Here is a 50,523-nt window from a genome sequence, read left to right as displayed (position 1 = left end):
GGCAGCGCACGCCGTCCAGCGGCTGCCCGATCGGCACGGGGTCACCCACCTCGTCGACCCGGTGCCGGGTGGCGAAGGTCGTGGTCTCCGTGGGGCCGTACACGTGCAGCACCCGGACATCCGGGCACGCCGTGCGAACGCCGCGCATCGCCTGCACCGGCATCAGCTCACCGCCGGTCGCCACGGTGTGCATTCCGCTGAAGCACGCCGGGTCCTGCTCGGCGAACAGCGAGAACAGCGCGGTGGTCAGGAACATCGCGGTCACCGCGTGCTGCTCGACCAGCGAACGCAGCCCCGCGGTGTCCAGTTGCCCGGGTGGCGCGACCACCACCCGGCCGCCGGTCAGCAACGGCACCCACATCTCGTAGGTCGACGCGTCGAACGCGTGCGCCGAGTGCACGAGGACGCGCTCGTGGCCCGTCCGCCACGCGCTGTCGGCCACCAGGTCCAGGATGTCCCGGTGGGTCACCGCGACACCCTTGGGTGCTCCCGTCGAACCCGACGTGTACATCACGTACGCCAGTTCGCCCGGCAAACCGTACGGACTCGGATTCGGGACTTCCGGTGTCCCCGCCGGCAGCCCGTCTGCCACGAATACCCGGACACCCGAGTCACGCCCGCGCGACTCGGCGGCGGAATCGGTGACGACGATATTCGCGCCGACGTCCGTGACGATCTCGCGCAGCCGGGCCGCCGGCGAACTCAGGTGCACGGGAATATAGAAACCGCCGGCTTTCATCACCGCCAAGGCAGTCACGACGACATCCGCGGACCGGCCCATGACCAGTGGCACCGGCGACTGCCGCCCGACACCCGCCTGGACAAGCTGACGGGCCCGCAGATTGGCCATGGTGTTCAGTTGCCGGTAGGTCAGCCGGCCGCTCGGATGGCTGACCGCGACCTCTTCGGGCGTCCTGCCCACCTGCTCCTCGAACACCCGCACCAGCGTATCGCGGGTGGTGCCGTCCGGGTGCGGTGGTTGGCCAGGGTCAGTCGGCATTCGTGTATCCCCCAAGTTCGTTTCCGCCGTTTGTCTGTCGTCAGGCGGCGACAGGAAAGAATCCCCCGAGAACCGTATGGGACGTCACTTGCGACCGACCTAGAGCGCACCTAGCGTGGATCCGTGCGACCTCACGCTAGCCCCGTGCAAGGCGGCGCCGACTACTGTTCGGCGATATCGGCGTCGGGGAAACGCCAATGTGCACTGGGGCGAATATGACGAATGATCGTTTTCACCTGTACGACACCACGCTGCGTGACGGCGCGCAAAAAGAAGGCGTATCTTACACGGTCGACGCCAAACTGGAGGTCGCCGCGCTGCTCGACCGGCTCGGTGTCGGGTTCATCGAGGGAGGTTGGCCGGGCGCCGTCCCCAAGGACACCGAGTTCTTCCGCCGGGCCCGGTCGGAACTGCCGTTGCGCCACGCGACCCTGGTCGCGTTCGGCGCGACCCGCCGGCCTGGCGGCACGGCAGATGGCGACCGGCAGGTGCGTGCGCTGCTGGAGTCCGAGGCGCAGGCCGTGTGCCTGGTGGCCAAGGCGGATCTCCGGCACGTCTCCGACGCACTGCGCACCACGCCCGAGGAGAACCTCGCGATGATCGAGGACACCGTGCGGCTGTTGGTCGGCGAGGGCCGCCGGGTCTTCGTCGACTGCGAGCACTTCTTCGACGGCTATCAGAACGACCCGGACTACGCCCTGCGCGTCGTCACCCGGGCCTGGGACGCCGGAGCCGAGGTCGCCGTGCTGTGCGACACCAATGGCGGGATGCTGCCGATGCGGGTACACCGCGTGGTGTCCGAACTCCGGTCCCGGACCGCCGGGCGCCTGGGCATCCATTGCCAGGACGACACCGGCTGCGCCGTGGCCAACACGCTGGCCGCCGTGGACGCTGGTGCGACGCACGCGCAATGCACCGCCAACGGGTACGGCGAACGGACCGGCAACGCCGACCTGTTCACCGTGGTCGGCAACCTGGTCACCAAGATGGGCATGGACGTCCTGCCCCAGGGGTGCCTCGCCGAGATGACACCCATCTCGCGTGCACTGGCCGAGATCGCCGGAGAGCCCACGGATTCGGCGCAACCGTACGTCGGGTCCAGCGCGTTCGCCCACAAGGCGGGCCTGCACGCGAGCGCGATCAAGGTGCGGCCGGAGTTGTACAACCACCTGGACCCGGCCGCCGTCGGCAACACCATGCGCATTCTCGTGACCGAACTGGCCGGCCGGGCGAGCATCGAGCTCAAGGGGCGCGAGCTCGGTCTCGACCTGGCCGGCCGGACCGAGACGGTCGGACGCGTGGTCGACCGGATCAAGGACATGGAATCCCGGGGCTGGTCGTTCGAGGCGGCGGACGCCTCGTTCGAATTGATGCTGCGCGACGAACTCGGGCAGGGCGTGCCACCGTTCTTCCGGCTGGAGTCTTACCGGGTGGTCGTCGAACACCGGGCCGACGGCGTGGTGACAAGCGAGGCCACGGTACGGCTGCACGCCGACGGCGAACGCATCGTGGCCACCGCGGAAGGCAGCGGGCCGGTCAACGCCCTGGACCGGGCGCTGCGGGACGCCCTGAAACACCTGCGTCCCGAACTGGCAAAGGTGGAACTCACCGACTACTCGGTCCGCATCCTCGCCACCGGGCAAGGAAGCGACGCGGTCACCAGGGTGTTGATCACGACCGGCGACGACCGCCACGAATGGACCACGGTGGGCGTGCACGACAACCTCATCGAAGCCTCATGGCTCGCCCTGGAGGACGCGAACCGCTACGGCGTGCTGTGCGGACCCCAGCCGGCCGCCTGCGCCGGCTCCTAGACCACCTGGCGTACCCCCAGGTCGGGTTCTCGCCCGTGGCCTGCCGGCTGCGGGCGAGAACCCGACGGACCTGCTAACTGCGCCGCCACGGCGAGACCGGCCTGCTCGACCACCCGAGCGTCCCGCACCGCCGGCCCACCGCCACTCCCGCCGACGTGGTGACCCGGATCGAGCAGCTGCGCCGGGGACGGAAGTACTCCGCCCGCCGGCCCGGGCACACGGTCCACCTCGGCGTGAAGAAAACCGGCCAGATCCCCGACGGTGGCGGCTGGCGCGCCCACAGCAAAGGCAGCAACCAGGACAAACGGGTCGCCCGAGGCAAAACACCTGGCCAGCGGACCCACTACACCTACCTGCACTCCGCCATCAACGGCTACTCCCGCCTGGCCTAACACCGAAGCACTGCCTGATGAGACCGCCCGGACCGCGATCGGGTTCGTCCACCGCGCTCGGGCGTTCTTCGGCCGCCACGGCATCACCCACATCCACTGCCTGGTCACCGACAACGGCTCCCGCTACCGCGCGAAAGACTTCGCCACCGTCCTACGCGGTCCCCGTCACCAGCGGATCACGCCCTACACCCCACGCCACAACCGGGAAAGTGGAGCGCCACAACCGGATCCTCGCCGAAGAGCTCCTTCATGCCCACCTCTGGACCAGCGAAGCCCACCGCCCCGCAGCCCTGGCCATCTGGAACACCCACGACAACTACCATCGACCACACACAGCCGCCGGAGACCAGCCACCAGCATCCAGGCTCCACGACGGCGTCATCAACGTCAGAACCTCATACAGCTAACCGGCCTCGCGTTCGGCCATGTCCAGCAGCACCTGGATCTCGCCGACCAGCGAGTGCTCCTCACCTTTCAGCGCTGGCAGGGCCGCCCGCAGCAGCGGCACCGCCACCTGGGGCCGGCCCTCGGCCAGGTGCGCCTCCGCGCGAATCGCGTCGACGGCGGCGATTCCGCCTTCCTCCCCCGCCGCGATGAACTGTTCGCGGGCCCGGTCGGCCAGCTCCACCGCCAGGTCGATCGCGCCCTTGGCCACGTGCACGCGGGCGAGCAGGCACATCATCCAGCCGGACGCCTGCGGCTCGGTCTCGATGGACGCCATCGCCAGACCCGTCTCCGCCGCCCACTGCGCACGGTCCAGGTCGCCGGCGCGCCGGGCCACATCGCCCAGCCGGTTCAGCACCGTCCAGAGCGACGCCGGGTCACCGATCTCCTGGGCCACCTGCCACGCCTGCTCGAACGCCTGTGCCGCCTCTGGGTATCTGTCGGCCATGGCGAGCGACCGGGCCAGTTCGGGCAACGCCATGGCCTGCAGCTGGCGGTCCTCCAGCCCGACGGACTTCGCCGCGGCCAGCGCCCGCTGCGCGAACACCTCCGCGTTGGTGTGGTCCTCCAGTAGCGTGTGGCACAGCGAAAGCCACACCATGACATGGCAGGTTTCCCGGACCGAGCCGAGCCGTTCGAAGTGGTGGAGGCACGAGGTGAGCCCGCGCACCGCGTGGCTGGTGTGGTGGTGCACCAGGTGCCGGGCGCGGGCGAACTCCGTGCGCCACCGGACCAGTTCGTCGCCTGCATCCAGCGCGGCCTGGCACACCACGTCCTGGATCCACAGATAGTCGTGATAGGACGACACGCAAAACAGGTTGGCCAGTCGGGCCGCGTCGGCATACCGGCCGATCTCGCAGCCCCGGGCGATCATGAACAGCACCAGGCGGCGTTCGGTCTGCTCCCACGTCAGATGGGTCCCCACCAGCCGGTTCATGTGCCGGTCGGTCAGCACCTGGGTGACCGGGCTGACCTCCTCCGGCAGCCAGCCCCACGTAGTGCGGCGGCCCCGGCGCCAGGCGGCCGACGCGAGCTGGATCAACGCCGACAGCACCCGGGACAGCGCCTCCATTCGCTCGTGCTCGTCGACTTCGCCGGCGAGTTCAGCCGCGTACACCGCCAGCAGGTCGTGCATGCGGTAGCGCGGCTCACCGGTCGGGTCGCGGCCGACCGACGTAATCAGGCTGCTGCCGATCAGCTGCTCGATCACCTGCTCGCCGTCGGCGGTGGGGAGCAGGACCGTGACGAGCCACGCCGGGAAGTCACCGCCGTCGAGCAGGCCCAGGAGGCGAAACGCCTGTCGCGCCCCGTCATTGAGGCCGAGGTAGCTCAGTGCCATGCTGGCCCGGACCCGCAACGAGTCCAGCTCCAGCTGGTCCAGGCGCCGTTGCCCGTCCCGCAGGGTCTGGGCGAACACGTCGAGCCTGGCCGCGGGCTTGCTCCCCAGCCGCGATCCGGCGATGCGCAGCGCCAGCGGGAGCTGACCGCACAGCGACACGATCTCCTCGGCCGCCTGCCGCTCCTCCGCGACACGGTCCCCGCCGACCAGGTTGGCGAGCAGTTCGCGCGCGTCCGAAGGCAGCAGCATGTCCAGTTTGATCGGCTGGACACCGGGCAGGCTGGTGAGCAGCCGGCGACTGGTGACCAGCATCGCGCACCCCGCCGTACCGGGCAGGATCGGGAGCACCTGATCGGTGTCCAAGGCGTCGTCCAGCAGCAGCAGCACGCGCCGGCCGGCGAGCCGGGCCCGGAGCGCGGCGGTCTTGGCGTTCAGCCCGTCCGGTACGGACCGGGGGTGCAGGCCGGAGAGCCGGAGCAGGTCGTCGATCAGGTCCGCCGGGTCGACACGTGAGTTCGCCTGGGACAGCCGGGCGTACCACTGACCGTCCGGAAAGGTGTCCGCGAGCAGGTGCGCGACGCGCACTGCCAGCGCGCTCTTGCCGACTCCCGCCGGGCCGGACACCACCACCAGCGGGACAGTGGGGCTGTACGCGGCAGACCGCAGCAGGCTCGTCATCTCCTCGACTTCCGCCACCCGGCCGACGAAGTCGGGGATGTCCGGCGGCAGCTGCCGCTGCGGCGCCCATGGGGCGCCGACCTGGGGAATCGCGTCGGTCGTGTCCGACGCCCACATCGGCGGCGGTACCGCGCCCGTGAGGACCTGGTGGTGCAGCCGGCGCAGCTCGTCACCAGGGTCCAGGCCGACCTCCTCGACGAGCAGGTCACGCGCGCGCTGGTAACTCTCCAGCGACTCGGCCTGCCTGCCGTCACGGTAGAGGGCGAGCATGAGCTGAGCCCAGAACCGCTCCCGCAGCGGGTACCGCGCGGTCAGCGACCGCAACTCCGCGATCAGTTCGCTGTGCCGGCCGAAAGCCAGCTGAAGGTCGACGCGCCGTTCGACCGCGCGCCCCCACTCGTCGGTGAGTCGGGCGGCTTCGTCGCGTTGCAGGCGATCGGACGGCACGTCCGCCAAGGCCGGGCCACGCCACAGGTGCTCGGCGTCGGTGAGCATGGCTACCGCGGCGGCGGGATCGCCGTTCAGCTGGGCCTCGTGCGACGTTTCCACCAGCCTGCGGAATGCCAGGACGTCGACCGACTCCGGGTCGATCTCCAGCAGGTAGCCGCCCCCGCCGCTGACCGTGCGGATGCGGATCTGGTCGTCGGCCACCTGGGCCAGTTCCCCGCGGAGCCGGTTGAGGTACACGTACAGCGTCTGCCGTGCGGTCGCGGGCGGAACCCGGTCCCACAGCCATCCCAGCAGTTCGTCGACGGTGGCACTTCGGTTGGCCCGCAACAGCAACCCGGCGAGCAGGACACGGTGTTTGCCGGCCGACGGGCGAAGCACGCCAGTGGTGCCGGCCACTTCAAGGGTTCCCAGCAGTCGCGCCATGACCTGCTGTCGTGGTCTGTTACCGAACGCGAGACTGTCCGCCATGCTCATCCCCCGGTCAAGAGCATCTAAGCTTATCGCGCTTCGCAGTGTGCTGTCGCGCGTGATTTCAGCGTCTTCGACGTCGTCAACCTTACTGGACTGGGACACGGCACCCCATTGACTGGGGCTACGGGCGAACAGCGACGTGCCGGTGTCACCCCTTCGGGCGACACCGGCACGCGGCAGATCCGTTTTCGATTACCGGCCGACGCCGGCCCACCGGCGCACTGCCGCGGTGGCGATCTCCTTGTCGTGGTCGGGCAGGGTGGCGATGCGCCCGGTTCGATAACTGGCCCCCGGTGCGGTGAACGCATAGGAATCCCGCTGACCGGGAACGAAATGCTCCGCGGGGCTCGGGTCGTTCCCGCCGTTGACGAATAACATCCGCGAGGATCGGGTGCGCACCCACTGGTCGATGTCTTCCATCGCGTACGGGTCATGCGTCGGCCGCAGGCTCGGCGGGAGCAGGTTCACGGCCTCGTGGATGTCCGGGTAGTGCAGCAGCCCGGCCAGATACGGCGCCCGGACGGAGGGAAATCCCATCTGGTTCACGGCCTGGTAGAACCACGCGGACCGGGCCAGCAGCGTCTGGTCGACCGGGGTCTGCCACGACACGATCTCGTCCAGGAAATCCCAGATCTGGTCGGCCGACGCGGTCGCCGGCGGTATCCGGACACAGTCCTCGGTAAGGTAGAATTGCCAGAACGCGTACCGAAGGTGCATGACGATCAGCTCGAAAGCCCGGTCGGCACTCCCGATGACCTGGTCGAACGTGAATCCGTTGGCGGCGGCCCAAGCCTCGTACCGCGGAACGATCTCGTCCCGTTTCCGAAGAGCCGCCCGTTGGATGTCCTTCAAGCCCTGCCGGCACTTCGGAGTGCCCACGTTCTCCAGGAAAGCGTTGTACCGGCTGTCCTCGTCGTCATCGACGTTGTCCGGAGCCCCGTAGGAAACGACCCCCGCCACGTCGTCGGGGTAGAACCGCCGGTAGTAGACGGCAGCGGCCCCGCCCTTGGCGATACCGCTCCCGATCCACCTGCCTGAATAAACACGCCGGAGCGCGGAGATCAACCGGTGGTGGTCGGAAGCGGCCTGCCAGATGGTCAGCTTGGACCAGTCAGCGGGCTCCGGGCGAGAACCGGTGAAGAACCGCTGTCCCACGACGAGCTGGTTGGCATCGAGCATCTGGGCCGGCTCGGAAAGCGAGACCTGAGCGGGCACCTCGTACCCATTGGTGTACAGCACTGTCGGCCGGTTTTCCGATCTGTGCAGCAACTGGACACGTTGCTTGAAAAAACCACCGGCGGGATCGTGGTGATCCACCGGCTGAAGGTAATCCAGCGCGAACAGCCGATAACCCGAAACCGGAGACGGTTCTTCGGACACCACAGTCAAACCCGGAACGGCCCGCAACTGATCCCCGATGTCCGACTGCACAACGGTGGAATAACCACTCGCCGCAGCCCCAGCCGTTGTTGTCCCCAGTAAGCCCGCAACGACCATCGCCGCGACCGCGATCGCAGCATGACTTCTTCGACGCGACAATTTCCCATCCCCTCGTGTCACCACCGCATCGTTGACGCCTGGCAAGCCGAGCATACGAAGGTGGCTGAGAGAACTTCTACGCCAGAAGGCCCAAGCAAGGGTTGGCGCTAGCTCCACGCTAGCCTCATCGTCGATTATGTCGGCGATACTGCAAAACGTTACTCGACCCTCACGCCCGGTGCTCACGGGTACGTCTTGCGGAGGTTTGTTCGATCCACCCGCCCACCGGCTGGCCCGAGGTGCACACCTGCTTGACGTTGCTGGACCCGTGCCCAGCTCCGCCGGTTTCCTCCCCCTGGCCCTCAACCAATCCGGCCGGCGCGAGGGGTCCTGGGTTCGTTGTCGTTGAAGTTGTGCGAGGTCATGGCACCTAAGGGCTGTCTCGTAACTGGTGGTGTGGTTGGTGGGGCTGGTGTTGCAGTCAGTCGGTGAGGATGATGTTGTGGAGGTGTGCGATTCCGGACACCGTGTCGGCGAGCGTGCTGGCGGCGCGGCGGTAGTCGCGGAGGATCTTGAAGTTCTTCATCCGGGACAGGACATGCTCGACGCGAGCGCGGACCTTGCGGTGGGTGGCGTTGAGATCCTCTTTCCACTCCGGTAACTCGCTGCCGTCGCGGGGTTTGCGGTAGGGCATGACGACCTCGGGGTTGCCTTGGTAGCCGCCGTCGGCCATCACCGGCCGGTCGGCGAGTTGCTCGGCGATGCCGCAGGCGCGGTAGACGGTGCAGTCGTTGCGGCTGCCCGGCTGCGGATCGCCGGTGGCGATGACCAGCCGGGTTTCCGCGTCGATCGCGACCTGCACGTTGGTGGAGTAGCGGTAGTTCTTCGACGGGGTGGCCAGCCGGTGATCCCGGGTCGGGACCAGGGTGCCGTCGACGATCGCGACCGCGTCGATCCGGCGTTTGCGGACCGGGGCCAGCGCGAGTAGCGGGCCGATCGTGTCGATCACCCGATGCGCCGCGGAATGCGACACCCCGAACAACGGCCCGATCTGGCGCATCGTCAGGTTCGTCCGCCAATACGTGGCGACCAGCAGTACCCGGTCGGCCAGCGGCAACGCCCACTGCCGGCCCGGCCGGCCGTCGGCGATCTCGTCCCCGCCCCGCTTCGCGACCAGCCGCACCAGCTTGCGGAACTGGCCGGGCTGCAGCCCGGTGAACGGGGCAATCCACTCCGGCCGCGACGCTGTGATCACTTGCACCACACCAACATGATCGACTACCGGACCAGCCGGCCCGACACCGGGTTACGAGACATCCCTTAGACTGGAGCATTCCACCCCGTAGTTCGTCCGATTGGCGTGGCGGGAAATTGGACGCTGCATTGGACGGGAGCCCAGGGACAATGTGCGCAGGTCGCGACCCTCAGGCGAACCTCCGGATTGAGCTTGCCCGCCTCCGTGAGGAGGTCGGCACGCCCTCCTTCCTGGCTTTACAGGTTGCCTCTCAACGGCTGGCGGGCGCGAAGCTGTCGAAGTCCAGCGCGCACAGTCTGCTAAGGCAGCAGCGCGTTGCGCGCTGGGAGAACGTCTGGAGCTTCGTTGGGCGACGTGGGCGCAGTTTTCGACCTCATCCCACGTGACCGGCGTCGACGCCGTCGGGTGGTCGCGGCCGCGCAGAGAGTAGGGGGCGATGGTGGTCTTGGCCGGGTTGTTCTGGGACCAGCCACCCACGTGTACCAATGTCACACAACCGTCCGATGGGAACGCGTCCCGGGCACCGCCCAGTTGGTAAAAGCGACGAGGACGATACGACCCGCGTAGCAAGCCGCACTCCTCGTCCATTCGACTGAGTCGAACCCGATCGCCGATGCCAGAACCGAAGTCCTGAGCACGACTAGTTCGTGCGTAAGGCCTACGGGAATGCGCGAACCCGCACGCTTCCGTCCAGCTTGTACTCATATGCCCAATCCGGGCCCTCCCGCAGCCGGCCACCGTCAGCCTTGGCCAGCATCGGCTCGACCCACTCCGGAACTCGAGACGAAGCAGCACGCCCAGCCATGCGCAGTCTCCGTCCCGACTCACCACCGCCCCGCCTCGACGGTAACCCGTTCGGCCCAGCTTCGCCGGATCTGTGCTGGTCAACGCCCTATCCGGTGACATTAGGTGCCATCTCGAATGCCGTGTGCTGCTTCGGCCTCCTGTCTGGGGCAACGCGCGTCACCTGCGAGGTGGCGCCCATATTCTGGAGGCGTACCAACGCGTCACCTTCGAAGACGTCCCCTCGATCGTCTACCTCGGCGTCGAAGTGCGTCATCACGGACAGCTGCCGGTGCGGCAAGCCGGCCTCGAGTTCGACTTCGGCGCGACCGCACCGGCGGCCTACCTGCTGCCACCGGAGTTCCGGGACCGCGATGACGAGCACGAGATGCGGCTGATCGACCAGGACCGACTGCGAACGAGCATGCGCAGGCTAGCCAAGGTCACTCTCCGCCTGCCGCTGCGGCTCCGAGGATTCGTACAGCTCGGGACGGGCGACAAGTTGGCGGTTCGTTTGACGTCGCCGCTGGAGATGCCGATCTGGCGCACCAGAGATCACCGAGGACAACCTACGGTGGCCGCAGCACCCCTCGGCACAACTGGGACGCTAGGCGATGATCGCCGCGTCGATGACGGAGGCGCAGCTGTCATGTCGATCGTCGACCGCGGCGACCGCGGCGACCGCGGCGACCGAGCGGACCAGCGTGCCCTCTTCCGGTGATATACCCGGTGCGCGCCCCAACTTCAAGGGACCCACTGGAACGACAGCGCCAGCGCGTCGAAGCCAGCCCTCCGCACGCGGACGACGTGAACGCCATCAGTGACCGCGGTATCGATCTTGCACCGCGCAGCGCGGCGAGCGACTCACCGGTGGTTGCCATTGTCTCAGCGTGACGACGGGACTTGGGAAGATCGATCTGTGCGCGGTGCGCGGTGCGCGGTGTCTGTGGCGGGTGAGCGGATTCCCGAGGGCGTAGACGTCAGGTTGCCCAGCGCCGCCCGGGTCTACGACTGGCTACTCGGCGGCAACCACAACTTCGACGCCGACCGCGCCGTCGGCGAAAAGGTCATCGCGGTCCTGCCATCGGGCCGGCAGGTCGCCGCGTCCAACCGGGCGTTCCTACGCCGCGCGGTGCGGTACATGATCACCCAGTTCCTCGACCTGGGCTCCGGCATCCCCACCGTCGGCAACGTGCACGAGGTAGCCCAAAACGCCAATCCCGGATGTCGGGTCGTGTACGTGGACTACGACGAGGTCGCCGTCGCCCACAGCCGCCTCATCCTCGAGGGCAACCCGAACGCCACCGTGGTCGCGGCCGACCTGTGCCACCCCCACGCCGTACTGACCTCACCAGACGTGCAGACGATGCTGGACTTCAGCCGTCCGATCGGGCTGCTGATGGTCGCGGTGTTCCACTTCGTCCCGGACGACCTGCGGCCACGCGAGATCGTCGCCGACTACCGCGCAGCCCTGCCACCAGGGAGCCTTCTTGCGCTGTCACACCTGACCGCCGACCACACACCACAGGCCATGGCGGCCGTCACCGAAGCAATGAAGAACAGCCGGGACCCGATGTACTTCCGCACATACACCGAGGTCGCCGCACTCTTCGACGGCGAGCAGGGTGGCGGTGACGACCCGGGCGTACTGGGTGGCCGAGCCGCGCAACTCGTGCAGCATCCGGGGCAGGGCGGTGGAGACCACAGTGCTGCTCAGGGTGGACACGAACAGGGCAAGCAGCAGGCCGCTGAGCGCCTGCAGGATCTGCCGCCGGGGCGGTGCGGCGGTGGTGCTCATGGTGCTCCGTGGGGGCGAGGTGCAGGACGGTGCCGCCCGCGGCCAGGTAGAGCGACCGGTCGGCCGCCGCGGCGAGGCCGGCGAACGGCCCCGGCACCCCGGGCAAGCGTGCGCGAACAACGCCGGCTGCTCCGCGGCGGCCGGTTCGGCCGCCGGGATCGCCGCCACCGTCCGGCACTCGCCGGTGCCCAGGTCGACGGCGACGACGCGACCCTGCCCGGTCTCGGCGGCGAACAAGACACCGTCGCCTACGGCTATCCCTTGTGGACGGTCGAGCCCCACGGCGAGGACATCGTCGTCGAGGCGGTGGATCACACCGCGGTCCTCGTCGCCGACGTAGCACCGGCCGTCGGCGTCGAAGGCGACGTCGACCGGCCGGCCGAGCCCGTCGGCGAGCACGGTGAGGGTGTCGGCGTCGATCGCGACGACGAGGGTGCCGTCCGGGCGCACGGCGATACCCAGGGGCTGGTCCAGCCCGGCGGCCGCGTGCGCACCGACCGGGTGTCCCGGTCGTAGGTGCGGACCTGGCCGTACTGCGACGTCACGTGCAGCAGCCCGCCGTCGGCGACGATCCGTGGGCGAAGGTGAGCAGCTCGGTGGTGGCGACCTCGTCGCCGGGCGCCTGCAGGCGGGTGAGGCGGTGGTGGTCGGCGACGTGCACGGTGCCGCCGAGGTCGGCCGTCATCCCGTATGGCCCGGCCGAGCCCCGCGGGACGACTTCGCGGGTGCGCCCGTCCGGGTGCAGCTCCGTGATCCCGCCGGCGGCGTAGCTGGAGACGAACATGCGGTTCTCGGCATTAAAGGCGGCGTTGTCGAGGCCGGGCACATCGCTGGTGACCAGCGACCGGGTACCGGTGCCGAACAGGTCGATGCGGGTGACGATGCCGGCCGCGCCACGGGAAAGCACGTGCAGCACACCGGCTCGAAGCGGACGGCGACCGGCTCGGGCGCACCGCCGTCGGCGGGGATCCGGAACACCTCGCCGGTGAGCATGTGCGGGTAGTACAGCAGGCCGTCCGGGCCGACCTGCATGGCGTTGCCCATCGCAAGCCCCTGGGTGAGCACGACAGGGCCGTCGTCGCCCAGTTCCAGCAGCCGGCCGTCGGGGGTCATCTCGTTGACGAACACGCGGTCGCCGATGCAGGCGATGCCGTTGGGCAGCCGCACCTCACCGGTGACGAGGGTGAACTCGGCGTCGGGACTCCGTCGCCACACCCGGCCGGCGAGCAGGTCGGTGATGTACATCGACCCGTCGGCGTCGAACGCGAGGTCGTCGTCAAGCGCCTGCACTGGGCCGTCCGCCGGCACGACCCCCTGGATTCACCCGAGGCCAGGTCGACGGCGCTGATCTGACCGGCCGGGAACTGCGCCACGTACAGGCGGCCGTCCGGCCGAAAGCGATCCCGTTCGAGCCGCGCAGGGACGTCGGCCGGGTCAGCAGGTTGGTCCGGAACCGCTCACGCATCCACCAGTACATCGTTGATACCGCCGTCGGCGCGCCAGCGGCGGAGGAGGTCGTGGAAGGCGACCGGGCCGGGCCCGTAGGAGTTGCTGACCGGCCGGGGTTTTCCTTCGTTGTTGTAGTAGCCGGGGGTGCATTCGGCCTGGAAGGCGTAGTTATCGCGGGCGTTGGCGCGGATGGTGGCGATCCAGGCGTCCTCGGCTACGACGCTGGGTTCGATGCGGCGGGCGCCGTGCTTGCGAGCCGCGGTGACGACTTCGCCGATGTGGGTGGCCTGTTCCTGGAGGATGTGCACGAAGTTGACGGCGGCGGTGTTCTGCAGTGCTCCCAGGTGGAACAGGTTCGGGAAGCCGTGACTGTAGAAGCCGTGCAGTATCCTGGGCCCCTGGCTCCACGCCTGCAGCAGAGGTATGCCGTCGCGCCCGTACACCGGCAGGGTGCCGGAGACGACGCCGGAGATGCCGGCCTCGAAGCCGGTGGCGAAGACGACACAGTCCACTTCGTACTCGGCGTCGCCGACGACAACAGCGTTTTCCGTCATGCGGGTGATACCACCGAAGTCGGCGGTGTCGACGAGGGTGACGTTGGGGCGGTTGAACGTCTGCAGGTAGAGGTCGCTGAACGTGGGACGCTTGCACATGTAGCGATACCACGGCTTCAACAGTTCGGCTGTCGCCGGGTCCTGCACGATCTCCTCGGCGCGGGCGCGGATCTGGTTCATCTTCCGGAAATCCGCGATCTCGTCGACGTATTCGCGATCTTCGGCCGACAGACCGGTCTCGACGTCACCGGGAAGCATCTTGCGCTGCAGCCGGGCAGTGCTGGTCCAGCCATCGCCCACCAGGTCGTGTTCGGCGTGGCCGCCGGTGACGACGGTCAGGAAGTTCTCCATCCGTTCCCGCTGCCAGCCCGGTTTCAGCGACGCCGTCCACTGCGGGTCGGTGGGGCGGTTGTCGCGCATGTCCACCGAAGAGGGGGTGCGCTGGAAGACGTACAGGTGCTGCGCGTCGCGGCCGAGGTGCGGGATGACCTGGATGCCGGTGGCGCCGGTGCCGACCACACCGACCTTCTTGTCGGCGAGCTTGTGCAGGCCGCCGTCGGCGGTGCCGCCGGTGTAGCCGTAGTCCCAGCGGCTGGTGTGGAAGGTGTGCCCGCGGAAGGTTTCGATGCCCGGGATGCCCGGCAGCTTGGGCTGGGTGAGGGTGCCGGAGGACACCACGACGTAGCGTGCTTGGAAGTCGTCGCCGCGGTCGGTGCGCACCTGCCACTCGGCGGCTTCGTCGTCCCAGCGCAGCTCGGTTACCCGGGTGTGGAACAGGGTGTCACGGTAGAGGTCGTAGTGCTTGGCGATGGCGACCGCGTGCTGCCGGATCTCTTCTCCGGGGGCATAGCGCCACTTCGGGACGTAGCCGACTTCCTCCAGCAGTGGCAGGTACTCGTAGGACTCGATGTCGCAGTGGATGCCCGGATAGCGGTTCCAGTACCAGGTGCCGCCGAAGTCGCCCGCCTCGTCGACCATCCGGATGTCGGCCACGCCGGCCTCCCGCAGGCGGGCGCCGGTGAGCAGTCCACCGAACCCGCCCCCGACGACGACCGCCTCGACGCGGTCGCCCACTGCCGCCCGCTCGGCGCGCTCGGTGTAGGGATCGGCGGCGGCGTAGCCGAATTCCGCAACCGCTCGCCGGTATTGGGCCGCTCCGTCCGGCCGCAGCCGCCGGTCACGTTCGGTGCGGTACTTCGCGCGCAGGACTTCGGGATCGAACCCGAGTTCCTCCGAGGTGAAGCGCCTGCGGTCCGGGGAGGCCGAGTGGGCGGACATGCGGTCCCTTCTGCCTACCTGAGGTAGGACGTGACTGTGCTGCGGGGTCGTAGATACTGGCAGAGATCAAGAAGAGCAGACGGCGGTGTCGAGAGTCTCGATGAGAGACACGGGAAGGTGTCTCCGCTCGCTGAGATGACCGACGCTCAGATCGCCGCCCAGCCGTTGTCGACCGGCAGGACCACGCCGTTGATGTTGCTCGCCGCGTCCGAGGCGAGGAAGACGATGGCGGCGGCCTGCTCGTCGACCTCGGCGACGCGGCCGAAGTTGGCGGTGTAGGCAGCGAGCGCGGCCGGGCCGTGTCCGGGCTCGGGCCGGGCACCGAGGATCGAGGTCCTGGTCGCGCCCGGCGCGACGGCGTTGGTCCGGATGCCGTCGTTGCGGTACATGGCCGCGAGCGACTTGGTCAGCCCGACCACGCCGTGCTTGGAGACGGTGTAGGCGGTTCCCGCGGCGCTGCCGCGCAGGGCTGCCTCCGACGCGGTGTTGACGATCGCCCCCTTGCCCCGGGCCAGCATGTGCGGCACGACAGCCCGGCTGAGCAGGAACGGCGCGGTGAGGTTGATCCGGATCACCCGTTCCCACTCTGCGTCGGTGACGTCGGCGGCGGCGGTCATGGCGTCCATGACCCCGGCGTTGTTGACCAGTATGTCCACCCCGCCGTACTGCTCGACGGCGGTGGCCACGACCCGGTCGACCACCTGCTGGTCGCTCAGGTCGCCGACCGCCGCGACAGCGGTGCCGCCGGCGGCGGTGAGCTCCTCGACCGCCGCCTGTGCTCCGACCGAATTGATGTCGGCGACCACGACGTGGGCTCCTTCCGCGGCGAACCGCAGCGCCACTGCCCGGCCGATCCCTGCCCCGCCGCCGGTCACGATCACGCTCTTGCCGGCGAAGCTGTTGGTGTTCATTCGATACCCCTGCTGTGTGTTTCGGCCCAGTTGGCGATGAGGGTGATGCCGGCGGTGAACTGCCGGGTGTGTGGGCGGTCGAGAAATCCGTGCATGGCCTCGGGTACGAGGTGGTGGTCGACCGGCGTGCCGGCGGTGGTGAGTTCGCGTCCGAAGGCGTCGCCGGAGGCCCGCAGTGCGTCGCGGTCGGCGTTGACCATGAAGGTTGGCGGGAGGGGCGGGAGGTCGTGGCCGCCGGGGAAGGCCAGCGGGTCGGCCAGTGCTTCTTCGGAGCCGGCGTAGTTGTGGTGCATCCGCCGGACGGTGCTGGGCCGGAACTGGAAGATTCCGTGACGGCCGCGTATCCGTTGCCGCAGTTCATCGGGGATCGGACGAAGCTGGGCGTGGAAGCAGCCGTAGACCAGCACGAGCCCGGCGGGCATCGGACGGCCCTCAGTGTGCATCCTGAGCGCGGCAGCGGCCGCGAGGCAGGCACCTGCGCTGGCGCCGCCCAGCAGGGCGGTGTCCTGTTCGGAGGCGAAAGCGTCGACGACGTCGTCGAGCGGCACGGGGAACCGGATGCCGGTCAGCGAGCCGGGACGTGGATCGCGGAAGGGGTTCCACGGTGGCACGCGGCGGTAATCGACCGCGATGACGTCGATCCCTCGCCAGGCGAGAGCGGCCCCCACGGCGTGGGATTCGAGCTGGTCGAGGCCGCCGCTGGAAAACCCGCCACCGTGCAGCCAGATCAGCCGGCCGGCCGGTGACGGGCCCGCGCGGTAGCGGCGGACCGGGATGGTGCCATGGCGGCCCGGTACGGCATCGTCCCGGATGTCGAGCCCCGCGGTGAGCGCGTTCAGCGCTCGGGCGGCTGCCTTCCTCATGCCTGAGCCTCGGCACCGGCGGCCAGGCTCTCCTCGGATTTGAGGGCGGCCTCAAGGACCCGTTCCAGTTCGGCGGCACCCCCGTCGGGCAGGCTCGCCGCGACGGTGGACAGCGACATCATTCCCATGCGGTCTCCGCCGGATTCGATGGGCACGCCGGGGAAGTACGAGCGGAGCACCTCGACGATGGCCGCCCACACCGTGTCGTTTCGCTGGATCTCCCACAGGGGCGTGTCCATGTCGAACTTCGCGGATTCGTCCGGTGCGGGATAGCGCCACGAATGGCTCCCGGATCCGACGTGTTCCACGAGCTGCTCGGGGTGCCGGGGCAGCTCGACGGTCGCGGTCGCGCCCGGCGGCACGGTGACCTCGACGTGCATCTCGCCGTCGCCGTGGGTCCACCGGACTTCCGCGCGGCCGAGCACGGTCTGGTGCGCGGTGTGTGCGGACCGCAGGCCGCCGCCCGGTTTCGGCGCGATGCGGATGTGCCGCCACCCGGGTTCGGCGCGTTCGAGGCCGCCGACGACGCGGTGCAGCCAGTCGGCCACCGCTCCGAGGGCGTAGTGGTTCAGGGACGTCATGCCGGTGGAGTTGAGGGTGCCGTCCGGCAGGATCGAGTCCCACCGCTCCCAGATGGTGGTGGCGCCCATCGTCACCGGGTAGAGGAACGATGGCGGTTTCTTCTGCAGGAGCAGTTCGTAAGCCTCGACCAGGTGGCCGGTGCCGGACAGTGCGTCGGTGATGAGCGGAGTGCCGGCGAAACCGGTGGAGATGGTGAATCCGGCCTTCCGCACCAGCTCGGCGAGCTGCCGTCCCGCTGTCGCGCGCTGGTCGTCGTCGAGGATGCCGAACATGATCGCCAGCGCGTAGGCGGTCGCGGACTCGTTGACGACCCGGCCGGCTTCGGTCACGTATTCCCGGCGAAAAGCCGCGCGGACGCGTTCGGCGAGCTGGCCGAAGTGCTCGGCGTCCTCGGTTTCTCCGAGGACTGAGGCGGCCTGGGCCAGTTCCCGGGTGGTCTTGCAGAGGTAGGCGCCGGCGACGAGGTGGGCGTCGGTCTTCCCGCCGGCGGGGTTGCCGGCCGGGGCGTCGGGATCAAGCCAGTCGCCGAACTGGAACCCGCTGCTCCACAGCCCGTGCTCGTCGAGCGCGGGTTCGATCTGCCGCATGAAGGCGGTCATCGAGGCGTAGCTGTCGCGCAGGATGGCGGGGTCGCCGTACTCCTGGTACAGCAGCCACGGCAGGCTGATCGCGACATCGCCCCACAAGGCAGTCGGGGTGGATCCCGTCGCGAGGACGTCCGGGACGACCATGGGCACGTTGCCGGTCTCCTGTTGTTCGGCGGCGAGGTCGCGCAGCCATGAACCGAGAACGCCCCTGACGTCGTAGAGGAACGCCGCGGTGGGGGCGAAGGCGTTGATGTCGCCGGTCCAGCCGAGCCGTTCGTCGCGTTGCGGGCAGTCGGTGGGGATGCCGACGAAGTTGCCGCGCATGGACCACACCGTGTTCTCGTGCAGCTTGTTCACCAGGGGGTGCGACGTTTCGAACCAGCCGGTGCGGGCCATGTCGGTGTGGATCACGACGGCGCGGATCGCGTCGGCGCCCGGTTCTCCGGGCCACCCGTCGACCTCGACGTAGCGGAACCCGTGGAAGGTGAACCGTGGTTCCCACGATTCCTCGCCGTCACCGCGCAGGGTGTACCGGTCGGTCGCGGCGGCGGTGCGGTTGGTTTCGGTGTCGAGTTCTCCGCCGGGGGTGAGCAGTTCGGCGTGGCGCAGCGTGATGGTCTTCCCGGCTTCGCCGGTGACGGTCATGCGGACCCAGCCGGAGAAGTTCTGTCCGAAGTCGACGATCGTGCGCCCGGCCGGGCTGGTGAGGATCTCCTTCGGCGCGAGTTCTTCGATGCGCCGGATGGGTGGTGCCGTGGGCACCTGCAGCGTCTTCCGGTCCCACACGAAGGGCACGGCGCGGTTCCAGCCGGTGTCGTCGAAACCGGGCCGATCCCAGCCGTCCGGTTCGAGGCGGGTGTCGAAGGTCTCCCCCGCGTAGATGCCGTTCGCCCGCACACCGCCGGTGCCCACGCGGAACGAGCCGTCGGTGCCGAGGACCTCCACGCGGTCGCCGAAGTCCAGTTCCAGCTGAGCGAGCAACGCCGGCCGGTCGGTGTAGTTGTGCCGGCGATTCTCCCAGGTGAGCGGGCCCACCGCCCATCCCTCGCCGACGACGGCCCCGAAGGCGTTCGGACCGGGCGTCAGGAGGTGGGTGACGTCATGGCCGGACACCATGAGGCGGTGCCGGTAGCTGGTCCAACCCGGCATGAGCTCCTCGTCGCCGACGCGGACGCCGTTGACGTAGGGGGCGACAATACCGAGCGCCGTGACGTGCAACATCGCGCGCCGAAGCCCTGGAGACACCTCGAACTCTCGGCGGAAGTACGGCGCCGGGTCGCCTTCGGCCGAGGGCGCAGCCGCACTGATGAACGAAGCCTGCCACTGGTCGAGCATCGGTGCTTCTCCTTGTGCTGTCCGGAAATGAGCCGGTGCCGTCATCGCGTGCTCGCGCGCCTGGCCGGGACCGCGAGGGTGCGGGTGCCCGCGATCTGCTCGCTGCTGGTGCCCACGAGGATCGTGACGTCGCCGGCTTCGATGCCGCGTGTGCCGTCGTCGGCGGTGTAGAACAGCCGGTCGACCGGCGCTTCGAGCGCGGTGTCGGCCACGCTCCCGGCGGTCACCGTGACTCGTTCGAAGGCGAGCAGCTGCCGGACCGGCCGCACGACGGATCCGTGTTCGTCGCGGGCATAGACCTGCACGACCGTGGAGCCGTCCCGGCCGCCGTGGTTGGTCGTGCGCGTGCGCGCGGTGATGGTCCCGCCGTCGTCGGAGAGGTGCACGTCCAGCAATTCGAGCTCGAGCCGGGCGTAGCCCAGGCCGTGGCCGAACGGGTACAGCGGGCCGTTCTCGAGGTCGTTGTAGCCCACTCGACGTCCGGTCGGGTGGGCGTAGCCGCTGCCGTACGGGTGGCCGTGGAAGAGCGGGATCTGCCCGACGTGCCGTGGGAACGTCATCGGCAGCCGGCCGCCGGGTTCGATCGCGCCGGTGAGCGCGTCCGCGACGGTCGATGGGCCCTGCGCGCCGAGCAGGGGCGCGAGCAGCACCGCGGCGGAGGCTTCGGCGACGTCGGGGACGACGAGGGGACGCCCGGTGATGAGCACCGAGACCAGCGGGGCCTCCGCCTGTGCGAGCACCGAAACGAGCTCGTGCTGGTTGCCGGGCAGCCGCACCTGAGCCGAAGCCTGTCCCTCTCCCGCGGTGTGCTCACCAGCCCATCCCGTGCGTTCGCCGAGGACCGCGACGACGATGTCGGCGCCGCGCGCCGCGTCGAGCACGGCGTCGGTGTCGATCGGGTCGGTCGTATCGGGTGAGCCCGCGTCGAGGAACGTGACGTCCAGTCCCGGCGCTGCGTCGAGCGCGGCGAGCAGTGTCGGCGTGTCCGGGTACTGCTCGCGGGTGAGCGTTTCGAAGCGGGGGCCGATCCCGGGAATGCGGGTGGTGAACAACTCGGTGAAGAAGTGCTCGTCGGGGTCGACGCCGGGAACCTGACCCGCCTGGATCAGCTGCACGGCGATCGGGACTTCGGCGTTGGCGACGTCGGTGTAGGCGCCGAAGTGGATACGCAGCTCGTCGGCGAGCCGGCCGGCGAGGACGACCTTGGCGCCGGGGCGCAGGGGGAGGGTGCCGTCGTTCTCCAGGAGCGTCACGGCGTGCTCGGCGATGTCGCGGCCGATGGCCGCGGCCGCTGTCCGGTCGGGTGGTTCGGGCCGGCGCAGGGGTCGGCGCGGCGCGAAGCCGGGCACCAGCCCCAGGTCTTGCTTGATCTCCAGTACGCGCCGGACCGCGGTGTCGACCGCGTCCTCGCCCACCAGGCCGGCTTCGACGGCCTCACGCAGCTTCCGGAAGCTTTCGTCGGCGGGCAGTTCGACGTCGAGCCCGGCCGAGAGCGCCGCGGCGGCGGCTTCCCGCTGGTCACCGGCGACGTGGTACACCGAATGCAGCATCGTGACGGCGTCGTAGTCGCTCACGACCAGACCGGTGAATCCCAGCTGCTCGCGCAGCAGGTCGGTGAGCAGCCACCGGTTCGCCGCGGCCGGGGTGCCGTCGATCTCGTTGTAGGAGTTCATGACGATCGCGAGCGAGGCCTCGGTGATGGCCCGGCGGAAGGGTTCGGCGTACTCGTCGGCCAGCTGCCTGCGGCCGAGACTGGTGCGTGCCTGGTTGAGGGCGCCGTCGGAGCTGCTGTAGCCCAGGAAGTGCTTGCCCGTGGCCAGCACCCCCGTGTCACGGCCGGTGCCCTGGATGCCGCGGATGAACGCGACGGCGAGCTGGGCGGCGAGCTCTTGGTCCTCGCCGAACGTCTCGTGCACCCGACCCCAGCGGGGATCGCGCGCGAGGTCGAGCACCGGGGAGAAGCACAGCTGGATGCCGTAGTCGCGGAACTGGTCGCGGGTGATCGCGGTGCTGCGTTCGATGAGGCCGGGCATCCACGTCGCGGCCTGCGCCCATGCGGTGGGGAATTGGATGCCCGTGCCGTGGACGAGGCCGTTGAGGCCTTCCGCGTGGATGAGCGCCCCGATGCCGAACCGGCTCACCTCACGCGCTTTCGCCTGGACGTCGGCGAAGGTGCGACGCAGTTCGCCGCCGTCCAGTGGCAGCATCCACGCCAGCGACAGGTGCCCGAGACCGTGCGGACGCAGCTGGGCGATGCGGTCGGTGTCGACGAAGAACGCCACCTTCCGGCCCTCGCCGGTGGACAGGTCCGCCCCGGGGCGCATCGAGAACAACGCGGGCAGTGTCATGCCGTGCAACTGGGCGATCTTCTCGTCCAGATCCAGCTTGCGGACGAGCGTCTCGAGGTCGGTCACGCGATCTCCTGCAGGTCGGTGGCGTCGTCGAGCCGGTCCGGCACCGGGGCGGCGACGTGGAAGGTGAGCTGGGCGGGTTCGCAGCCTGGGGCCTCGGTGGTCACGGCGATCGCGCCGGCCGCCGTCGGCCGGATGACGGCGAGCGCGCGTCCGTCGAAGGTGCGATGAGTGTTCGCGGCAAAGGACTCTTCGGTGACGGGTGCGCCGCTGCCGAACGCCTGCAGCACCCCGGCACCCGACACGGTGACGCGCACGTCGGCGTCACGGGCGTTCTGCACGACGCCGGCGTCGTCGGTGACGGCGATCTCGACGAACGCGAGATCGCCGGTGCCGGCCCGCAGCAGTTCACGGTCGGCCGTGAGCGCCAGCCGCATCCCGGCGGTCGCCGATCGCAGCGTTGTCCGGCCGGTCTCGGCGCCGTCCCGGTAGGCGATCGCGACGAGTTCGCCGGGCCGGTAGGTCACCTCGAAGTCGGCTTGGAAGGCTCGCTCGCCGCCGACAGTGGCCCGGCCGATCGAAGCACCGTCCAGCAGCAGCTCGATCTCTTCGGCGTCGGCGTAGACCTCGACGTGCGCGGGTTCGCCCTCGAAACCGGGCCAGCTCCAGCTGGAGACGACGTCGCTCCACGCCCACGGGGTCGCCACGGCGATCGGGCGACCGTGGTGCTGCGGGCGGCGTACGGCGAGGTAGGGGTCGGTCCGCAGGCCGAACACGATTTCGCGGTAGTAGGACACCGGACGCCGGTGCCCGGTGAGGTCGAGATCGCCGCAGTAGGCGGTCAGCCCGGGGTAGCCGGTCGAGAACCCTGGGGCCGGGCCGGCCGGGTCGGCGTACCGGACGAGGCCGATGCCGGTTTCCCCGAGGTAGTCCAGCCCTGTCCAGGTGAAGTCGCCGATGACGTGCGGATACTCCCGGACGAGGGCCCAGGTCCGGTCGAGGACCGACGGCCAGCTCTCCGTGCCGACGATGACCCGGTCCGGGAAGAGGTCGCGGTCGAGGGCGTAGCGGGATTCGCTGTAGTTCATCCCGGCGACGTCGAGCGCGGCGAAGGACTCCTCGGTGCGCTCGGAGACCATGGGAGAGGCGACGACCTGGCCGATCAGCTCGTTGAAGGCGGCCATCATCCCGTTGACGCCGGCGTCGTCCTCACCGCCGGGTGTGCCCGCCTCCCGCTGCTGCCGCATCCCGTCCAGTACGACGTCGAGTGCGGATACGAACCCGTTGATGCCGTTGGTCACCAGCCGCGTGCCGTCGAGGGCCCGGAGCTTTTCCGCGAGTCGCCGGCTCCACCGGCCCCCGTCGGCGGTCCCGGTTTCGGGGATCTCGTTGCCGATGCTGTAGAAGAGCACGCTGGGATGGTTGAAGTCCTTGGCGACCATCGCCTCCAGGTCGCGTTCCCACCACTGCGGGAAGTCCGCCGAGTAGTCAAAATCGCTTTTGCCCTGCGTCCACATGTCGAACGCCTCGTCCATGACGTACATGCCGAGCCGGTCGCACGCCTCCAGCAGCGCGCTGCTCGCGGGGTGGTGGGAGCTGCGGATGGCGTTGAAGCCGGCGGACTTGAGCAGCTCGATCTTGCGTTCCTCCGCGCGGCCGATCGCGGCCGCGCCGAGGGGGCCGTTGTCGGCGTGCAGGCACGCCCCGCGAAGCTTCACCGGCTTTCCGTTGACGCGCAGGCCGCGTCGCGCGTCGACCTGGATCGTCCGGACACCGAAGAAGATCTCTTCCTCGTCGACGACCTGATCGCCGTGTGCCAGCTCGATCCGGGCCGAATACCGGGTCGGTGTCTCCGCGCTCCACCGACGCGGCCGGTCGAGCAGCAGCCGCAGCCGCGCCGTGTCGGCATCGCCGGGCAGCAGCGTGATCGGGGACGTCCCGTGGGCCACGGCCGCGCCGTCGTCGTCGTCGATCACCGCCGCGGTGAGGCGCAGCGTGGTGGTCACCGGTCCGGTGTTGCCGACGCGGGCGGTGATGTCGACGACCGCCAGGTCGTCGTCGACGTCCGGGGTCGTGATGCGGACGCCGTCGAGGTCCAGGTGCGCCTGTTCTTTCACGACCAGGTGCACGTCGCGGTGGATTCCGCAGCCGGCGTACCAGCGGCTGTCGAGGTGGGTGCGGCACGCGACGCGGATGTCGTTGTCGGCGCCGAAGTGCAGGTGCGGGTCGATGCGCACCAGGAACCGCGAGTAGCCGAAGGCATGGCGGCCGGCGAGCGCGCCGTTGACCGTCACGACCGCGTCGCGGTAGACGCCGTCGAACTCCAGGTACACGAGCTTGCCCCGGTCCCCGACCGGCGCGGAGAAGGTCTTGCGGTACTCGTAGGCGCCGCCCGGGAAGTAGCCGTTCGTGTGCCCGCCTGGTACGTCCGCGCTGCGTTCGGCAGAGATCAGTGCGTCGTGCGGCAGCGTCACGGGCGTCCAGGGCGTGTCGCCCGCGCCGCCGAGTTCCTGGAAGGGGGTCGCTTTCCGGCGGTAGCTCCAGCCGGTGTTGAAATCGTCGCGGGTCATCGTCGAGTCCTTTCTCAGCGAACGCTCTTGACGCGGAGCAGGATGACGACGCCGCCGGCGAGCGCGAAAACGCCGGAGACGACGTAGAGCAACGGGTAGTTGCCCCCTCCCGCGACCGCGAGCACCAAGGGGGCCGCGAACGGGGCGAGCGCCTGCGGAAGCGTCGTGGAGAATTGGTTGATGGCGTTGAAGCGACCGGCTTCGGTGTCGCGTTCGGGCAGCACGTCGAGCACCAGCGCCTGGTCGACCGCGGAGAACACGCCGAGGCCGAGGTTGGCCAGGAACGAGCCGGCCATGAGCACGATCAGATCCGGGGCGAGCGCCATCGTGACCGAACCCAGCACGAACAGGACGCCGGCGCAGAAGACGAAGGCACGACGGCGGCGAAGCTTGTCGGAGAGGTAGCCGCTGATCCCGGCTCCGCCCATGGTGGCGACGATGCTGATCGCCCCGACGGTCGCGACGAGACCGCCGATTTCGGTGACGGGGACCCCGAGCTTGCTGGCAAGGAAGAACGTCGTGAACGTGGTGGCCAGGGTCAGCCCGAAGTTGAACAGGAACCGGCCCAGCCAGTTCCAGGAGAAGTCCGGGTAGCGGCGCACGGGAAACACGTATTTCGACAGGATCAGCCGCGCAGTGACCCGGTCATCGAAGGGGAGGTCCCGGCTGTCGCGCTCGTCGACCAGGGCGAAGAACAGCAGAGCGAGCAGGGCGCCGACCCCGGCGGGTACCAGGAACAGCAGCAGGTTCGACGAGGCGAACACACTGGCGACGGCGACGCCGAGGATCGACGCGCCCATCTGGGCCACCCCGACCAGACCGGCCACCCGGCCGCGCTGGGATGCGGGCAGGCGATCGGCCATGGAGTTCGTGAGCACAGCCATCGCGCTGCCGAAGCCGATCTCCACGATCACCCAGCCGAGCACCAGCAGGGGCACGCCGGGTGCGAGCGCGACGATGACGGAACCGGCGAGGCCGACGGCGATCAGGCCGGGCAGCCAGGGCCGTCGCCGGCCGAGGCGCGACCGGGTCCGGTCGCTGAGCACGCCGAGGATCGGCCCGGTGAAGACCAGGATCAGGGATCCCGCACCGACGACGAACCCCAGAACCCCCTGGTTGCCCGGGGCGAGCTGCGCGACACGCACGCTCAGCGAATAGCCCATCGACGCAACGATGGCCATGAACAGCCCGAACTGGGCGAGGACCAGCAGGGTGATGTAACGGGCGCCGACCCTGGGCCGGACGTCGCCAGGAGAGCGAGCCGTCGCCGTAGACCCGGCGGCGGCAACCGCAGCGTCGGGCGGGGCGAATGCGGGCGGAGCGGGGTCTGGCGTCACGTCCGGCATGGCGACTCCTTTGTCGAGCCATCGGCAGTGGTGGGGAGCGATGCGTGCATTGGTACCACGTGATACCTAAGCGGCGGTAGTAGGTATCACGCGATACTTCGGCGGCAAGCTAGACTGCGAACGTTCGGTCGAGCAGGCTGCCGCAGGAATCGAAAGGCCGATGACGATCACGAAACGCGTCCGCCCCGCGACCGCCGCCGACGTGGCCGCGCACGCCGGGGTCTCGCGCGCCACGGTCAGCCACATCCTCAACGGCCGGGAGGAGCGGTTCCCCGAGGAAACCCGCGCCCGTGTCCGCGCTGCCGCGGCAGCCCTGGACTACCGGCCTTCACCGGCCGGACGCACCCTGGTCACCGGCCGCAGCGACACGATCGTCGTCGTCATGCCCGACACGACCGTGGGCCAGAACCTGCAGGACGCCCTCGAACGGCTCACCACCGACACCGCGAGCATCGGCTCCAACGTCGTGCTCCGGTTCGCCGGCGCCGACCCGGCGCACACCGCGACGGCACTGATCAAACTCCGGCCGCTCGCGGTCGTCGACTTCGGCTCGCTGGACGCGCCCGCCCGCCGGCGCCTGGCCGCCCAGGGCGTGCCGACCGTGCCGAACGTCGCGGCCATGACCAAACCGGCCGATGCCCGGTCCGGTGCCGCGAGGGATCCGCAGGCCGAGATCGCGGACCTGCAAGTCGGCGAGCTCACCCACCGTGGCCGGCGGCAGATCGTCTACGCCTCGCTCGCCGACCGGCGCCCGGACCCCTACGGACCCGCCAGGTATGCCGGAGTGAAAGCCGCGTGCCGGCGCCGTGGCCTGTCCGCACCGCTGTCGATCGCGGTTCCCACGATTCTCGACGCCGCGACGGCGGTCGTGCGCGAACTACCGGCTGACGTCCCGCTCGGCGTCGCGGCCTACAACGACCAGGTCGCCTTGGCCGTTCTCGCCGCGGCCGCTCAGGTCGGCCGGCCGGTGCCCGGCGAGCTGGCGGTCACGGGCGTCGACGCCACCGACGTCGGCCAGCTGTGGACCCCACGCCTCACCACGATCGCGGTCGACATGCAGGTGTTCGTGGACGGCGTCATCACCGAACTGCTCGCCGCACTCGCCCACACCGACATCCCACGAGCCGCGGCGGCCGCGCCGCTGCTTCGCGTCGTCACGGGGCAAACCACCTGACGCGGCCGCGGTAACACAGCTCTCCACACGTACCGCGGACGCGGTAACGAATGACCGCGCGAGGCTGACGCCGCGGAAAGCAGGAGCTTCGGACGCCGTGACTTCGGGTTTTCCGGGACGGCGGACTCGACTTCATGAAGGGCCCCTCGGCACACACTTCGTCCCGAGGGGCCCTTCACGGCCCTTTCAGGCCGTGGTGCGCTGGGCTTCGGTGGCGACGTCGGCCCAGTCCTCCCAGGTCTTGAGCCGCTCGGCGTAGACCTGCGGGACCATCCCTAGCGGTGCTGTCCCGAAGAACACCCGCAGCGGCGGGTGGCCGGCGTCGACGACCTTGAGCAGAGCCGGACCGGCGGCAGCCGGGTCGCCGGATTCGACGTGGCGCCAGCCGGCGGCCACGGCCGCACGCAGCTCGTCGTAGACGGGTGACTGCGCGGCGAAGACGCCCGAGGACCCGGCCCAGTCGGTGGCGAAGCCGCCGGGCTCGACGAGAGTCACCTTGATCCCGAAGGCGGCGACCTCCTGCGCGAGGGCCTCGCTCATCGCCTCCAGTGCCCACTTCGAGGCGTTGTAGATGCCCAGGTTGGGGAAAGCGGTGACGCCGCCGACGCTGGAGATCTGCACGAGGTGACCGCTGCCCTGAGCGCGCAGGAGGGGCAGGGCGGCCTGGGTGACCCACAGGGAGCCGTAAAAGTTCGTCTCGAACTGGTCGCGGACCTGCTGTTCGGTCACCTCCTCGACGGTTCCGAACAGGCCGTACCCGGCATTGTTCACGACGACGTCGAGGCGGCCGAAGTGCCGGTGCGCCTGCTCGACCGCCGCGGTGACCGCGGCCTTGTCGGTGACGTCCAGCGCCAGCGGCAGGACGGCATCGCCGTGCGCAGCGACCAGCTCGGTCAGCGAGGCGGCGTTGCGGGCGGTCGCGGCGACCTTGTCGCCCCGCGCGACCGCGGCCTCGGCGAACTGGCGGCCGAAGCCGCGGGACGAGCCGGTGATGAACCAGATCTTGCTCATGAAACTCTCCGTTCGATACTGCGTCTTACGGAGAGACCATACATCTCATTGAGACTGAGTCGCAAGTTGAGCCGGTGAGTTACAGTATGTGAGGTGAGCGACTCCCCTGCGCGTGCCAAGCGACCCGGACTCCGTGAACGGATGCGCGAGACAGCCCGGGCCGAAGTGGTCACCGTGGCGCTCAAGCTGTTCGCCGAGCAGGGCTTCGACGGCACGACCGTCGACCAGATCGCCACCGAGGCCGGACTGTCCCGCGCCAGCCTCTTCCGCTACTTCGGCACCAAAGAGGACATCGTCCTCGGGCAGCTCGCGGAAACGGGCCGCACGATCGCGGAGGCACTCGCCGCCCGCCCCGAGGAGGAGCGGCCCTGGGAGGCGTTGCGCCGCGCCTTCGACGTCCTCGTCGAGGACAACGCGGAGACCCGCGAGCAGACACTGGCTTACCTGCGCATGCTCTACGACACGCCGTCGCTGCGCGCCCGGCACCACGAAAAGCAGCTCAGCTGGCAGAACCTCCTCGTCCCGGAGATCGCCCGCCGCCTCGGCGCCGAACCCGCCCTGCCCGAAGACCCGGGACCGAGCGCCCTGGCCGCGTCCGCGCTGGCCTGCATGGACACGGCCACGGTCGCCTGGCTGGCCTGCGACGGCACCGTCCCGTCTGCTGCCCTGCTCGACCGCGCGATGGACGCCGTGGCGAACACCTGACGGGCTCGCCGGTACCGTCGTGGCCGGCTACCGTGCTCGGCAAGATCACCGCATCCCTGGGGACGCTGGTTCCAGGAATTCGCCGGCCAGCACGGTTTTCAGCCGCTCGGATCAGGGGCCTACCACAACCCTCGCCGTCACGGCCGGACCAAGGCCGTGGTGAGCACCGGGGCGTAGAAGGTGGTGATCGCGGCGATGTTCGGATGGGTGCCGGTGCCGTCGGTTCCGGGATAGCCGTTGGCGAGGTTGCTGAAGGTGTACGCCACTCGTTGGCTGTCGATGCGGGTGTCCAGGGTGGTGTCGTTGAAGACGTCCGCGACCGTGATGCCCCACTTGCGGCAGATCTGCAGCGTCACCGCCCGCAATGCCGATTGCGTGTTCCAGTCGCGGGAACCGAGCTTGTGGACGGCGACGTACACGATCCGCGCGGACGGCCATTTGGTGCGCATGGTGGAGATGGCGGTTTCCAGTGAGCCCGCGTAGGTGGAATTGGCGAACTTGGCGGGGTCGAAGCCGTCGGCCATCGCGCCGATCGGGTACCGGTTGTTGTCGTCGTGGATCACCTCGGCGTCGTTGGTGCCGCCGTCGAACACCACGTAGTCGGGTGCACGCGAGGCGGCGCCCTTCACCTGGGTGATGATCTGGCCGCCCGAGGCGCCGGCCGGGCCGATCGTCGCGCCGTTCCTGGCGTACTTGGTCAGGGGCATGAGTTCGCGTTCGGCAGTGAAGTTCACGAAACCGCGGGGGTATTTGTGGCCGTAGACGATGCTGTCGCCGAACGCGTACACCGTCTTGCCTTTTAACCGGCCGTTCGCGGGGTTCGCCGGAACCGTGAGGCGGAAGTTGTCGATGGACTGCACGCCGGTTCCGTAGTAGTCGCAGGCGACGAGCTTCGCGAGATTCTTGCCGGTCACGCTCGCCGTCCCGGATGCCAGGACCGTTGCGGCGGTTTCCTTGGTGGTGATCGTGTACTGCACCGTCTGCAGCGTGAAGTCCAGGTGCAGGTTGACCGTGTACCACTTGGTGCGGTCGAAGGTGGTCCTGGCCCAAACCGGGTTGAGCGAGTCGGGCGCGGATGTCGAGTCGGACGCGGGGCCGGTCAGGCCGTATCGCAGTTCGGCGGCGGTGGCGGCGATCGCGAACACCAGATTGCCCTGGTTGTCACGCAGCTCGATGCCCGTCTTGTTCGAGCTGCTGGCGATCGCCGTTCTCCAGTCGAAGGCCAGGTCGAGGGTTCGCTGCTGGACTACGACCGTGTCGAATGCCTTGACCGAGGTGGTGTGGTTGCCCATTCCCTCGGTGACGTTCAAGACTCCGCTGGTCACCGCGGCGCCCACGGGAAAACCGAAGTTCGCCGGGGTGGTCTGCGTGCTGAAGGTCTCATCGATGAGAACGCCGGGGCCGGCGGCCTCGGCCGCGGGGGCGACGAGGACGACAGCCGCGGCGACAGCGGCTACGGCGACAGCCGTCCCGGGCCGGAAGAGTCGCGGGTGGGCATGCATGCGGTTTCCCTTCAGGCAAGCGTCAGAAGCGATCGAGAAACGCGAGGATCCGATGTCGATGCCGGCGCCTCACGGGGTGAAAAGGGTGGACGGCACGGCGTTGGCGAGGGCCAGGTACCCGGCCGGGTTGAGGTGCAGGTGGTCGCCGCTGTCGTAGGCCGGGCGGAGGCGGCGTGCGTTGGCCGGGTCACGGACGGCCTGGTCGAAGTCGGCCACCACGTCGAACTGGTGGCTGGTGCGGATCCACGAGTTCACCGTCTGGCGGGCGGCCTCGTGGGTTCCGGCCGCGTTGTCGTAACTGTTGCCACCGAACGGGGTGATCGTCGCGCCCAGGACCTTGATGCCCGCCGCGTGCGCTTTGGTGACGAACTGCTGGTACGCCGCGGTCAGGCCGGCGGCGGTCTGGGGTGAGCCCTTGCCACCGAGGTCGTTGACGCCCTCGAAGACGATCAGCCACTTGACGCCGCTCTGGCCGAGGACGTCGCGGTCGAAGCGGGACACCGCGGTCGGGCCGAGCCCGCCGCTGAGTACCGCGTTGCCGCCCGCGGCCTCGTTCGCGACGGCGACGTTCGCGGTGGCGCTCTGCTTCTGCAGCCGGGCGAACAGCTCGTCGGGCCAGCGGTCGTTGGCGTTGGTGGTGGAGCCGCGGCCGTCGGTCAGCGAGTCACCGAGCAGCACCACCGCCCCGGTGCGCTCCGGTGCCCACACGTCCAGGCCGCTGAGGAAGTACCAGTGGTCGACCGGGGTCGTGCCGGCCGGGGCGGTGTCGGTGAGGTGGTTGCCCTTCATCAGGTACGAGGTGGTGCGGGAGCCGGGATGTGAGGTGATGCGGCTCGCGGCCTGCCCCTGGGCGAGGTAGAGCGTCACGGTGAGGTTCGCTCCGCTCGCCACGGTGAAGTCCAGCGGGTCGGAGAGCGCTTCCTTGCCGGCCGCGACGGTCACCGCCTTCCGGCCCCCGAAGGTGACGGCTTTGGCGCTGCCCGCCCGGATTCCGCTGACGCCCGTGGCGCTGCCGGCCGGCAGCGCCACGGACGCCGCGGTGATCGGCAGCGCCGCGCCCCCGAAGACGTTGTTCAGGTGCAGCCGGAACCGCGAACCGCCGACCGAGACGTGAATGGTCTGGCGCAGCGTCGTGTCCGCCATCACCTGGTCGCCCTGGGTGTACGGAGCGGGCGGCAGGTTGGACGCCTCGGTCAGCTGCGGCATCGACGTCCAGGTCGCCACCCAGTGGTCACCGGCCTGGCCGGCCGGCGCGGCGGCGGCGGTGCCGGCCCCGGCAGCGCCGACGGCGAGGACGGTGACCACTGCGAGCCAGAACCGATGGCGGGTGAGCTTCACGGGTTCCTCCGGAGCGGACGAAGTGTGCGGTTCGAGACCAGCCGATCGGCGCCGGCTTCCGGTTTCCTCACGCCTACCGCCGACCGGCACCGGTGATCCGCAGGCTCTCCGGGGGGCCGAGATAACTGGTCGCGAGGGCGCCGGTGTCGACGACCAGCTTCTCCACCACGACGGTCGGGTCGACCAGCCAGAACTTCAGTGTGTGCGCACCGGGGGCGGAAACCGTGAACCTGGTGGCGGTCCGGTTGGCGGCGTCGGCGGCGTTCATTCCCCACGAGGCGTTCATGGTGAGGTCACTGGCGCCCGTGGCGGCGACGGCGTCGACGGTCTGGGGTGGCTGGTCGTCGACGGACACCGCGTAGCGCATGCCGGTGCCGCCCGGCAGCACGGCGTTGCGCGGGGCCAGGTAGGTCCAGACCGTGACCGGGCCGGTGGTGGTGAGGCTCATCCGGTACTCCAGCCGCGGCCCGGTTCCGCCCGGGGTCCGGCCGGCGGCGGTGACCGGGGTGGCTTCCATGCCCGAACCGTCCCGGCCGATGTCGGGGATGCGCAGCCAGGAGACCCCGTTCGCGCCGACCGCGGTGGTGTAGTGGTCGCCCTGCATCGACACGTACCCGCCGGCCTCCACGAATCCGGCCGCCGCCGGGAGCGCCGGGTTGTCCACCACGGCTTGGACCGTCACGGTGCGGCCGGCCCCGGTGATGGTCAGCGGCACGCGGGTCGTGCCGTGCGGCGCGCGCGACCAGTCGGCGCTGACCGTCGCACGGACCTGGTCACTCACGGTCCCGCTCGCCGGCGTGACGGTGAGCCAGGGGACGGAGGCGGTGATTCGGTACGGGAAGGTGGTCGTGCCGCGGTTGAACACCTCGACGTACGGTGCGGGCGCAGTCTGATACGGGGTGAGGGTGGGCAGCGCCGCCGGGCTCGTGGCGTTGGGCCACCAGCCGGTCGAGCCGGCGACGGCTACGCCCATTTCGGCCGGGCGGGGCACGGTGATGCGCTGCAGCGCCGGGTAGATCTGGTCCGGCTGCGGCGGATCGGACCAGCTCGCGTTGTTTCCGTAGCGGGCCTTGTCGCCGTAGCCGATCTTGGTCTGGGTTTGCCAGCCTTTCCATTTTCCCTTGGCCAGGGTGGTGTTGTAGTAGTTCGACATCGCCGTGTCGTCGGCCAGCCGTGCCTGGGCGGCGTCGGCGTACGCGTTGGTGGCCGCCCGGCCTTGGGTCGCGTATTGGTGGTTGAGGAACTGTGCCTGCCGCAGCGCGTACAGGTTGGCCGTCGCCTTCACCTCGTAGAGCACGAGCTCGTAGTACGCGTCCTGATCGGCGGCGGGCAGCCGTTGGCCGACCTGTTGAGCTTGCTGAGCCAGTCGTTGCCAGGCGTCGGTGACCCGGGCCAGCTCGTCGTAGTTCTCGATGCTGAACGGGGTCATCGTGTCATCGGTGGTGATCGAGCCGTTCGCGTTCCGAGTGAACCGCCGGTTGGTCGACTCGGGCTTGCGGATCGCCTGCAGCTGCCCGTACTGGTGCACCACGCCGGCCACCCCGGCCGCCGCGTCCGGCCCGAAGTTCTGCGCCGCGAAGCCGCGCTCCCAGTCTCCGAGCCCGCTCGCCGGGATCGCGTCCGGGTTCCACGCGTAGTCGAGGAAGAACTGCAGCGGCCGTTCTTCGTTCTTCAGATCACCGACGTTGGTCACCCACAGCCGGTCGTCGCCGTAGCTGGCGGCGGCGTGCAGCTGTTCCCACGTGTCAGCCAGGTTGACCGTGTCCACCCACTTGTAGTTCCGGCTGGCCCCGACGTAGTCGAAGTGGTAGTACAGCCCGTACCCGCCGTTGCGCGGGGGCTGCGTCCGGTCCGGGAACTCGCGGATGTTGCCCCAGTTGTCGTCGGTGAACACGACCGTCACGTCGTCCGGCACCCGCAGCCCCTCGTCCCAGTACCGCTGTACCTCCTTGTACAGCGTCCAGACCTGCGGCACCGTGCGCGGGTCCCGGCCGGTCACCTGCGCGATGATCTGCCGCTGCTTGGCGATGATGCTCTTCATCAGGTCGATGCCGGAACCGTCGGGCAGCGCGGTGTCGCCGTTGCCGCGCATGCCCAGCGTCAACACCATGTCGGACTTCTCCCGGAACATCCGGGTGAAGCACTTCGTCCAGTACGCTTCGACGGCGGCCTGGTTCTGCCGGTAGCTCCACTGACCGTTGCCACCGTAGGGGTCACCGACCGGATCACCCGCCGCGTTCTTGGCCACGTGCCGGTTCCACTCCTCGATGCCGCACGTCATCGGCGCCTCGTGGGACGTGCCCATGACGATCCCGTACCGGGTGGCCGTCGCCTGGTTGTCAGGGTCGTCCTCGGCGAACGCCCGGCCCCACACCGCCGGCCACACGTAGTTCGCCTTCAACCGCAACGCCAGCTCGAACACCTTCTCGTAGTACCGGTGGTTGAGCCCGGACGGATAGCCCGGCGCCATTCCCTTCCCGAACACGTTCGGTGCCCAGGTGCCGGTCTGCGGGTTCTCGTCGTTGACGAAGAAACCCCGGTACTTCACCGCCGGCGTACCCTGCGTGTGCCGGGCCGGCAACGCGTACAGCGCGTCATGACGACGGGCCGGAACGTCGTCCCACCAGTTCCACGGCGACACCCCCATCGCGCGGGACACGTCGTAAGCGCCGTAGATGGTGCCGCGCTGGTCGCTGCCGGCGATGACGAACGCACTGTCCACACCGGACATCGGCTGGGACACGACCTGCTCCAGCGACGTCTCCCACTTCCCCGCGATCCCGCCCACGTCCAGCTTCCCCGCCGCGACCAGACCATCGATCAGCGCACTGTGCCCGATCGTGCCCACCAGCACCACCTGGCGGGCCCCGGCCGGCACGGCACCCGCCGAGACCTTGGGCGTCGCGCCCGTCACCCGGCCGATGTCGGCCTGCAGATCACCCACGGCCCGGACCACACCGGGGTAATCCGCGGCATCGACCACCAGCGGCGCGGCCTGCCCCGCCGCGACCAGCGGGAAACTCCCGGGGTCTGGCTGGGTCGACAGGTAGTCACCGAGCCGGCCATCGGCCGGTGCGGCGACGGCGGCCAGCGGACCACCGACCGCGAAGCCGGCTGTGGCCGCCGCGACGACGACAGCCAGAACCGCTCCGGCCAGCCCTCGTACGGGGTGTCGCATGGTGCGGTTCCCTTCGTCGTTGCCGCGGCGCCGAGGCCGGGCGGCCGCCGGTCAGGGTGTGAAGATGGTCCGGTCACGCCGGGTTCCCGGCCTTCGTGCCGGAGGTGCGAAGGCCGGGAGGGTTACGTACCTGATCAGGAGGTGGGTTCGACCGCCCGGCCGGTGGTCGGCGAGATCATGCCGGCACACAGCCGTCGACCGGTCAGGTCGGCCACGATCTGCGGGATGGCGGCGACGGTGTTCGCCGCGTGGTCGTGCATGAGGATGACCTGCCCGTTGGTCAGCCGGCGGGCCGCCTCGACGATCTTGGAGACCGGAGGGCCGTCATAGTCCCCCGTGCTGATGTCCCAGAGGACCTCGGTGAGACCGTTCTTCTTCTCGATCGAGCGCAGCGTCGAGTTCGTGTTGCCGAACGGCGGACGGAACAGGACGGGTGCGGTACCGGTCTGCTTCTGGAGGATCTGCTGGGTCCTGGTGATCTCCGAGGTCATCTGGGACGTGCTGAGCTGGGTCAGGTGCGGGTGCGACCAGCTGTGGTTGCCGATCCACATCCCCGCGGCCTTCTCGGCGTCGACCAGCGCCGGGTTGGCCTGGGCGTGCTCGCCGACGTTGAACAGAGTGGCCCGCACACCGGCTTTCTTCAGCGCGTTCAGCAGCTGCGGGGTGTTGCCCGGCGTGGGACCGTCGTCGAACGTGAGCCCCACGTAGCCGGCGCAGGTGGCGGCGGTGGCGGCGTGCGACGGCGCGGCGACAGTGAAGACGGTCGCCGCGGCTACACCGACGGCTATGGCGGCGGACAGGCCGCGGCGTCGGGGCCGAGGCGGGGGCGTCGGGGCGTTTTCGGTCATCATGGCTCCCTTCGAGAGCAGTTGGTCCCGGCTGTCAGCTACCTGAGATAGCTCGCCAGGGGAACTTTCCGGTCCGCAACGCCTTGGTCACGATCCCGGCGATCTTGTCCGCGCCGGCGGCCTCGAAGTGCGTGTGGTCGTTGCAGAAGAAGGCACCGACCGCACCTTGGGTGTAGTCGCCGTTGTTCGGGCACAGCTTGAGCGTGTTGTAGAGCGTGTAGCTCAGCTTGTGGAGGTCGATGACCGGTGTTGCGGTCGCGGTGCCCGCGGCCGCTGTTTCGGTGAGGAATCCCCGGTTGCCGACGGCCGTGCCACCACTGCACGTGATCGCCGCGACCGGCGTCAGCAGGATCGGGTGGGCGCCCCGGTCCTCGGCCGCCTGAGCCATCGCGGTGAGCAGGCTCTGGTAACGGGCCCGGCCCACGTGACGCGGGCAGTTCGAGTCACTGTCGTTGATGCCGAACTGGATGAACAAGTAGTCCCCCGCGTGCATCCCGTTCACCGGATCGAGCATGTCCCGCCACCGTTGGGCGTACGTCTTCGGGCTCACCACGCATTCCCCCGCGGCGTCCTTGCTGCCGGTCACATTGGACTCGTACAGCCACGTCTGGACGCTGCGCCCCGGCACCGCCTTGTTGACGACGGTGACGTCGTCGGTGAACAGCCGGTCGAACCGGCTCCCCCAGCCCACCGGGCAGGCCGACTTCGGATCCGCCATGGTCGAGTCGCCGGCCAGCCACACCTTGACCCTGGCCGCCGCCACGTCCGCACCGCCGGCACCTGTCGCGCAACTCGCGCCCGCCACGCCGGACGACGCACCGGCCGTCCCGGCACCCACGACCGCCTGCGCGGCCAGTACCATCGCGATGGCCACGATCGATTTCCGTGCTTCGATTCTCACCATGGATGGTCCTCCACATAGGACTCGATGCGGGCACGGTCCCACGCACCGGCCGCCACGACGACGCGGTAGCGCAGTCGCAGGGTTTCCCCCGGTTCGAGGACCAGTTTGTCGAAGAAGGCGAACGACGGATTCACCGCCGGGAACGGGGTGGTGCGCACGAACCAGCGCGTGACCCGGTTGCCGGGGTGGTCGACGAACACCAGGGTGGACGACCGGTCCACTTCGTCGTGGTGCCCGACATAGGCGAGCCATGACGCTTCCTGACCCATCATCTCCGGGCCGCCCCGCCCGTCGACGGCGATGATCTCGCCACCGGTGAACTCTCTCGGCCCGCGCCAGAACAGGCCGGTGTACCCGGCCAGCTCCCGCCCGCTGGTCGTCGGGCTGCCGAAGACGAGTGGTTCACCGCGCACGTTCGTCAGCTCGGTGCCGAATCGCAACGCCCACGACTCGCTGTCAACGTCTTGGACGGTCAGCTCCCGCACCTCGTCCACCCAGTGCTCACCGGCCTGGGTGTGCCACGTCAGCCTCTCCGTGAAGCCCGCCCCAGCCACGACGAGGTCCTCGTGCCGCATGGTGCCGACGTTCGGCAGCTCTACGTAGCCCTGGTCGCGCACGTACGTGACGCCGCCCCAGAAGTTCTCCCCGGACACGTCCGTGGCCGTCATCTGGATTCCCTTGTGCCACCGGTGGTCGTGCGGCCGATACGCCGTCACGACGTCGCCCGCCGGCGTCCGCACCGGGTGCACGTACGGCTTCGGGCCCTCGAACGGTGACGCCTCCGGCCGGTACACGTAGCGGAACAGCTCCACATCCCCGGCGCGCACCACCAGGGCGTCATCGATCCGGACGATTTCGGGGTTCATCGGGCCGCCACCTCCGCCCATGGCGCTCCGGTCCCGTCCATTCGCCGGTAGAAAGGGTGCTCCGCGGTTATCTGTCCACTATGGATTGTCTCGTCGGTGAACGCGGACGCGTAGAGTGCGGCGACGAACTCGATGGTGTTCCGCGCGTCCGCACCCGTCACCGGCGGCGGGTCACCGCGGTCGAGCGCGTCGAGGACCGCCATGACCTGACCTTCATGGCTGCTGGGCGAGCCCGGCTCGGCGTCGCCCCACCAGGACAGGACGTCCTCGTGGCCCGGCGCCGGGGTCACTGTCCAGTCCGCGTCCGTGTACCCGTACAGGTGCTCCACCTCCACCGTGGCGCGCTCGAAGTCGAACCTCAGCGCGGAGGTCTGCCTCGGCGAGACCACGGAGTTGACGACCGTGGCCACCGCTCCGCTCGCGAAGGTCACCAGCGCCATCGAGACGTCCTCGGTGTGCACGGCACGAGCCTGCCGGGCGGCCAGGGCGCGGATCTCGCGCCACGGGCCGAGCACGGACAGCAGCAGGTCGAACTGGTGGATGCCGTGGCCCATCGTCGGGCCGCCGCCCTCGCTGTCCCACGAACCCCGCCACGGCACCGCGAAGTAGTCGTCGTCCCGGTACCACAGGGTGGCGCAGGTGGCCAGTAGCGGCCGGCCCAGCCGGCCCGCCGCGGTCAGCCGGCGCAGCCGGACGGCGGCGGCACCGAAGCGGTGCTGGAAGACGGTGGCGACGTGGGCGCTCGAGCGTCGTTCCGCCGCCACGAGTTCGTCCATCTCGGCCAGTGACAGCGCCGGTGGCTTTTCCACCAGCACGGTGACGCCCGCGTCCAGGCACTCGATCGCCAGTGACGCGTGCTGCCGCGGCGGGGTGCACAGGTGCACCACGTCTACGGCCTCCTCCGCCAGCAACGCAGCCAGACTCGGATAGACGCCGGGTACACCGTGCTCGCCGGCGAATGCACGGGCACGGTCGGCGTCGATGTCGACGACCGCGACCAGGCGGGCCCGGTCACCTGCCGCGCGCAGCGCCGAGGCGTGGGCGTTCGCGATGGCTCCGGTTCCGACGATCGCGCTGAGGTGGGTGCGCGCCGGCATGGCGATCCTTCCGTCCGATGAGGTCCTACCTGGCGGCGTCGATGTCGGCCTGCAGTTCGGTGATGAACGCCTGGGCGGCCTTGTCCGGGGTGGCCCGGCCGAACAGCACGTCCTCGGTGTGGCGCTTGAGGATCGTCTCGACCGTGCTGGCGCCGTTGGGGGTGACGCGTGGCGGGTCGCTGACCTTGAGCTGGTTCAGGTAGTCGGCCGCCGCTTTGTCGGTGGGCTTGAGGCTGCCGTCGATGCTTGCGCGGATCTTCGTGTTGGCCGGGACGCCGCGGTCGGTCAGCATGATCTTCGCCGCGTCCGGGTCGTTGGCCAGGAAGTCCAGCAGCAGCGAGGCTTCCGCCGGGTGCTGCGACCGGGCCGAGACCGACCAAAACATCGACGGCTTGTAGTACTCGGCGTGCGCCTGGGCCTCACCGGGCAGCTTCAGCAGCTTCAGCTTCTGACCGCTCGCCGCGCTCAGGGTGGTCAGCTGGGTGTTCCAGCAGAAGCCGAACGCGGTGGCGTTGGTGGCCACGGCCGTCTGGCTGAGCGTGCCGCCGGCCTTCTCGATGGTGACCGACGGCGGCGGCGCGGCCCCGCCGTGGGCCAGGTCGAGCAGGTAGGCGAAGTAGCGGGTGAGGACCTCGGGCGGGATGGCCACCTTGCCCTTGTCGTCGAAGAGCGTCCCGCCCGCCTGGCGGGCCCAGATCTGCAGGCCGCCCGCGTCGCTGAAGCCCGGGGACTGCACGCCCCACACCGAGCCGCCGCCGGCTTTCGACACCTGCTCCCCGACCTTCTTCAGGTCGTCCCACGACCACGTGTTGTCGTCCGGGAGCGGAACGCCGTACTTGGCCAGCAGGTCGGTGTTGGCGACCAGCGCGTACGAGCCGAGGCCCACGGGCAGCCCGTACTGCTGTCCGTCGAGCGCGCCGGTGGCCAGCGCCTTGAGGTCGAAGTCACCGGTGTTGAGGTGCGTCTTCTCGGTGTTCAGGTCCAGCAGCGCGCCGCGCTGGGCGTAAGAGGCGAGGTAGAGCTCGTCCATCTGGATGACGTCGGGCGCGTCGTTGGCCGCGACGGTGGTGGCCAGGCTGTCCCAGTAGCTGTTCCAGTCCTTGAACTCCCCGCGCACGGTGATGTTCGGGTGCTTCTTCTGGAAGAGGTCGATCACCTGCTGGGTCCGCTTGTGCCGGTCGTCGGCACCCCACCAGGAGAAGCGCAGCGTCACCGGCCCGGCCGACAGCTCGTCGCCCCCGCCGGAGGAGGACGAACAGGCGACCGGCAGGGACGCGGTCATCGTCAGCAGCACCGCCCACACGGTGCGGCGGAGGAGTCTGGAGCGCATGGTCTGGATTCCTTTCCGGGGCTACTTGCCCCCGGTCGTGGCGATTCCCCTGACGAGGTAGCGCTGTCCGAAGAGGAACGCCAGGAAGATCGGGAGGAGGGAGAGCACGCTCATCGCGAACAACGACCCCCAGGAGGTAGTCGAGGTGGCGTCGACGAACGAGCGCAGGGCGACGGGGACGGTGTACATCTGCGGGTCGGTCAGGTAGATGAGCTGGCTGAAGAAGTCGTTCCAGGTCCAGATGAACGTGAAGATCGTCGTGGTGGCCAGGGCCGGTTTCATCAGCGGCAGGATGATCCGCAGGAAGATCCGGGGGTGCCCGCAGCCGTCGATGCGGGCCGCCTCGTCCAGCTCCCTCGGTAGCCCTCGGATGAACTGCACCATCAGGAACACGAAGAACGCGTCGGTGGCCAGCACCTTGGGCACGATCAGCGGCAGGAACGTGTTCACCCAGCCCAGCTGGGAGAACAGGATGTACTGCGGCACGATGATCACGTGCACCGGCAGCATGATCGTGCCGAGCATGACGGCGAACCACCAGCGCTTGCCGGTGAACTCCAGGCGCGCGAAGGCGTAGGCGGCCATGGAGCACGACACCAGGTTCCCGACGATGCAGCCCAGCACGACGATCGCCGAGTTGACCAGGTAGTGCCCGAACGGCGACGCCAGCGCGGTCCAGCCGTCGGCGTAGTTCTGCACCCGCAGGTGGTCGAGCACCAGCCCGGGGCTGCGGAAGATCTCGTCGTTCGGCCTCAGCGAGCTGACGACCATCCACAGCACCGGGTACAGCATGACCACCGCGAGCAGTACCAGGCCGACGTGCTTCCCAACGGCCCGCAGGACACTGCGGGCGGACGGCCGATATGCGCCCGGTCGCTCCCGCTTCGGCGGCGGGACGACGGTTGCCGGCGGGCTGGTGATATCAGTCGTCATAGAACACCCAGAACCTCGACGCCCAGAAGTTGAGACCGGTGATCCCGGCGATCATCAGCAGCAGGGACCATGCCAGCGCGGAGGCGTAGCCCATGTCGAACCGCGCGAAACCCTGCTGGTACAGGTACAGCGTGTAGAGCATCGTGGAGTCGGAGGGGCCGCCGGTGCCGCCGGAGACGACGAACGCCTGGGTGAACGACTGGAACGCGTGGATGATCTGCAGCACCAGGTTGAAGAAGATGATCGGCGACAGCAGCGGCAGGGTGATCCGCCGGAACCGGGTCCACTTGCCGGCGCCGTCGATGGCCGCGGCTTCGTAGTACACCGTGGGGATCTGCCGCAGCCCGGCCAGGAAGATGACCATCGGCGCGCCGAACGTCCACACGTTCAGCACGATCAACGTCGACAGCGCCGAATCCGGGTCGGAAATCCACCCGTGGCCGCTGATCCCCACCAGCCCGAGCAGCCGGTTGACCAGCCCCTCGGTGCCGAAGATCTGCCGCCACAGCACCGCGATCGCCACGCTCGACCCCAGCAGCGACGGCAGGTAGAACGCCGACCGGTAGAACGCCAGGCCCCGCATGCCCCGGTCCAGCAGCATGGCGACCCCCAGCGCGCACGCCAGCTGCAAGGGAACGGACACCAGGACGTAGGTGAAGGTCACGCCCAGCGCGTTGTGCAGCCGCTCATCGGTGAAGATCCGGGCGAAGTTGCCCAGCCCGATGAACTTCGGCGGCTGGATCAGGTTGTACTTGGTGAAACCGAGCCCGAGCGACGCCGCGATCGGCCCGGCGGTGATGAACACCAGCCCGGCGAACCACGGCAGCAGGAACCAGAACGCGGCCTTGTTGTCCCGCCGGGAGGACCGCACGCCGCGCCGGCGCAGTCCCCGGAGTTCGTCAAGGGTGCTCACGCCGTCGCCTCTTCGGTGAGACCGGGAAAACGCATTCCAGCAGTGTGGCCCGGAGCACACACCACGTCAAGAGCGGATCAGCGGACTACCACGGCTCGCTCACGTGTGCTGTCGCGGACCACCAGCCGCCCTTCGACGATCACGTGGGTGACCGCGCCGGGCTCGCCGAGCGCGAGCCGGATCGCCTCGGTTCCGGCGTAGGCGAGCGGCAGCGCCATGGTGGTCAGCCGGGGCGTGACGTTGACCGCCGGCCCGATGTCGTCGAACCCGGTCAGCGACACGTCGTCCGGCACGGCGACTCCGGCTTCGCGCAGGGCGCGCAGCGCGCCGACGGCGATCAGGTCGTTCACCGCCAGGACGGCGTCGATCCTGCGCAGTCCTTCGGCGGCCAGGCGGTGCGCCACCTCGTACCCGCCCTCCCGGCTCACCGGGCAGTGCACGATCCGTACGGCGGACTCGGCGATCCCGCCCGCCCGGAGGCCTTCGACCAGCCCCGCGGTCCGGGCATCCGGGGCGGCCTCCCCGTGCGCACCGGCGATGATCACGACCCGCCGGTGCCCCGCCTCGGCGACGTACCGGCCGAGCCGGGCCGCCGCCCCGCGGTTGTCGAACCCGACCGAGTGGAACGGCAGGTCCGTGTCCCCGACGACCACCACGCGGCCGCCGTCGTGCTCGTACGCGCGCAGCTCCGCGAGCAGCCCGCCGGCCACCGCATCGGCGTCGACCCGGCCGGAGGTCAGCACCAGCGCCCGCGGCCGCAACGCACGGACCCGGCGGATGGTCTCCAGCTGGCGACCGGGGTCGCCGTGGGTCGCCGAGACGGTGACGAACGCGCCGGCGGTGCTGGCCGCCCGCTCCATCGCCGACACCACGATGGCCATCGACGGCGTGGTGACGTCGTCCGCGACCAGCGCCAGCGAGTCGCTCACCCGCCGCATCGCCCGCGCGGAGGCGTCCGCCGTGTAGCGCAGCCGCCCGGCCGCGGCCAGCACCCGCTCCCGGAACTCCGGCGCGACGGTCCGGGAGCTGGCCCCCAGCACCCGGGACGCCGTCGCGAGCGAAACCCCCGCGGCCGCCGCCACGTCGTGCAGCGTCACGGTGTCCCGTGCCGGATGCGGCATGGCCTACCCCACTTCGAACGCGCCGATATCCGGCTTGCCGATGTACAGCGGGGCCCCCGCGTAGTCCCGGCCACCGTTGCCGCTGATCGCGACGCCCCGGCCGATGGCGGCCGAGCCGGAACGAACCCGCAGACCGTACGCCGCGGTGAGCCGCGGCCCGGACGCCGGTGTGCCTGCCGTGTAGTCCGGAGCCCCGGTGAACTGCGGGTCCGCGCGGACGGCGTGGGCGTCACCGGCGGGCACCGGCAGGGTCGCGCCCCCGTACAGATTGCTGTCGTAGCGGATCGTCGAGCTGGTGGTGAGCGACGCCCCGGCCACCTTCGAGTACAGGATGTTGTCCGTGATGTCGTACGACGAGGTCAGCGACGTGCCGTAGCCGTAGACCAGGTACTTGCCGCGGTCGTTGTAGAGCGTGTTGCCGTAAACCTTGGCCTTCGCGGCCTTGTCGGAGTGCAGGTAGAGCGGGTACCGGGTGTTGCCGGCGAGCACGTTGTAGCGCAGAACGACGTCGCCGAAGACGAACTGGCACAGCAGGATGCCGTCGCCGTTGCCGTGGGACCAGTTGTACTGGACGACCACCTTGGTGGTCCCCTTGTCGGCGTCGATGCCGTTGGAGTCCGCGCCGTTCGCCTTCTGCGTGGTCCCGGCGACCTCGTTGGACTGGATGGTCACGTCGTCGGCGAAGTACGCCTCGATGCCCGACGTCCCCGCCCGGTCGACGACGTTCTGCTCGACGACCGCGTGCCGCACGCCGGTGAGGTACACGCCGTTGCACCCGTAGGCCGTACCCAGCTGGCTGATGTGGTTGCCGCGGATGACGACGTTCGTGTGCGGGGTGAATTTCGCGTCCGTCGCGCTCGCGCGGCTCCCCCACCCGGTCGCCTTGGCGCCGGGGGCGTCCCCCGAGTACTGCTTGACGGAGATGCCCGCGAACGAGGTGTTGGCGATGACCGAGTTCTGGACCGTGACGCCGTCGAGCACCGTCGGCGTCGACGGCGGCGCGCCGATGTTCGCCACCGTGGAGTCGAAGACGATGCCGCCGGTCTTCTTGGACCGGTCCCAGCCCATCTTGAAGTGGATGCCGGGCGCGTTGTCCGCCGTGTCGCCGCCGATCCAGTTCACCTCGCCGGTGACGTCGTGGACACTGACGCCGTCGACGACGAAGCCGTGGAGCGTCCGGCCGCCGGTGCCGGTGACGTGGATGCCCCGCAGGTCCTTGAGGTTCGCGCCCGGGGTGCTCGTCGAGGGTGCCTGGTTGGTCACCTCGAGGTGGCGGATTGTCCAGTACTCCTGGTCGGCGAGACGCACGGTGTCGGCGACCGCGCCGCCGCCGTCGATCCGCGGGTTCGCGCCGTCGCCGTACCGGTCGACGGTGATGGGAGCGCCCGATGCGCCGGAGCCCTTCGGCCACAGTTGCCCGCTCCACCGGCCACCCGCCTTCAGCAGGATCTGGTCCCCCGCGTGGAAGGTCACCTGGTTGACCCGCGAGAGGCTGCGCCACGCGTGCGCGCTGTCCGTCCCGGCCGCGCTGTCGTTCCCCTGCGCAGCGTCGACGTAGTAACTCACCCCCGCCGCGACGCCGTTGGCAGGCGAGGCGAGAGCGGCTTGTGCCGGGGCGACGACCAACGCCGCCGCGAGCAATCCGGGGGCAGTTCGCCTGAAGATACTGAACACGTGGGCACTCCTCACACCATCGTGGAGCCACACTGTCGGAAAACGTATTCCACCATCTATCGTCCCGATCCACAAGAACCTCGTGGATCCAGTGAAAAGAGTTCGCCAACTCATGACCGAGCAAGGCCCCGGCTCCTCCCCCACACTGCGGGACGTCGCCACGGAGGCCGGCGTCTCCGCGGCCACGGCGTCACGGGCGCTCAACGGCAGCACCCGCAACGTCAGTGCGGAAAAGCTGGCTCTCGTGCTGCGGGCGGCTGAGAAACTCGGCTACGCGCCGAACTTGTCGGCGCAGGCCACCGCCCGCGGGTCGACGAAAACGGTCGCGCTGATCGTCCACGACATCGCCGACCCGTACTTCTCCTCCATCGCCGCGGGGGCGATCGAGGGTGCCGAGGCCGCCGGGCTGACGGTGACCATGGCGGTCACCGACCGGTCACCGGACCGGGAACTGGAGATCGTCTCGACCCTGCGCGGCCACCGGCCGCACGCGATCATCCTCGCCGGGAGCCGGATCGGTGACGAGCAGGACGCACTGGTCGGGGAACTGCGCGCGTACGAAGCCGCGGGCGGGCGCGTGGCCGTGGTGAGCCAGCCGGGCCTGCCGTACGGCACCGTCACCGTCGACAACCGCCGCGGCGCCGAGGAGCTGGCGACCGCACTGGTCGCTTACGGGTACCGGCGGTTCGCCGTGCTGCGCGGGCCGGACGCACTCCGTACCTCCCGTGACCGCGCGGAAGGGTTCGTCGCCAGCCTCTCCCGGGCGGGGATCGAGGTGGCCGGCCGGTTCGTGGTCAAAACCGACTTCACCGAGGACGGCGGTCACGCGGCCATGACCGGCCTGCTCGACCGCGGCCTGGACGGCGTCGAGTTGGTGTTCGCGGTCAACGACGTCATGGCCATCGGCGCCATGCGAGCACTGCGCGACGCGGGCCTGGTTCCCGGCCGAGACCTCGCCGTAGCGGGCTTCGACGACATCAGCGCCGCCACCGACGTGGACCCCGCCCTGACCACCGTCGGAGTCCCCATGCGGGCCATGGGCCTGCGCGCGATCGACCTCGCCCTGTCCGGGCGTGACAGGAGCGAGGTCGTCTGGCTGCCGACAACCGTCGTCCTGCGGACAAGCACTCCTCGCCGCAGAGGTGAGCCGTGAGCAGCCGGACGGGCGAAGCGCCGGCTCGACCCGTTGGTGTTACTAACCCGACCAAAAGCAGGCCGCCCCCCGCACGGCACGTGACCGTTGCTACGAAGCCATTCGGCCGTGACTGTGGTCGGATTAGTAACCATCGGCACAGTATCGCTGCGGTGGCCGGTACCGGGAGCCTCGCGGGACAGTCCGACCTCGATCAACCCGTTGGGCACGCTGATGCCCGAGCAGGTGACCTTTGTCCAGCTGCCGATCGGCCGGTTGATCGACAAGTCCACCTCGCTCCCGCCGGAGTCTTGGCAAAGATGGTCGCCTTCTTCTGACCGCCGCTGCTCTTGACCCAAGCCGACAGGGTGTAGGTCCCGTTCGAACCGGCCGGTCAGCCACGGCCATCATGCTCTACCACCGCACGGAACCAGGCGATTCCACCAGACGCACATCATCTGACGTTCAAAACGCTCTACCCCGCCCCTCGATCACGTGACCAGCTGCGACTACGTCCACGAGACCCGCCGGGCCGACCTGTCGCTCATCGACCATTCGGGACTCGCCGTGCAGCCGGCGCGGGTGCTACAGAATATCGAGAACGCCGCCGAACAAGCCGCCCGTCGGCTGAGCGAACGAACCGCCTCGCGGCGGAAGCGAAGGTGGGAGATTTCAAGACTGTTCGACAAGTTCCCGTGAACGTACACAGGCCGGACCCGGCCGGGTCCGGAGGGCAGGCCGTCTCGCGGACCACGACCTCGATCGGCAGGATCACTCGTGGCCGGGCCACCCCCGTCGACGAGCCCGGAAGCACGCTCGCCGACACATCGCGCGCCCTTGCTCCAAGTCTCGTTCGGCAGCGACCGATCGACGCTTCCGGCAGGGGCTGGAAGCGCTTTCCAGAAGCCGCGGGCAACGCTGAGTACGTTCACACGAAGTTGCCCGCAGAGCCTTGCTTCGATCTCGGATATGCGGTTCCCTTCTTAAGGAGAACCGTGCGTAGCTGGATGTGCACGTTCACAGTTCCGGCGCGCGGCTCGTCAAGTCGTCGATCAAGGGAGATCGAATGACCTCGCCGAAGGAGCTCACCCATGAATGAACTGCCGGAAATCGCGTCGGCCGGGCTGGACCGGCGCACCGTGCTGCTCGGGGCGGCCGCCGGTGCCGGCGCGCTCGTCCTGGGCGCGGGTGCCACGACGCAGGCGATGGCCGCCGTGACACAGCCCCAGGTCGCAGCGGCCGCGTTCGTCAAGGGCGCCGACATCAGCTGGGCCCCGCAGATGGAAGCCCACGGCTACACCTGGAAGAACTCCAGCGGGCAGGCGCAGGACCTGCTGACCATCCTCAAGGGATACGGCATCAACGCGATCCGCCTGCGCACGTTCGTCAACCCGTCCGGCAGCGCCACCGACGGGCACTGCAGCATCACCGAGGTCGCCGCGCTGGCCAAGCGGGTCAAGGCCGCGGGCATGTCCATCATGCTGGACTACATGTTCGGCGACACCTGGAACTCCGTCGGTGTGCAGAACCCGCCCGCGGCGTGGAAGAACATGAGCTACAGCCAGATGCTGTCGGCCATGAACTCCTACGTCGGCCAGACCATGAACGTCATGAAGAGCAACGACGTTCTCCCGACGTGGGTGCAGATCGGCAACGAGATCAACAGTGGCATCTGCCGCCCGGTCGGCAGCGTTTCCAACGGGGCCCAGATGACGGGTCTGCTCAACGCCGCCTACAACCAGGTCAAGCAGGTGTCGCCGAGCACGACGGTGTGCATCCACCTCGCGCAGCCCCAGAAGTGGGACTCGATGGCGACCTTCTTCAGCCGCTACTCCGGCAACGGCGGCAAGTGGGACATGTCGGTCTTTTCCTCCTACGGCAGCGCCGACCTGGCCTCGGGGATCGTGGGGAACATGAAGAAGATCTCCAGCCAATACGGGAAACCCTTCATGCAGACCGAGTTCGGCGGCAAGGTGAGCAAGGTCTCCGCCAGCAAGGCCTCGCTGGTCGCCTACCTCGGAGCCCTCAAGAGCAACGGCGGACAGGGCCTGTTCTACTGGGAGCCCGAAGGCTACTCGCCGTTCACCGGGTACGACATGGTCGCCTGGGACTCCGCCACCCGCAAGCCCACCGCCATCATGGACGGCTTCAAGCAGGCCTGACCGGCGAGACGGCGGTGACCACCGAGAGGGGTCACCGCCGTCCGTGCGTCCAGGACTTCAGGACTCGAAGGCACCGAGGTCCGGCGCCTTCCCGGTGTAGGGCAGGCCGACGTTGGTGCCCTTGTCGATCAGCGAACTCCCCGCCGCCAGGCGGAGGTTCGGCAGCACCGGCAGACTGCCGTCGGCCTGGCGCCGCGCGTCCCAGCCGGCCGTCGACACGCTCTGGAACTGCGCGTCCGACAGCGTGACACCCACGTTCCACGAGTTGTACGAGGCACTCGTTCCCGACATGTTCGACGTCAGGGAGCCCTTGTAGGCGACGTTGTTGCGCAGGTTGCCCAACCCCGTCGCCCCGCCGCTCGAGGTGATGCCGAGCATGTTGTAGTCGGGGTTGTTGGCGTAGCTGGTGTTGTTGAAGTAGTCGTTGGCCAGCGTGTGGTGGTTGGCGTAGAACCCCGCCGCCTTGTTGTTGAACGCCACCGAGTTACGCACGGTGTGCTTGACGCCGTTGCTGACGTACTTGCCGCCGTAGCCGCCCATCTTGAAGCCGTTGCCGTTGCCGGACGGCGTGGTCGTCTGCGGCAGGTAGCCGTTGCGCCACGCCCACGAGTTCTCGATGGTCACCGAGGAGAACGCGTTGATCAGGTCGAAGCCGTCGTCGGAGTTCCACCACGCGCGGCAGCCGCGGAACACGTTGCCCGGGTGGTTGGCGGAGATGTGCGCGCCGAACCCGTCCGCGCTTTCGCCGGCGCCGTTCGAGGTGCGCGGGTCGTAGTTGTCGTGGGAATCGGAATTGACGACGAGGTTGCCGCCACCGTCCTGGATGAACAGTCCGGGTCCCATGTTGTTGTGCAGGTTGAGCAGTTCGAACGTGTTGTTGCTCCCGGAGATCCAGATACCCCAGGATTCGTGGTTGAGGTTGTTGTTCTGGGGCACGCCCTTGACTTCCAGGCCCTTCAGGTGGATGTAGTTGCCGGTGACGTCGAAGCCCTTGATCCGGCAGTTGTCACTCACCCGGGAGAAGTCGAAGACCGGTGTTTCGCCGGGGTAGGCCCAGTAGCGGATCGGGTTGCCGGAACTGCCGCTCTTGTTCAGGGTGATCGCGTCCACCCGGTCGGTCCCGCTCGAACAGCTCTTGTTCGCCCGGGAGTAGCTGTAGGTGCCGCCGCGCAGGTAGACCGTGTCACCCGCCTGCACGACGGCTTGGGCGTGCGCGACCGACGCCCACGGCGCGGCCTGTGTCCCGGCGGCGCTGTCACTGCCCGCCGGGGAGACGTAGTAGATTTTTCCGGCCGCCGTGCTCGCGGCGACCGGGGTGACGGCGACCGCGGCGGCGGTCACCACGGCCGCCGAGAACACGAGAACACGGCCCAGGACAACGGGTTTCATACGCACACTCCAGGGTGGGAGGCCTCGTGGACGCTGCGGCCGGAATCCAGCAGCGCCCACGAGGCCGGCTTCAGTTGCAAGTGCCGGAACACGGCACGAACGGCGCCGTGGTGCCAGTCAACGTGGTCGTGCCCAGGGTCAGGCCGCCGGAGCTCGCGGTCACCGTGATGGTGCCCGCGCCGGTCGCCCGCACCAGGCCGTACGCGACGCCCTGGTAGGCCTTCCGCACCGAGCCGCGGAACGTCTCCTGCACCGGGCTCCCGCTGTCGACCGCCACCAGCACGCCCGACCCGCTGATGCTGAACGTCACGGCGGCGGAGGAACCGGTCACCACGCGGCCGGAGGAGTCGGCCACCGTCGCCTTCACGTACGAGACGTCGTCCACGTCGGTGGACACGGTGCTGTGGTCCGGGGAAAGGACCACCTTGCTCGCCGTGGTGCCCGTGGCCGGCGGTGACGTGGTCGGCGCGCCCCAGGTGCGCTGCCACGAGTACCCGATCGAGCGGACCGTCCCCATGGCGTCCATCAGCCCGGCGGTGGAGCCGGCGACCGGCCACCCGCCGTCGGCCTCCCCGAGGTAGTCGACGCCGACCCAGATGAACATGCCGGTGACCACGGCGTTGTTCCGGACCGTCGTCCACGCCGAGGTGTCGGTACCCATCTCGGTGAAGAGCCCGGGCCGCGCGGGCGACGTCTTCGCGGCCTGGATGACCTCGTCCGGCCGGTAGTTGCCGCCGAAGACGTCCACGATCGTCCGGGTGGCCCCGGTGACGTCACCGCTGTCACCCGGGCGGAACAGGGCCTGGGTGACCGGACAGCCGTCCAGGGCGTGCGCGATCGAGACCATCCGGGTCAGCAGCGGCGTCCGGGTCGCGATCGAGTCGCGGATCTCGTTGCCGGTACTCCACATCGCCACGCTGGGATGGTTGCGGTCACGCATGACCACGCTGGTCGCGTCCACCTGGTACCAGGGCACCGAGCCGCTCGCGCCGGGCACCGCGGGCGTCCCGGTCGGCGACGACGCCGTCCGGTTGAAGTACGTCGCGTAGTCGCCGACGTCGGAGTACTTGTGCTGCGTCCAGACGTCGAAGAACTCGTCCAGCACCAGGAACCCCATCCGGTCGGTCAGCTCCAGGAACGCCGGGCTCGGCGGGTCGTGCGCGGTGCGGATGGCGTTGACGCCGAGCGCCTTCAGCTGGGCGAGCCGCCGCTGCATCGCGCGTTGCGGGGCGGCCATCCCGAGCCCGTGGAAGTCCTGGTGCAACGCCACACCCTGGAACTTCACGCTCTTGCCGTTCAGGCTCATGCCCGTCGAGGCGGTGAAGGTGAGAGTGCGGATGCCCACGGACGTGATGTCGTCGTCGACGGCGGTCCCGCCGACGAGGACGTTCGTCGCCAGCGAGTACAGGTTGGGGTTGGTCAGGTCCCACAGCCGCGGGTTGCTCACCGCCACGTCGTAGGCGAAGGTGGCCGACGCGCCGGCGGCGATGGTCTTGGCCGCCGTGGTGACCGCGGGG

Annotated in this window: 36 protein-coding genes and 2 pseudogenes; 10 read left to right on the top strand and 28 right to left on the bottom strand. The window is 69.3% G+C overall.

Translation table 11 applies throughout. The features are described 5' to 3' along the window. Positions 1-1,000: AMP-binding protein (locus CF165_RS45930; protein WP_143268845.1), on the bottom strand; the 1,000-nt coding region annotated here is incomplete at its 3' end. A gap of 215 nt (positions 1,001-1,215) precedes the next feature. Here CF165_RS45930 and cimA point away from each other — a divergent pair. Next, a complete protein-coding gene (cimA, locus tag CF165_RS45925; RefSeq protein ID WP_093953915.1) occupies positions 1,216-2,814 on the top strand; it encodes a citramalate synthase in 1,599 nt (532 codons plus the stop codon). Between the two features lie 80 nt (positions 2,815-2,894). Next, positions 2,895-3,613: pseudogene (locus CF165_RS50805) on the top strand (integrase core domain-containing protein); the annotation flags it as partial. Here CF165_RS50805 and CF165_RS45910 read toward each other — a convergent pair. From CF165_RS45910 to ligD, 4 genes and pseudogenes are all read right to left on the bottom strand, one after another. Further along, positions 3,610-6,513 (bottom strand): AfsR/SARP family transcriptional regulator, encoded by a 2,904-nt coding sequence (locus tag CF165_RS45910; RefSeq protein ID WP_158226930.1) that lies wholly within the window; start codon positions 6,511-6,513, stop codon positions 3,610-3,612. The pseudogene CF165_RS50805 and the gene CF165_RS45910 overlap by 4 nt on opposite strands. Before the next feature lie 267 nt (positions 6,514-6,780). After that, a complete protein-coding gene (locus CF165_RS45905; RefSeq protein ID WP_158226929.1) occupies positions 6,781-8,019 on the bottom strand; it encodes a S28 family serine protease in 1,239 nt (412 codons plus the stop codon). A 529-nt stretch (positions 8,020-8,548) separates the two neighbouring features. Then, positions 8,549-9,328, bottom strand: a complete 780-nt coding sequence (locus CF165_RS45900; protein ID WP_093953920.1) for a transposase family protein — start codon at positions 9,326-9,328, stop codon at positions 8,549-8,551. A 345-nt stretch (positions 9,329-9,673) separates the two neighbouring features. Next, positions 9,674-9,790 (bottom strand): annotated as a pseudogene (gene ligD / locus CF165_RS54165) (non-homologous end-joining DNA ligase LigD); the annotation flags it as partial. Between the two features lie 409 nt (positions 9,791-10,199). Between ligD and CF165_RS45890 the strand changes: the two are divergent. Together CF165_RS45890 and CF165_RS54160 are read left to right on the top strand one after the other, a co-directional pair. After that, positions 10,200-10,826 (top strand): hypothetical protein, encoded by a 627-nt coding sequence (locus CF165_RS45890; RefSeq protein WP_143268844.1) that lies wholly within the window; start codon positions 10,200-10,202, stop codon positions 10,824-10,826. A gap of 219 nt (positions 10,827-11,045) precedes the next feature. Then, a complete protein-coding gene (locus tag CF165_RS54160) occupies positions 11,046-12,419 on the top strand; it encodes an SAM-dependent methyltransferase (protein WP_439098555.1) in 1,374 nt (457 codons plus the stop codon). A gap of 25 nt (positions 12,420-12,444) precedes the next feature. Here the strand turns inward: CF165_RS54160 and CF165_RS53205 are convergent, their stop codons facing one another. After that, positions 12,445-12,819, bottom strand: coding sequence for an SMP-30/gluconolactonase/LRE family protein (locus tag CF165_RS53205; protein ID WP_240522125.1), 375 nt, complete (start codon positions 12,817-12,819; stop codon positions 12,445-12,447). Positions 12,820-12,896: 77 nt separating this feature from the next. Between CF165_RS53205 and CF165_RS53200 the strand changes: the two genes are divergently transcribed. Further along, a complete protein-coding gene (locus CF165_RS53200) occupies positions 12,897-13,256 on the top strand; it encodes a hypothetical protein (RefSeq protein ID WP_240522124.1) in 360 nt (119 codons plus the stop codon). Between the two features lie 104 nt (positions 13,257-13,360). Here CF165_RS53200 and CF165_RS45870 read toward each other — a convergent pair whose 3' ends face one another. The 7 genes from CF165_RS45870 to CF165_RS45840 all read right to left on the bottom strand — a co-directional run bounded on the left by CF165_RS45870 (position 13,361) and on the right by CF165_RS45840 (position 25,729). Next, positions 13,361-15,184 (bottom strand): flavin-containing monooxygenase, encoded by a 1,824-nt coding sequence (locus CF165_RS45870; protein ID WP_093953908.1) that lies wholly within the window; start codon positions 15,182-15,184, stop codon positions 13,361-13,363. 146 nt (positions 15,185-15,330) lie between these two features. After that, positions 15,331-16,095 (bottom strand): SDR family NAD(P)-dependent oxidoreductase, encoded by a 765-nt coding sequence (locus CF165_RS45865; protein ID WP_093953907.1) that lies wholly within the window; start codon positions 16,093-16,095, stop codon positions 15,331-15,333. After that, the gene (locus tag CF165_RS45860) at positions 16,092-16,958 is read right to left on the bottom strand and encodes an alpha/beta hydrolase (RefSeq protein ID WP_093953906.1); all 867 of its coding nucleotides are present in this window, start codon (positions 16,956-16,958) and stop codon (positions 16,092-16,094) included. Before CF165_RS45860 ends, CF165_RS45865 begins: the two co-directional genes overlap by 4 nt. Continuing rightward, the gene (locus tag CF165_RS45855; protein ID WP_093953905.1) at positions 16,955-19,462 is read right to left on the bottom strand and encodes a glycoside hydrolase family 78 protein; all 2,508 of its coding nucleotides are present in this window, start codon (positions 19,460-19,462) and stop codon (positions 16,955-16,957) included. Before CF165_RS45855 ends, CF165_RS45860 begins: the two co-directional genes overlap by 4 nt. A gap of 41 nt (positions 19,463-19,503) precedes the next feature. Then, positions 19,504-21,876, bottom strand: coding sequence for a glycoside hydrolase family 3 N-terminal domain-containing protein (locus CF165_RS45850; RefSeq protein ID WP_205661182.1), 2,373 nt, complete (start codon positions 21,874-21,876; stop codon positions 19,504-19,506). Beyond that, the gene (locus CF165_RS45845) at positions 21,873-24,383 is read right to left on the bottom strand and encodes a glycoside hydrolase family 2 protein (protein ID WP_093953904.1); all 2,511 of its coding nucleotides are present in this window, start codon (positions 24,381-24,383) and stop codon (positions 21,873-21,875) included. The genes CF165_RS45850 and CF165_RS45845 overlap by 4 nt, the downstream gene beginning before the upstream one ends. A 14-nt stretch (positions 24,384-24,397) precedes the next feature. Continuing rightward, positions 24,398-25,729 (bottom strand): MFS transporter, encoded by a 1,332-nt coding sequence (locus tag CF165_RS45840; protein ID WP_240522123.1) that lies wholly within the window; start codon positions 25,727-25,729, stop codon positions 24,398-24,400. Between the two features lie 160 nt (positions 25,730-25,889). On the opposite strand from CF165_RS45840, the gene CF165_RS45835 reads away from it, so the two are divergent. Next, a complete protein-coding gene (locus CF165_RS45835; protein ID WP_093953903.1) occupies positions 25,890-26,903 on the top strand; it encodes a substrate-binding domain-containing protein in 1,014 nt (337 codons plus the stop codon). A gap of 186 nt (positions 26,904-27,089) precedes the next feature. Here the strand turns inward: CF165_RS45835 and CF165_RS45830 are convergent, their stop codons facing one another. Then, the gene (locus tag CF165_RS45830) at positions 27,090-27,914 is read right to left on the bottom strand and encodes an SDR family oxidoreductase (RefSeq protein WP_093953902.1); all 825 of its coding nucleotides are present in this window, start codon (positions 27,912-27,914) and stop codon (positions 27,090-27,092) included. A 141-nt stretch (positions 27,915-28,055) separates the two neighbouring features. On the opposite strand from CF165_RS45830, the gene CF165_RS45825 reads away from it, so the two are divergent. Next, positions 28,056-28,619 (top strand): TetR family transcriptional regulator, encoded by a 564-nt coding sequence (locus CF165_RS45825; protein WP_093953901.1) that lies wholly within the window; start codon positions 28,056-28,058, stop codon positions 28,617-28,619. Positions 28,620-28,756: 137 nt separating this feature from the next. Here the strand turns inward: CF165_RS45825 and CF165_RS45820 are convergent, their stop codons facing one another. From CF165_RS45820 to CF165_RS45760, 12 genes are all read right to left on the bottom strand, one after another. Then, complete coding sequence (locus CF165_RS45820) at positions 28,757-30,121, bottom strand: SGNH/GDSL hydrolase family protein (protein WP_093953900.1); 1,365 nt, start codon at positions 30,119-30,121, stop codon at positions 28,757-28,759. Between the two features lie 69 nt (positions 30,122-30,190). Then, positions 30,191-31,459: an SGNH/GDSL hydrolase family protein gene (locus CF165_RS45815; RefSeq protein ID WP_167441770.1), complete on the bottom strand. Its 1,269-nt coding sequence runs from the start codon at positions 31,457-31,459 to the stop codon at positions 30,191-30,193. Positions 31,460-31,532: 73 nt separating this feature from the next. Continuing rightward, positions 31,533-34,637, bottom strand: coding sequence for a glycosyl hydrolase 115 family protein (locus CF165_RS45810; protein ID WP_093953899.1), 3,105 nt, complete (start codon positions 34,635-34,637; stop codon positions 31,533-31,535). A gap of 134 nt (positions 34,638-34,771) precedes the next feature. After that, positions 34,772-35,485, bottom strand: coding sequence for a polysaccharide deacetylase family protein (locus CF165_RS45805; RefSeq protein ID WP_093953916.1), 714 nt, complete (start codon positions 35,483-35,485; stop codon positions 34,772-34,774). Between the two features lie 34 nt (positions 35,486-35,519). Then, positions 35,520-36,389 (bottom strand): SGNH/GDSL hydrolase family protein, encoded by an 870-nt coding sequence (locus CF165_RS53195; protein WP_240522122.1) that lies wholly within the window; start codon positions 36,387-36,389, stop codon positions 35,520-35,522. Continuing rightward, positions 36,383-37,255, bottom strand: a complete 873-nt coding sequence (locus tag CF165_RS45790) for a DUF6807 domain-containing protein (RefSeq protein WP_205661181.1) — start codon at positions 37,253-37,255, stop codon at positions 36,383-36,385. The genes CF165_RS53195 and CF165_RS45790 overlap by 7 nt, the downstream gene beginning before the upstream one ends. After that, positions 37,252-38,352: a Gfo/Idh/MocA family protein gene (locus CF165_RS45785; protein ID WP_093953897.1), complete on the bottom strand. Its 1,101-nt coding sequence runs from the start codon at positions 38,350-38,352 to the stop codon at positions 37,252-37,254. Before CF165_RS45785 ends, CF165_RS45790 begins: the two co-directional genes overlap by 4 nt. 25 nt (positions 38,353-38,377) lie before the next feature. Beyond that, positions 38,378-39,682 (bottom strand): ABC transporter substrate-binding protein, encoded by a 1,305-nt coding sequence (locus CF165_RS45780; RefSeq protein WP_093953896.1) that lies wholly within the window; start codon positions 39,680-39,682, stop codon positions 38,378-38,380. A gap of 21 nt (positions 39,683-39,703) precedes the next feature. Beyond that, the gene (locus CF165_RS45775; protein WP_093953895.1) at positions 39,704-40,615 is read right to left on the bottom strand and encodes a carbohydrate ABC transporter permease; all 912 of its coding nucleotides are present in this window, start codon (positions 40,613-40,615) and stop codon (positions 39,704-39,706) included. Beyond that, on the bottom strand, positions 40,605-41,528 hold the full coding sequence (locus CF165_RS45770) for a carbohydrate ABC transporter permease (RefSeq protein WP_093953894.1): 924 nt from the start codon (positions 41,526-41,528) through the stop codon (positions 40,605-40,607). Before CF165_RS45770 ends, CF165_RS45775 begins: the two co-directional genes overlap by 11 nt. A gap of 77 nt (positions 41,529-41,605) precedes the next feature. After that, the gene (locus tag CF165_RS45765; protein WP_093953893.1) at positions 41,606-42,649 is read right to left on the bottom strand and encodes a LacI family DNA-binding transcriptional regulator; all 1,044 of its coding nucleotides are present in this window, start codon (positions 42,647-42,649) and stop codon (positions 41,606-41,608) included. Positions 42,650-42,652: 3 nt separating this feature from the next. Next, positions 42,653-44,323, bottom strand: coding sequence for a right-handed parallel beta-helix repeat-containing protein (locus CF165_RS45760; RefSeq protein ID WP_240522121.1), 1,671 nt, complete (start codon positions 44,321-44,323; stop codon positions 42,653-42,655). 112 nt (positions 44,324-44,435) lie between these two features. Here CF165_RS45760 and CF165_RS45755 point away from each other — a divergent pair, with 112 nt between their 5' ends. The 3 genes from CF165_RS45755 to CF165_RS45740 all read left to right on the top strand — a co-directional run bounded on the left by CF165_RS45755 (position 44,436) and on the right by CF165_RS45740 (position 47,617). Further along, a complete protein-coding gene (locus CF165_RS45755; RefSeq protein WP_093953891.1) occupies positions 44,436-45,476 on the top strand; it encodes a LacI family DNA-binding transcriptional regulator in 1,041 nt (346 codons plus the stop codon). Between the two features lie 474 nt (positions 45,477-45,950). Continuing rightward, positions 45,951-46,154 (top strand): hypothetical protein, encoded by a 204-nt coding sequence (locus CF165_RS45745; RefSeq protein WP_093953890.1) that lies wholly within the window; start codon positions 45,951-45,953, stop codon positions 46,152-46,154. Between the two features lie 392 nt (positions 46,155-46,546). Further along, the gene (locus CF165_RS45740; protein WP_093953889.1) at positions 46,547-47,617 is read left to right on the top strand and encodes a glycosyl hydrolase 53 family protein; all 1,071 of its coding nucleotides are present in this window, start codon (positions 46,547-46,549) and stop codon (positions 47,615-47,617) included. A 57-nt stretch (positions 47,618-47,674) separates the two neighbouring features. On the opposite strand, the gene CF165_RS45735 is transcribed toward CF165_RS45740, so the two are convergent. Together CF165_RS45735 and CF165_RS45730 are read right to left on the bottom strand one after the other, a co-directional pair. Continuing rightward, positions 47,675-49,006: a right-handed parallel beta-helix repeat-containing protein gene (locus tag CF165_RS45735; protein WP_093953888.1), complete on the bottom strand. Its 1,332-nt coding sequence runs from the start codon at positions 49,004-49,006 to the stop codon at positions 47,675-47,677. 70 nt (positions 49,007-49,076) lie between these two features. After that, on the bottom strand, positions 49,077-50,523 hold a 1,447-nt coding region (locus CF165_RS45730; protein ID WP_093953887.1), incomplete at its 5' end, for a glycoside hydrolase family 2 TIM barrel-domain containing protein.

Source organism: Amycolatopsis vastitatis (assembly GCF_002234595.1).
Classification (GTDB): Bacteria; Actinomycetota; Actinomycetes; order Mycobacteriales; family Pseudonocardiaceae; genus Amycolatopsis; species Amycolatopsis vastitatis.
The sequence above is the reverse complement of the archived record's forward strand: the minus strand, read 5'-3'. Positions and strand labels throughout refer to the sequence as shown.

What these genes read in the sequence shown, in the direction of transcription:
- cimA (WP_093953915.1), top strand. Translation starts at nt 1,216, where the DNA reads ATGACGAATGATCGTTTTCACCTGTACGACACCACGCTGCGTGACGGC.
- CF165_RS45870 (WP_093953908.1), bottom strand. Translation starts at nt 15,184, where the DNA reads ATGTCCGCCCACTCGGCCTCCCCGGACCGCAGGCGCTTCACCTCGGAG.
- CF165_RS45865 (WP_093953907.1), bottom strand. Translation starts at nt 16,095, where the DNA reads ATGAACACCAACAGCTTCGCCGGCAAGAGCGTGATCGTGACCGGCGGC.
- CF165_RS45860 (WP_093953906.1), bottom strand. Translation starts at nt 16,958, where the DNA reads ATGAGGAAGGCAGCCGCCCGAGCGCTGAACGCGCTCACCGCGGGGCTC.
- CF165_RS45855 (WP_093953905.1), bottom strand. Translation starts at nt 19,462, where the DNA reads ATGCTCGACCAGTGGCAGGCTTCGTTCATCAGTGCGGCTGCGCCCTCG.
- CF165_RS45845 (WP_093953904.1), bottom strand. Translation starts at nt 24,383, where the DNA reads ATGACCCGCGACGATTTCAACACCGGCTGGAGCTACCGCCGGAAAGCG.
- CF165_RS45840 (WP_240522123.1), bottom strand. Translation starts at nt 25,729, where the DNA reads ATGCCGGACGTGACGCCAGACCCCGCTCCGCCCGCATTCGCCCCGCCC.
- CF165_RS45835 (WP_093953903.1), top strand. Translation starts at nt 25,890, where the DNA reads ATGACGATCACGAAACGCGTCCGCCCCGCGACCGCCGCCGACGTGGCC.
- CF165_RS45830 (WP_093953902.1), bottom strand. Translation starts at nt 27,914, where the DNA reads ATGAGCAAGATCTGGTTCATCACCGGCTCGTCCCGCGGCTTCGGCCGC.
- CF165_RS45825 (WP_093953901.1), top strand. Translation starts at nt 28,056, where the DNA reads ATGCGCGAGACAGCCCGGGCCGAAGTGGTCACCGTGGCGCTCAAGCTG.
- CF165_RS45820 (WP_093953900.1), bottom strand. Translation starts at nt 30,121, where the DNA reads ATGCATGCCCACCCGCGACTCTTCCGGCCCGGGACGGCTGTCGCCGTA.
- CF165_RS45810 (WP_093953899.1), bottom strand. Translation starts at nt 34,637, where the DNA reads ATGCGACACCCCGTACGAGGGCTGGCCGGAGCGGTTCTGGCTGTCGTC.
- CF165_RS45805 (WP_093953916.1), bottom strand. Translation starts at nt 35,485, where the DNA reads ATGACCGAAAACGCCCCGACGCCCCCGCCTCGGCCCCGACGCCGCGGC.
- CF165_RS53195 (WP_240522122.1), bottom strand. Translation starts at nt 36,389, where the DNA reads ATGGTGAGAATCGAAGCACGGAAATCGATCGTGGCCATCGCGATGGTA.
- CF165_RS45790 (WP_205661181.1), bottom strand. Translation starts at nt 37,255, where the DNA reads ATGAACCCCGAAATCGTCCGGATCGATGACGCCCTGGTGGTGCGCGCC.
- CF165_RS45785 (WP_093953897.1), bottom strand. Translation starts at nt 38,352, where the DNA reads ATGCCGGCGCGCACCCACCTCAGCGCGATCGTCGGAACCGGAGCCATC.
- CF165_RS45780 (WP_093953896.1), bottom strand. Translation starts at nt 39,682, where the DNA reads ATGCGCTCCAGACTCCTCCGCCGCACCGTGTGGGCGGTGCTGCTGACG.
- CF165_RS45775 (WP_093953895.1), bottom strand. Translation starts at nt 40,615, where the DNA reads ATGACGACTGATATCACCAGCCCGCCGGCAACCGTCGTCCCGCCGCCG.
- CF165_RS45765 (WP_093953893.1), bottom strand. Translation starts at nt 42,649, where the DNA reads ATGCCGCATCCGGCACGGGACACCGTGACGCTGCACGACGTGGCGGCG.
- CF165_RS45755 (WP_093953891.1), top strand. Translation starts at nt 44,436, where the DNA reads ATGACCGAGCAAGGCCCCGGCTCCTCCCCCACACTGCGGGACGTCGCC.
- CF165_RS45740 (WP_093953889.1), top strand. Translation starts at nt 46,547, where the DNA reads ATGAATGAACTGCCGGAAATCGCGTCGGCCGGGCTGGACCGGCGCACC.
- CF165_RS45735 (WP_093953888.1), bottom strand. Translation starts at nt 49,006, where the DNA reads ATGAAACCCGTTGTCCTGGGCCGTGTTCTCGTGTTCTCGGCGGCCGTG.